This is a genomic window from Kitasatospora sp. SC0581, from assembly GCF_048159585.1.
Lineage (GTDB): Bacteria > Actinomycetota > Actinomycetes > Streptomycetales > Streptomycetaceae > Kitasatospora.
Genome location: NZ_JBLRWA010000001.1, coordinates 798,912 through 856,582 on the forward strand (window position 1 = coordinate 798,912; position 57,671 = coordinate 856,582).

Annotated in this window: 15 protein-coding genes and 1 pseudogene (2 of these 16 cut by a window edge); 10 read left to right on the forward strand and 6 right to left on the reverse strand. The window is 76.3% G+C overall.

What is annotated here, in order from left to right; all coding sequences use genetic code 11:
• From ACLWS4_RS03025 to ACLWS4_RS03070, 10 genes and pseudogenes are all read left to right on the forward strand, one after another.
• A pseudogene (locus ACLWS4_RS03025) lies at positions 1-13,541 on the forward strand (SDR family NAD(P)-dependent oxidoreductase); its annotated part reaches 3,268 nt to the left of the window's first position; the annotation flags it as partial.
• A gap of 241 nt (positions 13,542-13,782) precedes the next feature.
• Positions 13,783-23,250, forward strand: coding sequence for a type I polyketide synthase (locus tag ACLWS4_RS03030; protein WP_416873275.1), 9,468 nt, complete (start codon positions 13,783-13,785; stop codon positions 23,248-23,250).
• Positions 23,251-23,318: 68 nt separating this feature from the next.
• A complete protein-coding gene (locus ACLWS4_RS03035; RefSeq protein WP_416873303.1) occupies positions 23,319-34,802 on the forward strand; it encodes an SDR family NAD(P)-dependent oxidoreductase in 11,484 nt (3,827 codons plus the stop codon).
• Positions 34,803-34,989: 187 nt separating this feature from the next.
• Positions 34,990-40,335 carry a type I polyketide synthase gene (locus tag ACLWS4_RS03040; RefSeq protein WP_416873304.1) on the forward strand — a complete coding sequence of 1,782 codons (5,346 nt, stop codon included), beginning with the start codon at positions 34,990-34,992 and terminating at the stop codon, positions 40,333-40,335.
• Between the two features lie 13 nt (positions 40,336-40,348).
• Entirely contained in the window at positions 40,349-45,637 is a 5,289-nt protein-coding gene (locus tag ACLWS4_RS03045; protein ID WP_416873276.1) for an SDR family NAD(P)-dependent oxidoreductase, read from the forward strand.
• Between the two features lie 46 nt (positions 45,638-45,683).
• Positions 45,684-46,889 carry an FAD-dependent oxidoreductase gene (locus ACLWS4_RS03050; protein ID WP_117490421.1) on the forward strand — a complete coding sequence of 402 codons (1,206 nt, stop codon included), beginning with the start codon at positions 45,684-45,686 and terminating at the stop codon, positions 46,887-46,889.
• Positions 46,890-46,939: 50 nt separating this feature from the next.
• Positions 46,940-47,935, forward strand: a complete 996-nt coding sequence (locus tag ACLWS4_RS03055; protein ID WP_049652986.1) for a quinone oxidoreductase family protein — start codon at positions 46,940-46,942, stop codon at positions 47,933-47,935.
• A 93-nt stretch (positions 47,936-48,028) separates the two neighbouring features.
• Positions 48,029-49,534: a class I SAM-dependent methyltransferase gene (locus tag ACLWS4_RS03060; protein WP_416873277.1), complete on the forward strand. Its 1,506-nt coding sequence runs from the start codon at positions 48,029-48,031 to the stop codon at positions 49,532-49,534.
• A 19-nt stretch (positions 49,535-49,553) separates the two neighbouring features.
• Positions 49,554-50,210 carry a CatB-related O-acetyltransferase gene (locus ACLWS4_RS03065; RefSeq protein ID WP_074004757.1) on the forward strand — a complete coding sequence of 219 codons (657 nt, stop codon included), beginning with the start codon at positions 49,554-49,556 and terminating at the stop codon, positions 50,208-50,210.
• A 79-nt stretch (positions 50,211-50,289) separates the two neighbouring features.
• The gene (locus ACLWS4_RS03070; protein ID WP_117490417.1) at positions 50,290-51,249 is read left to right on the forward strand and encodes a quinone oxidoreductase family protein; all 960 of its coding nucleotides are present in this window, start codon (positions 50,290-50,292) and stop codon (positions 51,247-51,249) included.
• Between the two features lie 87 nt (positions 51,250-51,336).
• Here the strand turns inward: ACLWS4_RS03070 and dpgD are convergent, their stop codons facing one another.
• From dpgD to dpgA, 6 genes are all read right to left on the reverse strand, one after another.
• Positions 51,337-52,137 carry an enoyl-CoA-hydratase DpgD gene (dpgD, locus tag ACLWS4_RS03075; protein WP_049652977.1) on the reverse strand — a complete coding sequence of 267 codons (801 nt, stop codon included), beginning with the start codon at positions 52,135-52,137 and terminating at the stop codon, positions 51,337-51,339.
• Positions 52,137-53,576, reverse strand: a complete 1,440-nt coding sequence (locus ACLWS4_RS03080) for a benzaldehyde dehydrogenase (RefSeq protein WP_416873278.1) — start codon at positions 53,574-53,576, stop codon at positions 52,137-52,139. Before ACLWS4_RS03080 ends, dpgD begins: the two co-directional genes overlap by 1 nt.
• Positions 53,577-53,653: 77 nt before the next feature.
• Complete coding sequence (locus ACLWS4_RS03085; protein ID WP_387967009.1) at positions 53,654-55,318, reverse strand: thiamine pyrophosphate-binding protein; 1,665 nt, start codon at positions 55,316-55,318, stop codon at positions 53,654-53,656.
• Positions 55,318-56,538 carry a (3,5-dihydroxyphenyl)acetyl-CoA 1,2-dioxygenase DpgC gene (gene dpgC / locus ACLWS4_RS03090; RefSeq protein ID WP_387967011.1) on the reverse strand — a complete coding sequence of 407 codons (1,221 nt, stop codon included), beginning with the start codon at positions 56,536-56,538 and terminating at the stop codon, positions 55,318-55,320. The genes ACLWS4_RS03085 and dpgC overlap by 1 nt, the downstream gene beginning before the upstream one ends.
• Before the next feature lie 85 nt (positions 56,539-56,623).
• A complete protein-coding gene (dpgB, locus tag ACLWS4_RS03095) occupies positions 56,624-57,334 on the reverse strand; it encodes an enoyl-CoA-hydratase DpgB (RefSeq protein WP_049658312.1) in 711 nt (236 codons plus the stop codon).
• A gap of 47 nt (positions 57,335-57,381) precedes the next feature.
• Positions 57,382-57,671, reverse strand: partial view of a 3,5-dihydroxyphenylacetyl-CoA synthase DpgA gene (gene dpgA / locus ACLWS4_RS03100; protein ID WP_416873279.1) — the 3' end only. It continues 841 nt past the right edge of the window; 290 of the gene's 1,131 nt are visible here — the last part of the coding sequence; its start codon lies off the right edge, out of view; the stop codon is at positions 57,382-57,384.

Below are 57,671 nucleotides of genomic sequence, written 5' to 3' on the forward strand. Positions count from 1 at the left end.
AGCTGGTCGCCGAGGGCCGGGACGCCGTCTCGGAGTTCCCGACGGACCGCGGCTGGGACACCGACGCCCTGTTCGGCGGCGCCCCCGGCTCGGTCGGCAGCTCCTCGGTCCGCGAGGGCGGATTCCTCTACGACAGCGCCGACTTCGACCCCGACTTCTTCGGCATCAGCCCGCGCGAGGCCCTCGCCATGGACCCGCAGCAGCGGCTGCTGCTGGAGACCTCCTGGGAGGCCATGGAACGGGCCGGGATCGACCCGGAGGCCCTGCGCGGCAGCCGGACCGGCGTGTTCACCGGCGTGATGTTCCACGACTACGCCAGCCGGCTGCCCCGGGTGCCCGAGGAGGTGGAGGGGTACCTCGGCACCGGCACCGCGGGCAGTGTCGCCTCCGGCCGGGTGTCGTACACCTTCGGCTTCGAGGGCCCGGCGATCACCGTGGACACCGCCTGCTCCTCCTCCCTGGTGGCCCTGCACCTGGCGGTCGCGGCCCTGCGGCGTGGGGAGTGCGACCTGGCCCTGGCGGGCGGCGTGGCGCTGATGGCGACGCCCGAGGTGTTCGTCGAGTTCAGCCGCCAGCGCGGCCTCGCCGAGGACGGGCGCTGCAAGTCCTTCGCCGCCTCCGCCGACGGCACCGGCTGGGCCGAGGGTGCGGGTGTGCTGCTGGTCGAGCGGCTGTCGGACGCCCGGCGCAACGGGCACCCGGTGCTGGCCCTGGTCCGCGGCACGGCGGTGAACCAGGACGGCGCGTCCAACGGCCTGACCGCCCCGAGCGGCCCGGCGCAGGAGCGGGTGATCCGCGAGGCGCTGGCCGCCGCGGGCCTGGCCCCGGCCGAGGTCGACGCGGTGGAGGCGCACGGCACCGGCACCCGGCTGGGCGACCCGATCGAGGCCAACGCGCTCCTCGCCACCTATGGCCAGGGCCGCGAACTTCCGCTGCTGCTCGGCTCGTTGAAGTCGAACATCGGGCACGCCCAGGCGGCCGCCGGGGTCGGCGGCATCATCAAGATGGTGCTGGCGATGCGGCACGGGGTGCTGCCGCGCACCCTGCACGTGGACGCGCCGACGCCGCACGTGGACTGGACGGCGGGCGCGGTCGAGCTGCTGACCGAGGACCGGGAGTGGCCGGAGACCGGCCGTCCCCGCCGGGCCGGCGTCTCCTCCTTCGGTGTCAGCGGCACCAACGCCCACGTCATCATCGAACAGCCGGACGCGGAAGAAGTCCCGGCGGGCGAGCCCGCCGCGCACGGCGTGCTGCCGCTGCTGCTGTCCGCGAAGTCGGCGGACGCCCTGCGCGCCCAGGCCGCGCTGCTCCAGGACTCCGAGGCCGCCCCGATCGACCTCGCCCACTCGCTGGCGACGACCCGCTCACTGTTCAACCACCGTGCGGTGGTGCTCGGTTCGGACCGTACCGAGCTGACCGAAGGCCTCCGGGCGCTCGCCGAGGGCACCGAGAGCGCCACCGTGCTGACCGGTACGGCGGACGCCACCGGCGGGACCGTCTTCGTGTTCCCCGGGCAGGGCTCCCAGTGGGTCGGCATGGCCGTCGAACTCCTCGACAGCGAGCCGGTGTTCGCCGCACGGATCGCCGAATGCGCCGACGCCCTGGCCGAGTTCACCGACTGGAAGCTCCTCGACGTCCTGCGCGGCGCCGAGGGCGCCCCCGGCTACGACCGGGTGGACGTCGTCCAGCCCGCCCTGTGGGCCGTCATGGTCTCCCTCGCCGCCCTCTGGCAGGCGTACGGCGTCCGGCCCGACGCCGTCATCGGCCACTCCCAGGGCGAGATCGCCGCCGCCACCGTCGCCGGCGCCCTCACCCTCCAGGACGGCGCCCGGGTCGTCGCCCTGCGCTCCCAGGCCATCACCGCCATCGCCGGAAACGGCGGCATGGTGTCGCTCTCCCAGTCCGCCGAGGACGCGCTCGCCACCATCGCGCCGTGGGCCGACCGCGTCTCCGTCGCGGCTGTCAACGGCCCCTCCTCCGCCGTCGTCGCCGGTGACGCCGACGCCCTGGACGAGCTGCTGCGGCGGTGCGCCGCCGACGGCACCCAGGCCCGCCGGATCAACGTCGACTACGCCTCGCACTCGGCCCACGTCGAGGCCCTGCGAGACGAGTTGCTCGACCTGCTCGCCCCCGTCACCCCGCGCGGCGCCGACATCCCGTTCTGGTCCACCGTCGACAGCCGCTGGCTGGACACCACGACGATGGACGCCGCCTACTGGTACCGCAACCTCCGCCAGACCGTCCGACTCGCCGACGCCACCCGCCAGTTGGCCGAGCAGGGACACGACCTCTTCATCGAGGTCAGCCCCCACCCCGTCCTCACCGGCGCCATCCAGGACACCCTCCACCACACCACCGCCCACACCCTCGGCACCCTGCGCCGCGACCACGGCGGCACCCGCCGCTTCCTCACCTCCCTCGCCGAAGCCCACGTCCACGGCGCCCCCGCCGACTTCACCCCGCTCCTCACCACCGGCCACCGCACCGACCTCCCCACCTACCCCTTCCAGCGCAACCGCTACTGGCTGGAGGCGGCCCCCGGCGCCTCGGACGTGACCGCCGTCGGCCTGGCCGCGGCCGACCACCCCATGCTCGGCGCGGCCGTCCCGCTCGCCGACGGGCACGGCCACCTGCTGACCGGCCTGATCTCGCGCACCACCCACCCGTGGCTGGCCGACCACACCGTCATGGGCACCACCCTGCTGCCCGGGACCGCCATGGTGGACCTGGCCGTCCGGGCCGGCGACGAGGTCGGCTGCGGCCGCCTCGACGAACTCACCCTGGAAGCCCCGCTGGTGCTGCCCGAGCAGGGCGCCGTCCAGGTCCAGGTGGTGGTCGGCGAGGCCGACGCCACCGGCGCCCGGCCGGTCGGCCTGCACTCGCGGCCGCAGGACGCCGCGGCCTCCCGGCCGTGGACCCGGCACGCCGCGGGCACCCTCTCCCCCGCCGCTCCCGCCGCCCCCGCGGACCTCACCCAGTGGCCGCCGGCCGGCGCCGAACCGCTGCCGGTCGAGGACCTGTACGAGCGGCTGCCCGCCGGGTACGGACCGGCGTTCCAGGGGGTCCGCGCGGCCTGGCGGCGCGGCGAGGAGGTGTTCAGCGAGGTCGTGCTGAGCGAAGAGGTCGCCGACCGGTCGGCCCGCTACGGGCTGCACCCCGCGCTGCTGGACGCCGCCCTGCACGCCATGGACCTCGGCGCCGTCCGGCACCGCGAGGAGTCCGCCGAGGGCCACCTGGCGTTCGCCTGGAGCGGGGTCTCGCTGCACGCCGCCGGCGCGACCGCCCTGCGGGTCCGGCTCTCCCCCGCCGGCCTGGACTCGGTCGCCCTGGAGGCCTCGGACGAGCACGGCGTGCCGGTAGTCTCGGTGGAGGGCCTGGCCGTCCGGCCGGTCTCCTCCGAGCAGCTGCGCGCGGTCCACGCCGGGCCCGACGGCGACTCGCTGTTCCGCGTCGACTGGACGGACCTGCCCGGGGCCGCCCCGGTCACCGGCCGCTACGCCCTGGTCGGCGAGGACGCCCTCGGCCTGGCCGCCGGGCTCACCGCGGCGGGCAGCACGGTGGACGCGTACCCCGACCTGGCCGCCCTCGCCGCCGCCGACGGCGCCGCCCCCGACACCGTCCTGCTGCCCCTCGCACCGGGCGCCGCACCGGAGTTGGTCCCCGCCGTGCGGGCGGCCACCCACGCGCTGCTGGGCCTGCTCCAGCAGTGGCTCGCCGAGGAACGCTTCGCCGAGAGCCGCCTGGTCGTGCTGACCCGGGGCGCGGTGGCCGGGGACGGCCCGGGCGACGGCCTGCCGGACCTGGTGACCGCCCCACTCTGGGGCCTGGTCCGCTCGGCGCAGTCCGAGCACCCGGACCGGATCGTCCTGGTCGACCTGGACGAGCAGGACGCCTCCTACCGCGCCCTGCCCGCCGCCCTGGCCGGCGACGAGCCGCAACTGCTGCTGCACGACGGCTCGGTACGGGCCGCGCGGCTCACCCGGGTCCGGCCCGCCGAGCAGGGCGCCCCGGCGCTCGACCCGAACGGGACGGCCCTGGTCACCGGGGCCACCGGCGGCCTCGGCGTGCTCGCCGCCCGCCACCTGGTCGCCGCCCACGGCGTCCGGCACCTGCTGCTGACCAGCCGCCGCGGCGAGGCCGCCGAGGGCGCCGCCGAACTCCTCGCCGAGCTGCGCGCGGCGGGCGCCGAGGTCACCCTGGCCGCCTGCGACGTCGCCGACCGCCGACAGCTCGCCGAGCTGCTCGCCGGCATCCCCGCCGAGCACCCGCTCACCGCCGTGGTGCACACCGCCGGCATCGTCGACGACGGCGTGATCGAGACGCTCACCGACGGGCAGTTCGACCGGGTGCTCGCGCCCAAGCTCTCCGGCGCGCTCAACCTGGCCGAGCTCACCCGCGACGCGGACCTGGCCGCCTTCGTGCTGTACTCCTCCGCCGCCGCCGTGTTCGGCGCCGGCGGGCAGGCCAACTACGCCGCCGCCAACGCCTTCCTCGACGCCTACGCCCGGCACCTGCGAGCCGAGGGCCGCCCGGCCGTCTCGCTGGCCTGGGGCCTGTGGGCGGAGCGCAACGGCATGGGCGGCCGGCTCACCGGCACCGACCTGCGCCGGATGGCCGGCGTCGGCACCGCGGCGCTCTCCGCCGAGGAGGGCCTCGCCCTGCTGGACGCCGCCCGCGCGGCCGGCGAAGCGGCGCTGATGCCGATCCGGCTCGACCTGGCCGCCGTGCGCGCCCAGTCCGACGCCGTCCACCCGCTGCTGCGCGGCCTGGTCCGCACCCGCTCGGGCCGTCGGCGGCCGACCGACCGGGCCGGCGGCTCGGCCCTCGCCCAGCGGCTGGCCGGGCTGACCGGGCCCGAGTGCGACCGGGAGCTGCTGGACCTCGTCCGCGCCACCGCCGGAACGGTGCTCGGGTACCCGGCCGGCACGGCCGTGGACCCCGAACGGACCTTCAAGGAGCTGGGCTTCGACTCGCTCACCGCGGTCGAGCTCCGCAACCGCCTGCACGGCTCGACGGGCCTGCGCCTGCCCGCCACGCTGATCTTCAACTACCCGACCCCGAAGGCCCTGGCCGGCCACCTGCGCGAGCAGGTGCTCGGCGACCGGCTCCCGACCGCCGCACCGGCCGCGGCCACCACCGCGGCGGCCCGGGACGACGACCCGATCGCGATCGTCGGCATGGGCTGCCGCTTCCCGGGCGGGGTGCGCACCCCGGAGGACCTGTGGGAACTGGTCCTCGCCGGGCGCGACGCGGTCGGCGCCCTGCCGACCGACCGCGGCTGGGACCTCGACGGGCTCTACGACCCCGACCCCGACCGGGTCGGCACCTCGTACACTCGCGAGGGCGGATTCCTGTACGACGTCGCCGAGTTCGACGCGGCGTTCTTCGGGATCAGCCCGCGCGAGGCGCACGCCATGGACCCGCAGCAGCGGCTGCTGCTGGAGACCTCCTGGGAGGCCTTCGAGCGGGCCGGCGTCGACCCGGTGTCCGTCCGGGGCGGGCAGGTCGGCGTGTTCGTCGGCACCCACGGCCAGGACTACGGCACCCTGCTGGCCGCCGCTCCGCCCGGCAACGAGGGCTACCTGGTCACCGGCAACGCGGCCAGCGTGGTCTCCGGCCGGATCTCCTACGCGCTCGGCCTGGAAGGGCCGGCCGTGACCATCGACACCGCCTGCTCCTCCTCCCTGGTGGCGCTCCACCTCGCCGTCCAGGCGCTGCGCGCCGGCGAGTGCTCGATGGCGCTCGCGGCCGGTGCCGCCGTGATGGCCACCCCCGAGGGCCTGGTGGCGTTCAGCCGCCAGCGCGGCCTCGCCGAGGACGGGCGCTGCAAGGCCTTCGCCGCCTCCGCCGACGGCTTCGGCATGGCCGAGGGCGTGGGCGTGCTGCTGGTCGAGCGGCTGTCGGACGCCCGCCGCAACGGGCACCCGGTGCTGGCGGTCGTCCGGGCCACCGCGATCAACCAGGACGGCGCCTCCAACGGGCTCACCGCCCCCAACGGCCCGGCCCAGGAGCGGGTGATCCGCCAGGCCCTGGCCACCGCCGGCCTCACCGCCGCCGACGTGGACGCCGTCGAGGCGCACGGCACCGGCACCCGGCTCGGCGACCCGATCGAGGCCAACGCCCTCCTCGCCACCTACGGCCAGGACCGCGAACTGCCGCTCCAGCTCGGCTCGGTGAAGTCCAACCTCGGCCACACCCAGAGCGCGGCGGGCGCGGCGGGCATCATCAAGATGGTGCTGGCGATGCGCCACGGGGTGCTGCCCCGGACCCTGCACGTGGACGAGCCGACGCCGCACGTCGACTGGTCGGCGGGCGCGGTGGAGCTGCTGACCGAGGAGCGGGAGTGGCCGGAGACCGGCCGTCCGCGCCGGGCCGGTGTCTCCTCCTTCGGCGTCAGCGGCACCAACGCGCACGTCATCCTCGAACAGCCCTCCCCGGAGGCCCCGGCGGGCGAACCGACGGCGCACGGCGTGCTGCCGCTGCTGCTGTCCGCGAAGTCGGCGGACGCCCTGCGCGCCCAGGCCGCGCTGCTCCAGGAGTCCGAGGCCGCCCCGCTCGACCTCGCCCACTCGCTGGCGACGACCCGCTCGCTGTTCAACCACCGTGCGGTGGTGCTGGGTTCGGACCGCACCGAGCTGACCGAAGGCCTCCGGGCACTCGCCGAGGGCGCCGAGAGCGCCACCGTGGTCGAGGGCACCGTCTCCACCACCGGACGCACGGTGTTCGTGTTCCCCGGGCAGGGCTCGCAGTGGGCCGGCATGGCCGTCGAACTCCTCGACACCGAGCCGGTGTTCGCCGCACGGATCACCGAATGCGCCGACGCCCTCGCCGAGTTCACCGACTGGAACCTCATCGACGTCCTGCGCGGCGCCGACGGCGCACCCGGCTACGACCGGGTCGACGTCGTCCAGCCCGCCCTCTGGGCCGTCATGGTCTCCCTCGCCGCCCTCTGGCAGGCCCACGGAATCCACCCCGACGCCGTCATCGGCCACTCCCAGGGCGAGATCGCCGCCGCCACCGTCGCCGGCGCCCTCTCCCTCCAGGACGGCGCCCGGGTCGTGGCCCTGCGCTCCCAGGCCATCACCGCCATCGCCGGAAACGGCGGCATGGTCTCCGTCGCCCTCCCGGCCGAGGACATCGACCTCACCCCCTGGCAGGAGCGCATCTCCGTCGCCGCCGTCAACGGCCCCTCCTCGGCGGTCGTCGCCGGGGACGCCGACGCCCTCGACGAACTCGTCGAGCGCTTCACGGCGGACGGCATCCGTGCCCGCCGGGTCGCCGTGGACTACGCCTCGCACTCCGCCCACGTCGAGGCCCTGCAGACCGAGTTGCTCGACCTGCTCGCCCCCGTCACCCCGCACGGCGCCGACATCCCGTTCTGGTCCACCGTCGACAGCCGCTGGCTGGACACCACGACGATGGACGCCGCGTACTGGTACCGCAACCTCCGCCAGACCGTCCGACTCGCCGACGCCACCCGCCAGTTGGCCGAACAGGGCCACGACCTCTTCATCGAGGTCAGCCCCCACCCCGTCCTCACCGGCGCCATCCAGGACACCCTCCACCACACCACCGCCCACACCCTCGGCACCCTGCGCCGCGACCACGGCGGCACCCGCCGCTTCCTCACCTCCCTCGCCGAAGCCCACGTCCACGGCGCCCCCGCCGACTTCACCCCGCTCCTCACCACCGGCCACCGCACCGACCTCCCCACCTACCCCTTCCAGCGCAACCGCTACTGGCTGGACACCGTGGCCGGTGCGGCCGCCGTCACCACGGCGGGCCTCACCGCCCCCGAGCACCCCATGCTCGGCGCGGCCGTGCCACTCGCGGACGGGCACGGCCACCTGCTGACCGGGCTGCTCTCCCGGCACAGCACGCCGTGGCTGGCCGACCACACCGTGATGGGCGCGACCCTGCTGCCCGGAACGGCGTTCCTGGAGCTGGCCGTCCGGGCCGGCGACGAGGTCGGCTGCGGCCGCCTCGACGAACTCACCCTGGAAGCCCCGCTGGTCCTGCCCGAGCGCGGTGGCGTCCGGCTCCAGGTCCTGGTCGGCGCGGAGCAGGACGGCCTCCGTCCGCTGCGGATCGACTCCCGCCCGGCCGACGCCGCCGAGGACGAGCCGTGGACCCGGCACGCCTCGGGCACGCTCTCCGCGGCCACCGACGCGGCCACCGACGCGGCGGCCGACACGACAGCCGACGAGTCCGCCGCGGACCTCACCGCCTGGCCGCCGGCCGGCGCGACCCCGCTGGACGTCACCGACGCCTACCAGCGGCTCGCCGACGCCGGGGTGGACTACGGCCCGGCCTTCCAGGGCCTGCGGGCCGCCTGGCAGCACGGCGACCAGGTCTACGCCGAGGTCGCCCTGCCCGCCACCGAGCAGGCCGCGGCCGCCCGCTACGGGCTGCACCCGGCGCTGCTGGACGCCGCCCTGCACGCGATGGGCCTGGTGCCGGACGCCGAGCAGGGCAGGCTCGCCTTCTCCTGGGGCGGGATCCGGCTGCACGCGAGCGGCGCGACCGCGCTGCGCGTCCGGCTGGCCCGGACGGCTCCGGAGACCCTGTCGCTGACCGTCGCGGACCTCGGCGGCGCGCCCGTCGCCTCGGTGGACTCGCTGCTGCTGCGGCCCGTCTCCGCCGAGCGGCTGCGCACCGCCGACCGGGCCGTGCGCGAGTCGCTGCTGCGGATCGAGTGGCTGCCGGTGCCGGCCGGCGACCCGGCCGCCCGCTCCTGGACGCTCCTCGGCACCGACCGCACCGACAGCACGGACAGCACGGACAGCGCCGACCGCACGGACTGCCTGGCCGCCCTGGCCGAGCTGGGCTCGGCGGTGGACGCCGGCGCGGCCGTGCCCGACGTGGTCGCGGTGGAACTCGCCCCGTACCAGGGGTCCGAGGCGACAGAGGAGCTGGCCGCCGCGGTCGGCGCGACGACCGTACGGGTGCTGCGCCTCGTCCAGGAGTGGCTGGTGGACCCGCGGTTCGCCGAGGCCCGGCTGGCCGTACTGACCCGCGGCGCGGTCGCCACCGGGGAGGGTGCGCCCGATCCGGTCCTGGCCGCCGTGTGGGGCCTGGTCCGCTCCGCGCAGTCGGAGAACCCGGACCGGCTGGTCCTGGTCGACCACGACGGAGGTGAACTGCCGCTGGCCGCCCTGCCGGTGGACACCGAGCCGCAGCTGGCCGTCCGGCGGGGCGCCCTGCTCGCCCCGCGCCTGGCCAAGGCGCCGACCGCCGCCGGGAAGCCGGCTGATGGTGCGCAGGCCCCGCTGGACGTCTCCGGGACCGTCCTGGTCACCGGCGCGATCGGCGGCCTGGGCGAGCTGACCGCCCGCCACCTGGTCGCCGCCCACGGCGCCCGGCACCTGCTGCTGACCAGCCGGCGCGGCCCGGCGGCCGAGGGCGCCGCCGAACTCCTCACCGAGCTGCGCGCGACGGGCGCCGAGGTCACCCTGGCCGCCTGCGACGTCGCCGACCGCCGGCAGCTCGCCGAGCTGCTCGCCGCCGTCCCCGCCGAGCGCCCGCTCACCGCCGTGGTGCACACCGCGGGCGTGGTGGACGACGGAACCGTCCTCTCCCTCTCCCCCGAGCAGTTCGACCGGGTGCTCGCACCCAAGGTCACCGGCGCGCTCAACCTGCACGAACTGGCGGGCGACGTCGGCGGGTTCGTCCTCTTCTCGGCCGCGGCCGGTGTGCTCGGCAACCCCGGGCAGGCCAACTACGCCGCCGCCAACTGCTTCCTGGACGCGCTGGCGCAGCGCCGCCGCGCCCAGGGCCGGCCGGCCGTCTCGATGGCCTGGGGCCTGTGGCAGGAGCGGTCCGGCATGGCCGGACGCCTCGTCGACGCCGACCTGGAGCGGATCGTGCGGGGCGGCGCGGTGCCGATGAGCGCCGAGACCGGACTGGCCCTGTTCGACGCGGCCGTGGCCTCGGGCGAGGCGGTGCTGGTGCCGATCCAGCTGGACCGGGCCCACCTGCGCGGCCGGGCGGCCACCGTCCCCGCGCTGCTGCGCGGCCTGGCCTCCGGTGGCCCGGGCCGGCGCACGGCCGGTGCCCCGGACGCCGCTCCGGCGGGCGGTCTGGCCGGGCGCCTGGCCGGGCTCTCCGGCGAGGACCGCCGGCGGACCGTGCTGGACCTGGTCCGCGGCCACGTCGCCGCGGTGCTCGGGCACGACTCGGGCGACGCCGTGGAGGAGGAGAAGGCGCTCAAGGAGCTGGGCTTCGACTCGCTGACCGCGGTGGAGCTGCGCAACCGGCTCAACTCCGCGACCGGGCTGCGCCTTCCGGCGACCCTGGTGTTCAACCACCCGACGCCGCGCGCGCTCGCCGCGCACCTGGTCGAGGAGCTGCTCGGCGCGGACGCGGACGACTCCGCCCCGGCCCCGGCGGCGGTGGCGGTCACGGCCGACCCCGACGAGCCGATCGCGATCGTCGCGATGAGCTGCCGCTTCCCCGGGGGGATCGCCACCCCGGAGGCACTGTGGGAGGTGCTCGCCGAGGGCGGTTCGGTGCTCTCGGAGTTCCCGGCCGACCGCGGCTGGGACCTGGAGGGCATCTACCACCCCGAGCCGGGCACCCCGGGCCGCACCTACACCCGGACCGGCGGCTTCCTGACCGACGTGGCCGGGTTCGACCCGGCGTTCTTCGGGATCAACCGCCGTGAGGCGCTGGCGATGGACCCGCAGCAGCGCCTGCTGCTGGAGACCTCCTGGGAGGCCTTCGAGCGGGCCGGGATCGACCCGCTCGGCCTGCGCGGCAGCCGGACCGGCGTGTACGCGGGCATGGTCTACCACGACTACGCGACCTGGGTTCAGGACGTGCCCGAGGAGGTCGACGGCTACCTCGGCAACGGCAGCGCGGCCAGCGTGGCCACCGGCCGGGTGGCGTACGCGCTGGGCCTGGAGGGCCCGGCCGTCACCGTGGACACCGCCTGCTCCTCCTCGCTGGTGGCGCTGCACTTCGCGGCGGCCGCGCTGCGGCGCGGCGAGTGCGACCTGGCGCTGGCCGGCGGCGTGACCGTGATGTCCACGCCGAAGCTGCTGATCGAGTTCGCCCGCCAGCGCGGCCTCGCCGAGGACGGCCGCTGCAAGGCCTTCGCGGCCGGCGCCGACGGCACCGGGTTCTCCGAGGGCATCGGCATGCTGCTGGTCGAGCGGCTGTCGGACGCCCGCCGCAACGGGCACCCCGTGCTGGCGGTGCTGCGCGGCAGCGCCGTCAACCAGGACGGCGCCTCCAACGGGCTCACCGCCCCGAACGGCACCGCGCAGGAGCGGGTGATCCGCCAGGCGCTGGCCGCCGCCGGTCTCGCCGCGGGCGAGGTCGACGTGGTGGAGGCGCACGGCACGGGCACCAAGCTGGGCGACCCGATCGAGGCCCAGGCACTGCTGGCCACTTACGGCCAGGATCGCGAACTGCCGCTGCTGCTCGGCTCGGTGAAGTCCAACCTCGGCCACACCCAGGCCGCGGCGGGCGTCGCCGGGGTGATCAAGACGGTGCTCGCGATGCGCAACGGCGTCCTGCCGGGCACCCTGCACGTCGACGAGCCCTCGCCGCACGTGGACTGGACGGCCGGAGCGGTCGAGCTGGCCACCGCGACGCGGGACTGGCCGGAGACCGGCCGCCCGCGCCGGGCCGGCGTCTCCTCCTTCGGCATCAGCGGCACCAACGCCCACCTCGTCCTGGAGCAGGGCGACCCGGCGCCGACGGCCCCCGAGCGGAGCCACGAGGGCCCGGCCGTAAGGCCGTTGGTGCTCGCCGGCCGGTCCGAGGAGGCGCTGCGCGGCCAGGCCGGGCGGCTGCTGGAGCTGGTCGAGGAGCGGCCGGAGCTGCACCCGGCCGACCTCGGGCTCTCCCTGGCCACCACGCGCTCGCAGTTCCCGCACCGGGGTGCCGTGGTCGCCGCGGACCGGGACGGCCTGCTGACCGGGCTGCGGGCCCTGGCCGCCGGGACGCCGCAGGCGCCCGGTGTGCTGAGGGCGGTGGCGGCCTCCGGCCGGACGGCCTTCCTGTTCACCGGCCAGGGCGCCCAACGCACCGGCATGGGAAGCGAGTTGTGCGCGGCATACCCGGCTTTCGCGGCGGCGTTCGACGAGGTCTGCGCCGAACTGGACCGCCACCTGGAGCGCCCGCTGCGCGAGGTGATCGCCGAGGGCGGCGAACTCCTGGACCGTACGGGCTGGACCCAGCCCGCCCTGTTCGCCGTCGAAGTGGCGCTCTACCGCCTGGTCGAATCCTGGGGCGTCCGGCCGCACTTCCTGGCCGGCCACTCGATCGGCGAGGTCGCCGCCTTCCACGTGGCCGGGGTGCTGTCCCTCCCGGACGCCGCCCGCCTCATCACCGCCCGCGCCCGTCTGATGGAGCACCTCCCCTCCGGCGGCGCCATGGTGGCCCTGCGCGCCACCGAGGACGAGGTCCTGCCGCTGCTCACCGAGCGGGTCTCGATCGCCGCCGTCAACGGCCCCCGCTCCCTGGTCATCGCCGGTGACGCCACCGAAGTCCGGGCCGTCGCCGCACAGTTCGACAAGGCCCGCGAGCTGCGCGTCAGCCACGCCTTCCACTCCCCGCTCATGGAACCGATGCTCGACGCGTTCCGCGACGTCCTCGCCGAACTCACCTACCACGCCCCCGCCATCCCGATCGTCTCCACCCTCACCGGCCGACCCGCCACCACCGACCAGCTCACCGACCCCGACTACTGGATCCGCCACGCCCGCCACACCGTCCGCTTCCACGACGCCGTGGAGACGCTGCTGGCGGAGGGCGTCACCACCTTCCTGGAGCTCGGCCCCGACGGCGTGCTCACCGCCATGGGCCAGGAGTTCCTGGACGGCACGGCGGCCGGCGGCCGGGCGGCCCTGGTCGCCGCGCAACGCCGGGACCGCTCCGAGGAGTTCGCCCTGGCGTCCGCGCTGGCCGCGCTGCACCTGCGCGGCGTGCCGGTGGACTGGACGGCGTTCCACGCGGACGGCCACAGGGTCGACCTGCCGACCTACGCCTTCCAGCGCGGGCGGTACTGGCTGGACGTCGTCCAGCCGAAGGCCGGGGCCGGGACGGCCGACCCGCTGGACGCCTCCTTCTGGGCGGCCGTCGAGCAGCAGGACGAGGCCTCGCTGGCCGCCGTCCTGCGGTTGGAGGGCGACGGCGGGAACCTCCCGTCCGAACTGCGGGCCGCGCTGCCGCTGCTCGCCGCCTGGCGGCGCGCCGCCAGGGCGGACGCCCCCGCGCCGCGGCCGGCCGACGCGCAGGACGCCGACGCGCCGGGCACCGGTGAGCGGCCAGACCGGTCCGCCGGGCTGCGGGAGCGGCTCGCCGGACTCACCGAGCCGGAGCGCGACGAGCTGCTGCTGGAGCTGGTCGAGGAGTGCGTCGCCGGCGTGCTCGGCGAGGCCCCGCACAGCGGCCTCGACCCCGAGTGCGGCTTCCTGGAGCAGGGCTTCGACTCCCTGACCGCGGTCGAGCTGCGCAAGCTGCTCACCGACGCCACCGGTCTGCGCCTGAGCAGCACGCTGATCTTCGACTACCCGACCCCCGCCGCCCTCGCCAAGCAGCTGCGCACGGCGCTGGACCCGGAGCTGCCGGGCGTCGGCCCGGCCGCGGGCGACGGCGCCGGGGCGACCGGCACCGCCGAGGCGGTCGGCGACGAGCTGATCGACGACATGGATCTGGCCGAGCTGCTCCGCCTGGCCCGCGACAACTCCTAGGCGGCCCCGGTGATCCGCGCCGAGTACCCGGCGCGGATCACCGCCCCCCTAGCCCCGACCTGAGCTTGATGTACGGAGATTTGTGATGAACGCAGCACCCCAGGAAGTCGTCGCGGCACTCCGGGATTCCCTCAAGGAGATCCAGCGGCTGCGCCGGGAGAACCGGCAGCTGGTGGACGCCGGCCGCGAGCCGATCGCGATCGTCGGCATGGCCTGCCGCTACCCCGGCGAGGTGACCTCGCCCGAGGAGCTCTGGCAGCTGGTCGACGGGGGTGTGGACGCGATCTCCGGCTTCCCGGTCAACCGGGGCTGGGACGTCGAGGCGCTGTACGACCCCGACCCGCGGACGCCGGGCACCAGCTACGTCCGCGAGGGCGGCTTCCTGCACCGGGCCGACGAGTTCGACCCGGCGTTCTTCGGGATCAGCCCGCGCGAGGCGCTGGCCATGGACCCGCAGCAGCGGCTGCTGCTGGAGACCTCCTGGGAGGCCTTCGAGCGGGCCGGGATCGCGCCGACCTCGGTGCGCGGCAGCCGGGTCGGGGTGTTCGCCGGTATCGCGACCGCCGACTACGCGGCCCGCTTCCAGTCCGTTCCCGAGGAGGTGGAGGGCTACCTGGGCAACGGCAGCGCCGGCAGCGTGGCCTCCGGCCGGGTGGCGTACGCGCTGGGCCTGGAGGGCCCGGCCGTCACCGTGGACACCGCCTGCTCCTCCTCGCTGGTCGCCCTGCACCTGGCGGGCCAGGCCCTGCGCTCCGGCGAGTGCTCGCTGGCCCTGGCCGGCGGCGTCACGGTGCTCTCGACCCCGGCCGGCTTCGTGGAGTTCAGCCGCCAGCGCGGGCTGGCGCCGGACGGCCGCTGCAAGTCCTTCGCCGCCGCCGCGGACGGCACGGCCTGGGGCGAGGGCGTCGGCATGCTGCTGCTGGAGCGGCTCTCCGACGCCCGGCGCAACGGGCACCCGGTGCTGGCGCTGGTCCGCGGCTCGGGCATCAACCAGGACGGTGCGAGCAGCGGGCTGACCGCGCCGAACGGTCCCGCCCAGCAGCGGGTGATCCGGCAGGCGCTGGAGAGCGCCGGGCTGGCGGCCGACGAGGTGGACGTGGTGGAGGCGCACGGCACCGGCACCACCCTCGGCGACCCGATCGAGGCCCAGGCGCTGCTGGCCGCCTACGGCCAGGACCGCGAACGGCCGCTGCTGCTGGGCTCGTTGAAGTCCAACATCGGCCACACCCAGGCCGCCGCCGGGGTCGGCGGCATCATCAAGATGGTCGAGGCGATGCGCCGGGGCACCGTCCCGCGCACCCTGCACGTGGACGAGCCGACGCCCGAGGTGGACTGGACGGCCGGGTCGGTCGAGCTGGTCACCGAGGCCCGGGACTGGCCGGAGACCGGCCGCCCGCGCCGGGCCGGCGTCTCCTCCTTCGGCGTCAGCGGCACCAACGCCCACGTCATCGTCGAGCAGGCGCCGGAGGCCCCGGCCGACCCGGAGGCCGAGGCGCGGGCCGGTACGGCGCCCGCGCTCGCCCCGCACCTGCTGTCGGCGAAGACCGTCCCCGCGCTGCGGGAGCAGGCCGCCCGGCTGCGCGCCCGGCTGGACGCGGACCCCGGGCTGGACCTCACCGACCTGGCCTACTCGCTGGCCACCGGCCGCGCGCGGTTCGCCCACCGGGCCGCCGTGGTCGCCGCGGACCGCGCCGAACTCGCCGCCGGACTGGCCGCGGTGGCCGAGGGCGACGGGATCACCGCGACGACGACCGGCAAGACCGCGTTCCTGTTCACCGGCCAGGGCGCCCAACGCACCGGCATGGGAAGCGAGTTGTGCGCGGCGTACCCCGTGTTCGCGGCGGCGTTCGACGAGGTCTGCGCCGAGCTGGACCGCCACCTGGAGCGGCCACTGCGCGAGGTGATCGCCGAGGGCGGCGAACTCCTGGACCGTACGGGCTGGACCCAGCCCGCCCTGTTCGCCGTCGAGGTCGCCCTCTACCGCCTGGTCGAATCCTGGGGCGTCCGGCCGCACTTCCTGGCCGGCCACTCGATCGGCGAGGTCGCGGCCTTCCACGTGGCCGGCGTGCTGTCCCTTCCGGACGCCGCCCGCCTCATCACCGCCCGCGCCCGTCTGATGGACCACCTCCCCACCGGCGGCGCCATGGTGGCGCTCCGGGCCACGGAGGACGAGGTCCTGCCCCTGCTCACCGAGCGGGTCTCGATCGCCGCCGTCAACGGCCCCCGCTCCCTCGTCATCGCCGGTGACACCGCCGAAGTCCGGGCCGTCGCCGCACAGTTCGACAAGGCCCGCGACCTGCGCGTCAGCCACGCCTTCCACTCCCCGCTCATGGAACCGATGCTCGACGAGTTCCGCGACGTCCTCACCGAGCTCACCTACCACGCCCCCGCCGTCCCGATCGTCTCCACCCTCACCGGCGAACCCGCCACCACCGGGCAACTCACCGACCCCGACTACTGGATCCGCCACGCCCGCCACACCGTCCGCTTCCACGACGCCGTGGAGACGCTCCGGGCGAAGGGCGTCACCACCTTCCTGGAGCTCGGCCCCGACGCCGTGCTCACCGCCATGGGCCGGGACCACGGCGACGACGCCGACGAGGCCTTCGTGCCGGTGCTGCGGCGCGACCGGGCCGAGGTGCGGACCGCCGTGTCCGCCGTGGCGGCGCTGCACGGGCGCGGGGTGCGGGCCGACTGGGCGGCGTTCTTCGCCGGTTCCGGCGCGCGCCGGGTCGACCTGCCCACCTACGCCTTCCAGCGCCGCCGCTTCTGGCTGGACGCCGCGCCCGTCGCGGGCGCCGCCGACCCGGCGGACGCCTCCTTCTGGGCCGCCGTCGAGCAGCAGGACCTGGCCGCCCTCGGTTCGAGCCTCCGGCTGGCCGAGGAGGAGCAGCGCTCGCTGGGCGACCTGCTGCCCGCGCTCTCCTCCTGGCGGCGCGAGCGCCAGGACCGTTCGCTGCTGGACTCCTGGCGCTACCGCGTCGAGTGGCAGCGGCTCGCCGACCCGGCCGCCCCGCCCGGGCTCTCCGGCGACTGGCTGGCCGTCCTGCCGGCCGGCTGGACGGAGGAGGGCACCGGCGGCGCGCTGTCCGCGCTGCGGGCCCGCGGCGCGCGGCTGCTGACCGTCGCGGCGGCCGAGGGCGAGGACCGCGCCGGGCTGGCCGCCCGGCTGCGGGCCGCCGCCGGGGAGCGGCAGCCGGACGGCGTGCTCTCCCTGCTGGCCCTGGACGAGCGGGAGGCGCGGCCCGGGGTGCCGGCCGCGCTGCCCGACACCGTGCTGCTGCTGAACGCCCTGGACGAGGCCGGGCTGGACGCGCCGCTGTGGTGCGCGACCCGGGGCGCGGTGGCGGCCGGGACGGGCGACCGGGTCAGCCCCGCGCAGGCGCAGCTGTGGGGCCTGGGCCGGGTGGCGGCACTGGAGTGCCCGGTGCGCTGGGGCGGCCTGGTCGATCTGCCGGAGACGGTGGACGGCAAGGCGGCCGACCGGCTGGCCGCGGTACTGGCGGGCGGGTCCGGCGAGGACCAGGCCGCCGTCCGGGCGGACGGGCTGTACGCGCGCCGCCTGGTCCGGGCGGCCGGTGGCGCGGCGGGCCGCGAGTGGCGGCCGCGCGGCACCGTCCTGGTGACCGGCGGTACCGGCGCGCTGGGGGCCCGGATCGGGCGCTGGCTGGCCGCGAACGGCGCGGAGCACGTGGTGCTGACCGGCCGTCGGGGCGGTGCGGCCGCCGGGGCCGCCGCCCTGGAGGCCGAGCTGTCCGGGCTGGGCGCCCGGGTCACGGTGGCGGCCTGCGACGTCGCGGACCGCGCGGCGCTGGCCGGGCTGCTGGACGGGCTCGGCCCGCTGAGCGCCGTGGTGCACGCGGCCGGCTCGGGGGCGATGGGGCCGCTGCGCGAGCTCGACGCGGACGCGCTGGCCGCGTCCGGCGCCGCCAAGGTGACCGGAGCGGCGCACCTGGACGAGCTGTTGGACGGGCAGGAGCTGGACGCCTTCGTGCTGATGTCCTCCGTCGCCGGGGCCTGGGGCGGCGGCGGCCAGGCCGCGTACGGCGCGGCGAACGCGTTCCTGGACGCGCTGGCCGAGCAGCGCCGGGCGCGCGGCCTGACGGCCACCTCGGTGGCCTGGGGCCCGTGGGCCGGGGAGGGCATGTCGGCCGGTCAGGAGGGACCGCTGCGGCGGATGGGCCTCGGCGCGCTGGCGCCGGACCTCGCGGTCGCGGCCCTGCGGCAGGCGCTGGACCTGGACGACACGGCCGTGACCGTCACCGAGGTCGACTGGTCGCGCTTCCACCCCGGTTTCACCGCCGTCCGGCCGAGCCCGCTGCTGGGCGCGCTGGCCGAGGTGCGGGAGCTGGAGCGCGCCGAGGAGCGGCCCGCGCCCGCCGACGACGCCGCCTCGACGCTGCGCTCCGCCCTCGCCGGCCTGCCGGTCGCCGAGCGCTCCCGTTCCCTGGTGGAGCTGGTGAGCGGCCTGGCGGCGGAGGTCCTGGGCCACCCCACGGCCGACGGGATCGAGGTGGTCCGCCCGTTCCAGGAGCAGGGCTTCGACTCGCTGACGGCGGTGGAGCTGCGCGACCGGCTCGCCCGGTCGACCGGGGTGCGGCTGCCGAGCACCCTGCTGTTCGACCACCCGACCCCGGAGGCGGTGGCCGCCCGGCTGCTCGGCGAACTGCTCGGCGAGGACGGCTCGGCGGCCGCCCCCACCGCCGGTCCGGTGGACGCCGGGGAGCCGATCGCGATCATCGGGATGAGCTGCCGCTACCCCGGCGGGGTCGGCTCGCCCGAGGAGCTGTGGCAGTTGGTCGCCCAGGGCCGGGACGCCGTCGGCGGCTTCCCGCAGGACCGCGGCTGGGACACCGCCGCGCTGTTCAGCGACGACCCCGAGCAGCCCGGCACCTGCTACGCCTCCGAGGGCGGGTTCCTGTACGACGCGGCCGGGTTCGACGCGGCGTTCTTCGGGATCAACCCGCGCGAGGCGCTGGCGACGGACCCGCAGCAGCGGCTGCTGCTGGAGACCTCCTGGGAGGCCTTCGAGCACGCGGGCGTGGACCCGCTGTCGGCGCGGGGCAGCCGGACGGGCGTCTTCACCGGCATCTCGTACCACGACTACGCGGCCCGCTTCAGCACCGTCCCGGAGGAGGTGGAGGGCTATCTGGGCAACGGCAGTTCGGCCAGCGTCGCCTCCGGCCGGATCGCCTACACCCTCGGCCTGGAGGGCCCGGCGGTGTCCGTGGACACGGCCTGCTCCTCCTCGCTGGTGGCGCTGCACCTGGCGGGCCAGGCGCTGCGCTCCGGCGAGTGCTCGCTGGCCCTGGCCGGCGGCGTCGCGGTGATGTCGACGCCGGGTTCGTTCATCGAGTTCAGCCGCCAGCGCGGGCTGGCGCCGGACGGGCGCTGCAAGGCGTTCGCCGAGGCGGCGGACGGCACCGGCTGGGGCGAGGGCGTCGGCATGCTGCTGCTGGAGCGGCTCTCGGACGCCCGCCGCAACGGGCACCCGGTACTGGCGGTGCTGCGCGGCAGCGCCGTCAACCAGGACGGCGCGTCCAACGGGCTGACAGCCCCCAACGGCCCCTCCCAGGAGCGGGTGATCCGCCAGGCCCTCGACCGGGCCGGGCTGGCCGCCGCCGAGGTCGACGTGGTGGAGGCGCACGGCACGGGCACGAAGCTGGGCGACCCGATCGAGGCGCAGGCGCTGCTGGCCGCCTACGGCCAGGACCGCGAACGGCCGCTGCTGCTGGGCTCGTTGAAGTCCAACATCGGCCACACCCAGGCCGCCGCCGGGGTCGGCGGCGTGATCAAGATGGTCGAGGCGATGCGCCGGGGCACCGTCCCGCGCACCCTGCACGTGGACGCGCCGTCCTCGCAGGTGGACTGGACGGCCGGGTCGGTGGACCTGCTCACCGAGGCCCGGGAGTGGCCGGAGACCGGCCGCCCGCGCCGGGCCGGCGTCTCCTCCTTCGGCGTCAGCGGCACCAACGCCCACGTCATCCTCGAACACACCCCCGAGGAGCAGCCCGCCGAGGAGTCGGCCGAGGAGGCTCCCGCACCGGGCGCGCTCCCCTTCCTCCTCTCCGCCAAGACCGACCAGGCCCTGCGCGACCAGGCCCGCCGCCTGCGCGACCACCTGGACACCGAGGCCGCCTCGGCCGACCTCGGCCTCTCCCTCGCCGTCTCCCGCACGCAGTTCACCCACCGGGCGGCCCTGGTGGCCGCCGACCCGGACGGCCTGCGGGCCGGACTGGAGGCGCTCGCGGCCGGCGGAGCGGCGCCCGAGCTGGTGCGCGGCACCGTCTCCCCCGGCCGCACGGCCTTCCTGTTCACCGGCCAGGGCGCCCAACGCGTGGGCATGGGAAGCGAGTTGTACGCGGCGTACCCGGCGTTCGCGGCGGCGTTCGACGAGGTCTGCGCCGCACTGGACCGCCACCTGGAGCGCCCGCTGCGCGAGGTGATCGCCGAGGGCGGCGAACTCCTGGACCGTACGGGCTGGACCCAGCCCGCCCTGTTCGCCGTCGAGGTCGCCCTCTACCGCCTGGTCGAATCCTGGGGCGTGCGGCCCGACTTCCTGGCCGGCCACTCCGTCGGCGAGCTGGCCGCCGCGCACACGGCCGGGGTGCTGTCGCTGGCCGACGCCGCCACGCTGGTCGCCGCCCGCGGCCGGCTGATGGAGCGACTGCCCGCCGGCGGCGCGATGGTGGCCGTGGAGGCCGCCGAGGCCGAGGTGCTGCCGCTGCTCGGCGGCGAGGTGGCCGTGGCCGTGGCCGCCGTCAACGGCCCGCGCGCCACCGTGCTGGCGGGCCCGGAGGAGGCCGTGCTGCGGATCGCCGCGCAGCTCGCCGACGCCGGGCACCGCACCCGGCGGCTGCGGGTCAGCCACGCCTTCCACTCCCCGCTGATGGACCCGATGCTGGCGGAGTTCCGCGAGGTCGCGGCGGCGCTGACGTACCACAAGCCGCGGATCCCGGTGGTCTCCGGCACCGGCCGCCCGGTGGCCGCCGAGGAGCTGTGCACGGCGGAGTACTGGGTCGGCCAGATCCGTGCCGCCGTCCGCTTCGACGACGTGTTCCGGCGGCTGGCCGCCGACGGGGTGAGCCGGTACCTGGAGCTGGGCCCGGACGGCGTGCTGACCGCGATGGGCCAGGACTGCCTGGCCGGGACGGCGCCCGAGGGCGGCTTCGCCCTGCTGCCCGCGCTGCGCCGGGACCGGCCGGAGGCCGCGGCCCTGGTCCGGGCGGTCGGCGCGCTGCACACGCTCGGCGCGGAGGTGGACTGGCCGGCCTTCTTCGCCGCGGCCGGAGCCGCCGCTTCCCGCCGTGTGGAGCTGCCCACCTACGCCTTCCAGCGCGAGCGGTTCTGGCTGGACGGCCCCGCCCCGGCGGCCGACCCGGTGGACACCGCCTTCTGGGCGGCCGTCGAGCAGCAGGACCTGGCCGCGCTCGGCGCGAGCCTCCGGCTGGCCGAGGAGGAGCAGCGCTCGCTGGGCGAGGTGCTGCCCGCGCTGTCCTCCTGGCGCCACCGCAAGCGGGACGGCTCCCGGCTCGACTCCTGGCGCTACCGGGCGGGCTGGCAGCGGCTCCCGGAGCCGGCGGCCGTCCTGCCGCGGGCCGACCGCCCGATGGGAACCTGGCTGGCCGTGCTGCCCGCCGGGGGCGCCCCGGCGGCCGTCGAGGGCGCCCTGGCGGCGCTGGAACGGCACGGCGCGGACCTGCTGCGGGTGACGGTCGCCCCGGACGGCCTCGACCGCGGCACCCTGGCGGGCCCGCTCCGGCAGGCCCTGGACGGCACGGCCCCGACCGGGGTGCTCTCGCTGCTGGCCCTCGCGGACGGCGCCGACGAGCACACCGTCACCTCCGGCGCCGTGGCGCTGCTCCAGGCCCTCGGCGACCTCGCCCCGGACGCCCCGCTCTGGTGCGCGACCCGGGCCGGCGTGACGGTCGGCGGGCAGGTCGCGAGCCCGGCGCAGGCCGCGCTGTGGGGCCTGGGACGGGCCGCCGCGCTGGAGCACCCCGACCGCTGGGGCGGCCTGGTGGACCTGCCGGAGGAGTTCGACGGCCCGGCCGGGGACCGACTGGCCGCGCTGCTGACGGGCGGGTCCGGCGAGGACCAGGTCGCGGTGCGGCCCGACGGCCTGTACGGGCGGCGGCTGCTGCCCGCGCCGTCGGCCCGGCGCGGCGACGCGCCCGGGTGGGACCCGGAGGGCACGGTGCTGATCACCGGCGGCACCGGCGCGCTCGGCGCCCGGCTGGCCCGCCACCTGGTCGCCGAGCACGGCGTCCGCCACCTGCTGCTCACCAGCCGCAGCGGGCCCGGCGCCCCGGGCGCGGCCGACCTGACCGCCGAACTCCGCGCCCTCGGCGCCACCGTGACCGTCACCGCCTGCGACGCCGCCGACCGCGACCGGCTCGCCGCGCTCCTCGCGGACATCCCGGCCGAGCACCCGCTCACCGCGGTGGTGCACGCCGCCGGGGTGCTCGACGACGGCGTGATCGACGCGCTGACCCCGGAGCGGCTGGCGACCGTCCTGCGGGCCAAGGCCGCCTCGGCCCGCCACCTGCACGAGCTGACCCTGGACCTGGAGCCGGCGGCCTTCGTGCTGTTCTCCTCCTTCAGCGGCACGCTCGGCGCCCCCGGGCAGGCCAACTACGCCGCCGCCAACGCCTACCTGGACGCCCTGGCCGAGCGGCGCGCGGCCCTCGGCCTGCCCGCCACCGCGGTGGCCTGGGGGCCGTGGGACGAGGGCGGCATGGCCGCCGGGGGCGAGGTGCTGGAGCGCGCCCGGCGCACCGGGGTGACCCCGCTGGCGCCGGAGTCGGGGCTGGCCGCCCTGGACGCCGCGCTGGCCCAGGGCGACACCGCGGTCGCCGTGGTGGACGTGGACTGGTCCCGGTTCGCGCCGGGGTTCGTCGCGGCCAGGCCCAGCCGGCTGCTCGCCGAGCTCCCGGCCGTCCGGGCACTGGCCCCGGAGCGGGACGGCCCGGCCGCCGCGGCCGAGGACGGGAACGCGCTGGCGGCCAGGCTGGCCGGCGTCTCCGCGGCGGAGCGCGAACGCGTCCTGCTGGAGCTGGTCCGCCGGCTCACCGCGGAGGTGCTCGGGCACCGCGGGCCGGAGGCGGTGGAGCCCCGGAAGGGGTTCCTGGAGCTGGGGTTCGACTCGCTGACGGCGGTCGAGCTGCGCAACCGCCTGGGCGGCGCCACCGGCCTCCCGCTGCCCGCCACGCTGCTCTTCGACCACCCGGACCCGGTGGCGCTGGCCGCCCTGCTGGCGGGCCGGCTGGCCCCGGTGGAGGACACCGCCGTGGAACCGGACGTGTTCGCCGGGCTGGACGCGCTGGAGGCGGCGCTCACGGACGCCGGGCTGGACGACGAGGACGGCCGCCGGGTCACCGTCAGGCTGGAGACCCTGCTGGCCAAGTGGCGCGAGTTCAGGGGTGCAGGGGTGGCGGTCAGGGGTGTCCCGGCCCCGGGTGCGGCTGCCACTGTCGAGGCGGACCTCGAACTGCAAGCCGCATCGGTGGATGAGGTGCTCTCCCTGATAGATGCGGAATTCGGCCTCTGAGCGGACAACCGCTGCCTGGAAGGTGTGCAATGCCGACGGATGACAAGGTCGTCGATTACCTCAAGAAGGTGACCGCAGACCTGCGGCGGACGCGTCAGCGGGTCCGCGAGCTGGAGGCCGCGGAGCACGAGCCGATCGCGATCGTCGCGATGAGCTGCCGCTTCCCCGGCGACGTCGGGACACCCGAGGAGCTGTGGCGGCTGCTCGCCGACGGCCGTGACGCGGTCGGCGGGTTCCCCGCCGACCGCGGCTGGGACACCGACCGGCTGCTCGGCGGCAACGCCGACGGCACCGGCGCCTCGTACGTCCGCGAGGGCGCGTTCCTGTACGGGGCCTCGCGGTTCGACGCGGGGTTCTTCGGGATCAGCCCGCGCGAGGCGCTGGTCATGGACCCGCAGCAGCGGCTGCTGCTGGAGACCTCCTGGGAGGCCTTCGAGCGGGCCGGCATCGACCCGCGGTCGCTGCGCGGCAGCCGGACCGGCGTCTTCGCCGGCACCAACGGGCAGGACTACGCGGCGCTGGTGACCAGGGCGCCGGAGGCGGCCGAGGGGTACCTGGCGACCGGCATCGGCGCCAGCGTGGTCTCCGGCCGCATCTCCTACACCTTCGGTCTCGAGGGCCCGGCGGTCACCGTGGACACCGCCTGCTCCGCCTCGCTGGTCTCCCTCCACCTCGCCGTCCAGGCGCTCCGCCAGGGCGAGTGCTCGCTCGCCCTGGCGGGCGGGGTCACGGTGATGTCGACCCCGCTGTCCTTCGTGGAGTTCTCCAAGCAGCGCGGGCTCGCCTCGGACGGGCGCTGCAAGGCGTTCGCCGAGGCCGCGGACGGCACCGGCTGGGGCGAGGGCGCCGGCATGCTGCTGCTGGAGCGGCTCTCCGACGCCCGCCGCAACGGGCACCCGGTGCTCGCGGTGGTCCGCGGCAGCGCCGTCAACCAGGACGGCGCGTCCAGCGGTCTGACCGCCCCCAACGGCCCCTCCCAGCAGCGGGTCGTCCGCCAGGCCCTGGAGAACGCCCGACTCTCCACCACCGACGTGGACGCCGTCGAGGCGCACGGCACCGGCACCCGGCTCGGCGACCCGATCGAGGCCCAGGCCCTGCTCGCCACCTACGGCCAGGACCGCGAACGGCCGCTGCTGCTCGGCTCGGTGAAGTCCAACATCGGCCACACCCAGGCCGCCGCCGGGGTGGCCGGCGTGATGAAGATGGTGCTGGCCATGCGGCACGGCCTGCTGCCGCGGACCCTGCACGTGGACGCGCCGTCCTCGCAGGTGGACTGGACGGCCGGGTCGGTGGAGCTGCTCACCGAGGCCCGGGAGTGGCCGGAGACCGGCCGCCCGCGCCGGGCCGGTGTCTCCTCCTTCGGCGTCAGCGGCACCAACGCCCACGTCATCCTCGAACAGGCCCCCGAGGAGCAGCCCGCCGACGAGGTGCCCGCCGAGGAGGCTCCTGCCCCGGGCGCGCTCCCCTTCCTCCTCTCCGCTAAGACCGACCAGGCCCTGCGCGACCAGGCCCGCCGCCTGCGCGACCACCTGGACACCGAGGCCGCCTCGGCCGACCTCGGCCTCTCCCTGGCCGTCTCCCGCACACAGTTCGCCCACCGCGCGGCCGTGGTCGCCGCGGACGGCGCCGAACTGGCCGCCGCCCTGGAGGCGTTCGCGGCCGGCGAGGAGCCCGCCCGGCTGGTCTCCGGCACGGCCGACGTGACCGGCAAGACCGTCTTCGTCTTCCCCGGCCAGGGCTCGCAGTGGGCCGGGATGGCCGTCGAACTCCTCGACAGCGAGCCGGTGTTCGCCGCGCGGATCACCGAATGCGCCGACGCCCTGGCCGAGTTCACCGACTGGAAGCTGATCGACGTCCTGCGCGGCGCCGAGGGCGCCCCCGGCTACGACCGGGTGAACGTCGTCCAGCCCGCCCTGTGGGCCGTCATGGTCTCCCTCGCCGCCCTCTGGCAGGCGTACGGCGTCCGGCCCGACGCCGTCATCGGCCACTCCCAGGGCGAGATCGCCGCCGCCACCGTCGCCGGCGCCCTCACCCTCCAGGACGGCGCCCGGGTCGTCGCCCTGCGCTCCCAGGCCATCACCGCCATCGCCGGGGCCGGCGGCATGGTCTCCGTCGCCCAGCCCGCCGGGGAGATCGACCTCACCCCCTGGCAGGACCGGATCTCCGTCGCCGCCGTCAACGGCCCCTCGTCCACGGTCGTGGCCGGGGACGCCGACGCCCTGGACGAGCTCCAGGCCGCCCTCGACGCCCGGGGCGTCCACGCCCGCCGCGTCCCCGTCGACTACGCCTCGCACTCCGCCCACGTCGAGCGGATCCAGGACGAGCTGCTCACCCTGCTCGCCCCCGTCGCCCCCCGGACCTCCGAGGTGCCGTTCTACTCGACCGTGGACGACGCCTGGCTGGACACCGTCCGGCTGGACGCCGCGTACTGGTACCGCAACCTGCGCCGGACCGTCCGGCTGGAGGAGGCCGTCCGCGCCCTCGCCGCCGACGGCCACGCCTTCTTCGTCGAGGTCAGCCCGCACCCGGTGCTCGCCTCCGCCGTGCAGGACACCCTGGACGCCACCGAGGCCACCGCCGTCGCGGCCGGCACCCTGCGCCGCGACCACGGCGGCCCCGCCCGGTTCCGTTCGGCGCTCGCCGCCCTGCACGTCCGGGGGCGCACGGTCGACTGGCCGGCCGTCTTCCCCGGCGCGCGGCGGACCGACCTGCCCACCTACCCCTTCCAGCACGAGCGGTACTGGCTGGAGGCCACCGCCTCCAACGGGGACGCCGTCGACCTCGGCCTCGGCTCCGCCGACCACCCGCTGCTCGGCGCCTCGCTCACCCTCGCCGACGACGACGGCCTGCTGCTCACCGGCCGGCTCTCGCTGCGCACCCACCCCTGGCTGGCCGACCACGCCGTGCTCGGCTCGGTCCTGCTGCCGGGCACCGCCTTCCTCGACCTGCTCGTCCACGCGGGCGACCAGGCCGGCTGCGACCGGGTCGACGAACTCGCCCTGGAGAGCCCGCTGGTGCTCCCGGAGACCGGCGGGATCGCCCTCCAGGTGCGGGTCGGCCCGGCCGACGAGAGCGGCCGGCGCGAGGTCACCGTCCACTCCCTCCGGGAGGACGCGCCGCTGGACGCGCCCTGGGTCCGGCACGCCAGCGGCTGGCTCGCCCAGGCCGCCGCACCGGCCGCCGCCGAGGACCTGACGGCGTGGCCGCCGGCCGGCGCCACCGCCGTCGACCTGGACGGCTACTACGAGCGGCTGGCCGCGGGCGGTCTCGGCTACGGCCCGGCCTTCCGCGGTCTGCGGGCCGCCTGGCTGGACGGCGACGACATCTACGCCGAGGTCCGGCTGCCCGAGGAGCAGCGGACCCGGGCCGAGCGCTTCGGGCTGCACCCGGCGCTGCTGGACGCCGCCCTGCACGCGCTGGGCTGCGCCGTGGACGGCGGCGAGGGCCTGAACCTGCTGCCGTTCGCCTGGAGCGGGGTGACCCTGCACGCCTCCGGCGCGGCCGAGCTGCGCGTGCGGCTCAGCCGCACCGGCCGGGACAGCGTCTCGCTGCTGGTCGCCGACCGGTCCGGCGCCCCGGTGGCCACCGCCGACTCCTTCGTGCTGCGCCCGATCGGCGCCGTCGGCACGACCGCCCGGCCCGCCACCCCCGACTCGCTGTTCCGGATCGACTGGACCGCCGTCCCGCTGCCCGAGGACACCGTCGAGCCGTACCGGACCGACGGCCTGGACGCGCTGCCCGCCGAGGTGCCGGCCACCGTCCTGGTGCCGGTCGACGCGCCGGCCGACGGCGGCACCGCCGAGCAGGCCCGCGCCGTCACCCACCGGGTGCTGGAGCTGCTCCAGACCTGGCTGGCCGAGGACCGCTTCGCGGGGTCCCGGCTGGTCCTGGCCACCAGCGGCGCCGTCGCCGCCCACCCCGGCGAGGCCGTCACCGCCCTGGCCTGCGCCCCGCTCTGGGGCCTGGTCCGCTCCGCGCAGTCCGAGAACCCGGACCGGATCGTCCTCGTCGACCTGGACGGCGCCGCCGCCTCGGCCGCCGCGCTGCCCGCCGCCCTCGCCACCGGCGAGCCCCAACTCGCCCTGCGCGAGGGGACGGTGCTGGCCGCGCGGCTGGCCCGCGCGGCCACCTCCGGCGCGCTCACCCCGCCCGCCGGCGAGCCCTGGCGGCTGGACACCACCGGGCGCGGCACCCTGGACAACCTCGTCCTGACCGCCTGCCCGGACACCCTGGAGCCGCTCGCCCCCGGCCACGTCCGGGTCGCCCTGCGGGCCGGCGGCCTCAACTTCCGCGACGTGCTCAACGCGCTCGGCATGTACCCCGGCCAGGCCGGCCTGCTCGGCAACGAGGGCGCCGGCGTCGTCCTGGAGGTCGCCGGGGACGTCACCGCACTCGCCCCCGGCGACCGGGTGATGGGCATGTTCGCCGGCTCCTTCGGCACCACCGCCGTCACCGACCACCGGCTGCTGGTCCGGATCCCCCGCGGCTGGGACTTCACCGAGGCCGCGTCCACCCCGATCGTCTTCCTCACCGCCTACTACGCGCTGAAGGACCTGGCCGGGCTGCGCCCCGGCGAGTCCGTCCTGGTGCACGCCGCCGCCGGCGGCGTGGGCATGGCCGCCGTCCAGCTCGCCCGCCACCTGGGCGCCGAGGTGTACGGCACCGCCAGCCAGGGCAAGTGGGACGCGCTGCGGCCGCTCGGCCTGGACGACGCCCACCTGGCCGGTTCCCGAACCCTGGACTTCGGCCGCGAGTTCCTGGCGGCCACCGGCGGGCGCGGCGTGGACGTCGTGCTCAACGCGCTGGCCGGGGAGTTCGTCGACACCTCGCTCGGCCTGCTGCCCCGCGGCGGCCGGTTCGTCGAGATGGGCAAGACCGACATCCGGGACGCCGAGGAGGTCGCCGCCCGGCACCCCGGCGTCGCCTACCGCGCCTTCGAGCTGTTCGAGGCCGGCCCGGAGCGGATCGCCGCGATGCTCGCCGAGCTGGTCGACCTGTTCGAGGCCGGCGTGCTGCGGCCGCTGCCGATCACCACCTGGGACGTCCGCCGCTCGGTCGACGCCTTCCGGTACGTCAGCCAGGCCCGGCACACCGGCAAGGTCGTGCTGACCGTGCCGCCCGCCCCCGACCCGGACGGCACCCTGCTGATCACCGGCGGCACCGGCACCCTCGGCTCCCTGCTCGCCCGCCACCTGGTCACCGAGCACGGCGTCCGCCACCTGCTGCTCACCAGCCGGACCGGCGCCGAGGCCCCCGGCGCGGCCGGACTCACCGCCGAACTCCGCGCCCTCGGCGCCACCGTGACCGTCGCCGCCTGCGACGCCGCCGACCGCGACCGGCTCGCCGCCGTCCTCGCGGACATCCCCGCCGCACACCCGCTCACCGGCGTGGTGCACACCGCCGGGGTACTCGACGACGGCGTGATCGGCTCGCTCACCCCGGAGCGGATCGACGCGGTGCTGCGGCCCAAGGTCGACGGCGCGCTCAACCTGCACGAGCTGACGCTCGACCGGGACCTGGCCTGCTTCGTCCTGTTCTCCTCCGCCGCCGGTGTGCTCGGCGGCGCGGGCCAGGGCGGCTACGCCGCCGCCAACACCTTCCTGGACGCCCTCGCCCAGCACCGCCGGGCCCGCGGCCTGGCCGGCTCCGCGCTCGCCTGGGGCCTGTGGGAGCAGCGCAGCAGCATGACCGGGCACCTGGACGCCCGGGACGTCGAGCGGATGAGCGAGGGCGGCATGACCCCGCTCGGCTCGGAGCTCGGCATGGCCCTGTACGACGCGGCCGCCCTGCTGGACGAGCCGCTGCTGCTGCCCGCCGACCTCGACCTGTCCGCCCGGCGCGGCCGGGGCCCCGTCCCGGCGCTGCTGCGCGGCCTGCTCCGGGCCCCGGCCCGGCGCAAGGCCGAGGCGGTGTCCGGGCCGAGCGGCTCGGCGCTGACCCGCAGGCTGGCCGCCCTCCCCGAGGCGGACCGTACGGAGCTGCTGCTGGACCTGGTCCGCGGCCACGCGGCCTCGGTGCTCGGGCACGGCTCGGCGGAGGCGATCGACGCGGACCGCGCGTTCAAGGACCTCGGCTTCGACTCGCTGACGGCGGTGGAGCTGCGCAACCGGCTCAGCACCGCGACCGGACTGCGCCTGCCCGCCACCCTGGTCTTCGACCACCCGAGCCCGACCGCGCTCGGCCGCCACCTGCGCGCCCGGCTGCTCGACGAGCAGGCCCCGGCGACCGCGGGACCGGCCGCGGCCACCGGCGCGACGGCCCGGGACGGCGACCAGGACACCATCGCGATCGTCGCGATGGGCTGCCGCTACCCCGGCGGGGTCGGCTCGCCCGAGGACCTGTGGCGGCTGCTGCGGGCCGGCGGCGACGCCCTGACCGGCTTCCCGGCCGACCGCGGCTGGGAGCCCGGCGGCCAGGGCGGATTCCTGCACGACGCGGCCGAGTTCGACGCGGCCTTCTTCGGGATCAGCCCGCGCGAGGCGCTCGCCATGGACCCGCAGCAGCGGCTGCTGCTGGAGACCTCCTGGGAGGCCTTCGAGCGGGCGGGCATCGACCCGGCCTCGGTGCACGGCACCCGGGTCGGCGTGTTCACCGGCACCAGCGGCCAGGACTACGCCTCGCGGCTGCGCCGCGTCCCCGGCGAGGTCGAGGGCTACCTGGGCAACGGCAGCGCGGCCAGCGTGATCTCCGGCCGGGTGGCGTACACCTTCGGGCTCGAGGGCCCGGCGATCACCGTGGACACCGCCTGCTCCTCCTCGCTGGTGGCGCTGCACCTGGCGGCGGCCGCGCTGCGCCGCGGCGAGTGCGATCTGGCGCTGGCCGGCGGTGTGGCCGTGATGTCGACGCCCGGCCTGTTCGCCGAGTTCGACCGCCAGGGCGGCATGTCGGCGGACGGCCGCTGCAAGGCCTTCGCCGCCTCCGCCGACGGTACGGGCTTCGCCGAGGGCGTGGGCGTGCTGCTGGTCGAGCGGCTGTCGGACGCCCGCCGCAACGGGCACCCGGTGCTGGCGGTCGTCCGGGCCACCGCGATCAACCAGGACGGCGCCTCCAACGGCCTCACCGCGCCCAACGGCCCGGCCCAGGAGCGGGTGATCCGCGAGGCGCTGGCCGCCGCCGGCCTGGCCACCTCCGACGTGGACGCCGTCGAGGCGCACGGCACCGGCACCCGGCTCGGCGACCCGATCGAGGCCAACGCCCTGCTCGCCACCTACGGCCAGGGCCGCGAACTGCCGCTCCAGCTGGGCTCGTTGAAGTCCAACATCGGCCACTCCCAGGCCGCGGCCGGGGTCGGCGGCATCATCAAGATGGTGCTGGCGATGCACCACGGGGTGCTCCCCCGCACCCTGCACGTGGACGAGCCCACGCCGCACGTCGACTGGACGGCCGGATCGGTCGAGCTGCTCACCGAGGAGCGGGAGTGGCCCGAGACCGGCCGCCCGCGCCGGGCCGGCGTCTCCTCCTTCGGGATCAGCGGCACCAACGCCCACGTCATCGTCGAGCAGGCCCCCGAGGAGCAGCCCCCGCCGGCCGCGCCGACCGGGCACGGCGCCCTGCCGTTCCTCCTCTCGGCCCGCTCCGAGCAGGCGCTTTCCGCCCAGGCCGAGCGGCTGGCCGCCTTCCTGGCCGAACGCCCGGAGGCCGTCCTGCCGGACCTCGCCCACTCGCTGACCGCCGCCCGGGCGGCGCTGCCGCACCGCGGCGCGGTGGTCGCCCGGGACCGCGAGGGCCTGCTGGACGGCCTGGCGGCCCTGGCCGCCGGCCGCGGCCCGCGCGGCACCGCCGCGACCGGGAAGACGGCCTTCCTCTTCACCGGCCAGGGCGCCCAACGCCCCGGCATGGGCCGGGAGTTGTACGACACCTACCCGGAGTTCGCGGACGCCTTCGACGCCGTCTGCGCCGAGCTGGACCGGCACCTGGAGCGGCCGCTGCGCGAGGTGGTGTTCCAGCAGGGCGAGCTGCTCGACCGGACCGGCTGGACCCAGCCCGCCCTGTTCGCCGTCGAGGTCGCCCTCTACCGCCTGGTCGAATCCTTCGGCGCGCGGCCGGACTTCGTCACCGGCCACTCGGTCGGCGAACTGGCCGCGGCCCACGTCGCCGGGGTGCTGTCGCTGGCCGACGCGTCCGCGCTGGTCGCCGCCCGCGGCCGGCTGATGGAGCAACTGCCCGCCGGGGGTGCGATGGTGGCGGTCCGCGCCACCGAGGAGGAGGTCCGGCCGCTGCTCACCGGGCAGGTCTCGCTGGCCGCGGTCAACGGCCCCGAGGCCGTGGTGATCGCCGGGCCGGAGGAGCCGGTGCTGGCCGTCGCCGCCGTGCTCGCCGAGCGCGGGCGCAGCACCCGGCGGCTGCGGGTCAGCCACGCCTTCCACTCGCCGCTGATGGATCCGATGCTGGCGGAGTTCCGCGCCGTCGCCGAGTCGCTGACCTACCACCAGCCGCGGATCCCGCTGCCGGCCGAGGCCACCGACCCCGAGTACTGGGTGCGGCACGTCCGCGAGGCCGTCCGCTTCCACGACACGCTGCTCGCGCTCGCCGAGCGGGGCGTCACCACCTTCCTGGAGCTGGGCCCGGACGCGGTGCTCACCGCGGCCGGCCGGGAGAGCCTGCCCGGCTCCGGGTTCGCGCTGATCGCCGCCCAGCGCCGGGACCGGCCCGAGGAGCAGTCCCTGGTCGAGGCGCTGGCCGCGCTGCGGCTGCGCGGCGCCGCGGTCGACTGGTCGCGGCTGCTGCCCGGCGCCCGCCGGACCGAGCTGCCCACCTACGCCTTCCAGCGCGAGCGGTACTGGCTGGAGGACGACGGGGGCCCGGTCGGCCTGGCCGGGGCCGGACTCGGCTCGCCGGAGCACCCGATGCTCGGCGCGATGGCCGAACTGGCCGACGGCACGGGCTTCCTGTTCACCGGTTCGCTCTCCGAGCGGACCCACCCGTGGATCGCCGAGCACGGGGTGATGGGCCGCACCGTCGTCCCCGGCGTCGCCTACGCCGAGCTGGCCCTGCACGCCGCCGAGCAGGTGGGCTGCGACCGGGTCGAGGAGATCACCCACCTCGCGCCGCTGGTCCTGCCGCGCACCGGCAGCGTGCTGCTCCAGCTGCGGGTCGGCCCGGCCGACGCCGCGGGCCGGCGCCCGCTGGCCGTGCACTCGCGGCCGGAGGACGCCCCCGAGGGCGAGTGGACCCACCACGCCGACGCCGTGCTCGGCACCGGCGCCGGCGCCCCGGACTTCGACCTCCGGGCCTGGCCTCCGGCCGGCGCGGAGCAGGTCGACCTGACCGGCTTCTACCGGCGGGCCACCGAGACCGGCTTCGCCTACGGGCCGCTGTTCGCCGGCCTGACGGCGCTCTGGCGGCGCGGGGACGAGGTCTTCGCCGAGGTCGCACTGCCCGAGGAGGGCCGTACGGCGGCCGCCCGGTTCGGCATCCACCCCGGCATGTTCGACGCGGTGCTCCAGGCGATGGCCGCCTCCACCCTGCTGGAGCGGATCTCCACCGACGAGGCCCCGCACGGCCGGCTGCCCTTCGCCTGGACGGGCGTCGAGCTGTACGCCTCCGGCGCCGCCGCCGTCCGGGCCCGGCTCACCCCGGCCCGCACCGGCGGGGTGGCCTTCGCCATCGCCGACGCCACCGGTGCGCCGGTCGCCTCGGTGGAGTCCCTGGTGATGCGCCCGGTCTCGCCGGAGGCGATCACCGGGGCCGGTACGGGCGGCCGGGACGCGCTCTACCGGGTCGAGCCGGCCGAGCTGCGGCTCCCGGCGGCCCCGGCCACGGCCGACTGGGCCGTGCTCGGCGAGCCGGCCTTCGGCCTGCCGGGCCGGCCGGACCTGGCCGCCTTCGACGCGGCCGCCCCGCACACCGTCCTGGTGCCCTGGACGGCCGGGGACGAGGGCCCGCTCGCCGAGCGGGTGCACGCCGCCACCGGCCGGGCGCTGACCCTCCTCCAGGAGTGGCTCGCCGACCAGCGGTTCGCCGACTCCCGGCTGGTGTTCGTCACCCGGCACGCGGCCGGGGCCGACCTCCGGGACCTCGCGCACGCCCCGCTCTGGGGCCTGGTCCGCTCGGCCCAGGCCGAGCACCCCGGCCGGTTCGTCCTGGTCGACCTGGACGGGGACGAGGCCTCCGCCGCCGTCCTGCCCGCCGCGCTGGCCACCGACGAGCCCCAGCTGGTCGTCCGCCGGGGCACGGTCTCCGCGCCCCGGCTGGCCCGGGCCGGCGCCGACGCCGACGCGACCGGCGACGCCACCGCCCCGGCCCTGCGCCCGGACGGCACGGTCCTGGTCACCGGAGCCACCGGTGCGCTCGGCCGGCTGGTCGCCCGCCACCTGGTCACCGCGCACGGCGTCCGCCGCCTGCTGCTCACCAGCCGCGGCGGCCCCCGGGCCGAGGGCGCGGACGAGCTCACCGCCGAACTCACCGCGCTCGGCGCCGAGGTCACCCTCGCCGCCTGCGACGCGGCCGACCGGACGGCCCTGGCGGCGCTGCTCGCCGCGCACGACGTCACCGCCGTGGTGCACACCGCCGGGGTGCTCGACGACGGCGTGCTCGACGCGCTCACCCCCGAGCGGGTCGCCACCGTCCTGCGCCCCAAGGTCGACGGCGCGGTCAACCTGCACGAGCTGACGGCCGGCCGGGACCTGGACGCCTTCGTCCTGTTCTCCTCCGTCGCCGGGGTGCTCGGCGCCGCCGGACAGGCCGGCTACGCCGCCGCCAACACCTTCCTGGACGCGCTCGCCCGCAGCCGCCGCGCCGACGGCCTGCCGGGCACCGCGATCGCCTGGGGCCCGTGGCAGCTCGACGACCCGGCGCACGCCGGCATGGCGGGCGGGCTCGGCAGGGCCGACCTCGGCCGGCTGGCCCGCGGCGGGATGGCGCCGCTCCAGGCGGAGCAGGGCCTGGAGCTGTTCGACGCCGCCCGGACCGGCGCCGACCCGCTGGCCGTCGCGGTCCGGCTGAACCCGGCCGCCTTCCGGGGCGGCGAGGTGCCGCCGATGCTGCGCGGCCTGGTCCGCGCCACCGGCCGGCGGGCCGCCGAGACCGGCGCCGGCCAGGACCCGGCCCGCCGGATCGCCGGCCTCACCGGGGAGCACCGGACCCGGGCCCTGCTCGACCTGGTGCGCACCCAGGTGGCCGACGTGCTCGGACACGCCTCGGCGGAGTCCGTACAGGCCACCCGGGCGTTCAAGGAGATCGGCTTCGACTCGCTGACCGCCGTGGAGCTGCGCAGCCGGCTGCACGAGGCGACCGGGCTGCGGCTGCCGGCCACCCTGGTGTTCGACTACCCGACCCCGGCCGCGCTGGCCGGCTTCCTCGACGGGCGGCTGCCCCGGGAGGGAGCACCGCGGGAGGAGCCCGTCCTCGCCGAGCTGGACCGGCTGGAGGCCGCCCTGGAGCGGCGGCTGGCGGACGGCCACGCGCTCGACGGCCTGTCGCCGCGCCTGCGGGCCCTGCTCGACCGCCTGGACGGCCCGGCCGCCTCCGCGGCCGGCCTGGCCGGGGACGACAGCGACCTCGACGCCGCCTCCGACGACGAGCTCTTCGCCCTCGTCGACTCCCTGGACTGATCCAGGAACCCCCCGCGCCGCCGGGCCGGCCCCCCTCCGGGGCACGGCCCGGCGGCCCCCCGGACACGCCCGGACGCGGCCGCGCCCCGCCCCGGAGCCGGACGACCCCGGCAGCCACCACTCCGCCGCAGGAAAGTGATCTGAGATGGCCAACGAAGACCAGCTTCGCGAGTACCTCAAGCGGGCGGTGGCCGATACCCGTAAGGCCCACCGGCGGCTCAAGGAGCTCGAGGACGAGCGCCACGAGCCGATCGCGATCATCGGCATGGCCTGCCGCTTCCCCGGCGGCGTGCGCAGCCCCGAGGGGCTGTGGCGGCTCCTGGTCGACGAGGCCGACGCGATCTCCGAGTTCCCGACCGACCGCGGCTGGGACCTCGACTCGGTGTACGACCCCGACCCGGGCGCCGCCGGCACCAGCTACACCCGCCACGGCGGCTTCCTGGACGGCGCGGCCGGCTTCGACGCGGGCTTCTTCGGCATCAGCCCCAACGAGGCGCTGGCGATGGACCCGCAGCAGCGGCTGCTGCTGGAGACCTCCTGGGAGGCCGTGGAACGCGCGGGCATCGACCCGCAGTCGCTGGCCGGCGGCCGGACCGGCGTCTTCGTCGGCACCACCTCGCAGCTGTACGGCACCGGTTCGGACATCCCGGAGGGCGTGGACCTGTACCTGGGCACCGGCACCACCTCCAGCGTCACCTCCGGCCGGATCGCCTACCACTTCGGCCTGGAGGGCCCGGCGGTCTCGGTCGACACCGCCTGCTCCTCCTCGCTGGTCGCGCTGCACTGGGCCGCCCGCTCGCTGCGCCAGGGCGAGTGCACCACCGCGCTGGCCGGCGGCGTGACGGTGATGTCCAACCCCGGCATGTTCGTGCTGTTCAGCCAGCAGAAGGGGCTGGCCCCGGACGGCCGCTGCAAGGCCTTCGCGGGCGCCGCCGACGGCACCGCGTGGAGCGAGGGCGTCGGCATGCTGATGCTGGAGCGGCTCTCCGACGCGCGGCGCAACGGGCACCGGGTGCTCGGCGTGATCCGCGGCAGCGCCGTCAACCAGGACGGCGCCTCCAACGGCCTGACCGCCCCCAACGGCCCCTCCCAGCAGCGGGTGATCCGGCACGCGCTGGCCGACGCCCGGCTGGCGGCGGCCGAGGTCGACGTGGTGGAGGCGCACGGCACCGGCACCACCCTCGGCGACCCGATCGAGGCCCAGGCGCTGCTCGCCACCTACGGCCAGGAGCGCGAACTCCCGCTGCTGCTGGGCTCGGTGAAGTCCAACATCGGCCACACCCAGTGCGCCGCGGGCGTGGCCGGGGTGATCAAGACGGTGCTGGCCATGCAGCACGGCGTGCTGCCCCGCACCCTGCACGTGGACGAGCCGACCCCGCACGTGGACTGGACGGCCGGGTCGGTCGACCTGCTCACCGAGGCGCGCGCCTGGCCGGAGACCGGCCGCCCGCGCCGGGCCGGCGTCTCCTCCTTCGGCGTCAGCGGCACCAACGCCCACGTCGTACTGGAGCAGGCCCCGCCGGTCGAGGCTCCCTTGGTCGAGACCCCCTCGGCCGCGCCGACCGGCCCGGTCGCGCTGGCCTTCTCCGCCAAGAGCCCGGCCGCGCTCCGGGACCAGGGCGCGCGGCTGCGCGAGCTGCTCGCCGCCGACCCGGCGCTCGTCCCCGCCGACCTCGCCGCCTCGCTGGCCTCGTCCCGCTCCGACTTCGCCCACCGCGCGGCGGTGGTCGGCGCCACCACCGCCGAACTCCACGACTCCCTCGGGGACTTCGCCTCCGGCACGGCGGACGTCACCGGCCGGACGGTGTTCGTGTTCCCCGGGCAGGGCTCGCAGTGGGTCGGGATGGCCGTCGAACTCCTCGACAGTGAGCCGGTGTTCGCCGCCCGGATCACCGAATGCGCCGACGCCCTCGCCGAGTTCACCGACTGGAAGCTCCTCGACGTCCTGCGCGGCGCCGAGGGCGCCCCCGGCTACGACCGGGTGGACGTCGTCCAGCCCGCCCTCTGGGCCGTCATGGTCTCCCTCGCCGCACTCTGGCAGGCGTACGGACTCGAGCCCGACGCCGTCATCGGCCACTCCCAGGGCGAGATCGCCGCCGCCACCGTCGCCGGCGCCCTCTCCCTCCAGGACGGCGCCCGCACCGTCGCCCTCCGCTCCCAGGCCATCACCGCCATCGCCGGAAACGGCGGCATGGTCTCCATCGCCCAGCCCGCCGGGGACATCGACCTCACCCCCTGGCACGACCGCATCTCGATCGCCGCCGTCAACGGCCCCAGCTCCACCGTCGTCGCCGGAGACGCCGACGCCCTCGACGAACTCGTCGAACGCCTCACCACCGACGGCATCCGCGCCCGCCGCATCCCCGTCGACTACGCCTCCCACTCCGCCCACGTCGAGCGGATCCAGGACGAACTGCTCACCGCCCTGGCCGACCTGCGCCCCCGGCCCCCGAAGGTCCCGTTCTGGTCCACCCTGGACAGCCGCTGGACCGACACCGCCGCCTTCGACGCCGCGTACTGGTACCGCAACCTGCGCCACCCGGTGCAGCTGGAGGCCGCCGTCCGCGCCCTGCTCGCCGAGGGCTTCACCACCTTCATCGAGATCAGCCCCCACCCCGTCCTCACCCCCGGACTCCAGGAGACCCTGGACGAGGCGACCGCCCCCACCGTCGCCTGCGGCACGCTCCGCCGCGACCAGGGCGGGCTCGCCCGCTTCCTGGCCTCCGCCGCCGAACTCTGGGTGCGCGGCGTGGCGGTGGACCTCTCCGGCCGCTCGGCCGGCGCCCGCCCGGTCGACCTGCCCACCTACCCCTTCCAGCACGAGCGCTACTGGCTGGAGCCCTCCTCCGGCACCGGGGACGTCACCGCGGCCGGTCTCGGCGCCACCGACCACCCGCTGCTCGGCGCGGCCCTGCCGCTGGCCGAGGGCAACGGGGTGGTGCTCACCGGCCTGCTGTCGCCGCGCAGTCACCCGTGGCTGGCCGACCACGCCGTCTCCGGCACCGTCCTGCTGCCCGGTACGGCCTTCGTGGAGCTGGCCGTCCGCGCCGGTGACGAGGTCGGCTGCGGCCTGGTCGAGGACCTGGCCATCGAGGTCCCGCTGATCCTCCCCGAGCGCGGCGCCGTCGTCCTGCAGGCCGTGGTCGGCGCGGCCGACGAGTCCGGCCTGCGGCCGGTGGCCGTCTACGGCCGCCCCCAGGACGCCCCGCACGGCGAGCCGTGGACCCGGCACGCCGGCGGTCTGCTCGCCGCCGACGACGCCCAGGCCCCCGCGGAGAGCGGGCCCTGGCCGCCGGCCGGCGCCGCCCCCGTCGACCTCGACGGCTTCTACGACCGCCTGGAGCAGGCCGGTTACGGCTACGGCCCGGTGTTCCGGGGCCTGACCCGGGCCTGGCGGCTCGGCGAGCAGGTGCACACCGAGGTCCGGCTGCCGCGGCAGGCGCACGCCGACGCGGACCGCTTCGGCCTGCACCCCGCGCTGATGGACGCCGCCCTGCACGGCATGGGGCTGGCCCGCCGGGAGGGCGCGGCCGAGGGCAACGGCCTGCCGTTCGCCTGGAGCGGCGTCCGCCTGCACGGCACCGGCGCCACGGCGCTGCGGGTGACGGTCTCCCCCACCGGGCCGGACTCGGTGTCGCTGGCCCTGTTCGACGAGACCGGAGCCCCGGTCGCCTCGGTGGCCTCGCTGGCCGTCCGGACGATCTCCGCCGGTCAGCTGCGGGCCGCCCGGCGCGGGCAGCGGGACGCGCTCTTCCGGGTCGAGTGGGCCCGGGTCGCGCCGGGCGACGGCGGGCGGGCCGAGCGCTGGGCGGTGCTCGGCGACGACCGGGCCGTCCCCGGGCTCCGGCTGGACGGCCTGGCCGGACTCGAGCGCCTGGACTCCCTCGCCGGGGCCGCCTGCGGACCGGAGGTCCTGCTCCTGCCCGCGCCGCCGGCCGACGGCGGTTCCCCGGCGGACGCCCACCGGGTGACCGGTGAAGTCCTCGGCCTGCTCCAGGAGTTCCTCGCCGACGAGCGGTTCGCCGGGACGCGGCTGGCCGTGCTGACCGGGGGCGCGGTCGCCGCCGCCCCCGGCGACCCGGTGCCCGGCCTGGTCCACGCCCCGCTCTGGGGCCTGCTCCGCTCCGCGCAGGCGGAGCACCCCGACCGGTTCGTCCTGGTCGACCTCGACGGCACCGCCGACGCGGCCGCCGTCCTGCCCGCCGCGCTGGCCTGCGGCGAGCCGCAACTGGCCGTCCGGGAGGGCGAGTTGTTCGCCCCCCGGCTGGTCCGGGCCACCCCGACCGCCGACCTCCGTCCACTCGACCCGGCCGGGACGGTGCTGGTCACCGGCGGCACCGGCACCCTCGGCACCCTGCTCGCCCGCCACCTCGTCACCGACCACGGCGCCCGCCACCTGCTGCTCACCAGCCGCAGCGGCCCCGACGCCCCCGGCGCCGCCGACCTCACCACCGAACTCACCGAACTCGGCGCCACCGTCACCGTCACCGCCTGCGACACCGCCGACCGCGACCGACTCGCCGCACTGCTCGCCGACATCCCCACCGACCACCCCCTCACCGCCGTCGTCCACACCGCCGGCGTCCTCGACGACGCCGTGGTCGAGACCCTGACGCCCGAGGCCCTCGCCCGGGTGCTGCGGCCCAAGCTCGACGCCGCCGCGCACCTGGACGAGCTGACCGCGGAGCTGGACCTGGCCGCCTTCGTCCTGTTCTCCTCCGCCGCCGCCACCTTCAGCAGCCCCGGCCAGGGCAACTACGCCGCCGCCAACGCCTACCTGGACTCGCTCGCGGCCCGCCGCCGGGCGGCCGGGCGGCCCGCGCAGTCGCTGGCCTGGGGCCTGTGGGCGCAGCCCAGCGGCATGACCGGCCACCTGGGCGAGGCCGAGCTGGAGCGGATGAGCCGGGGCGGCACGGTGCCGCTGTCCGAGCGGGACGGGCTCGCCCTGTTCGACGAGGCGCTGGCCGTTCCCGCCCCGCTGGTGGTGCCGGCCGCGCTCGACCTCGCGGTGCTGCGCGGGCGGACCCCGGTGCCGCACCTGCTGCGCGCGCTGGTCCGGCCGGCCGCGCGGCGCGCCGCCCGGTCCCGTACCGGGGAGGACGGCGGCCGGCTGGCCGAACGGCTGGCCGCGCTCTCCGGGGCCGACCGCCGCCGTGCCGCGCTCGACCTGGTCCGGGCGCAGATCGCCGGGGTGCTCGGGCACTCCTCGGCCGAGCAGGTCGATCCCGAACTCCCGTTCAGCAAGCTCGGGTTCGACTCGGTGACGGCCGTGGAGCTGCGCAACCGGCTCTACCAGGCCTCCGGTCTGCGGCTGCCCGCGACGGCGGTCTTCGACTACCCGACGGCCGGCGCGCTGGCCGAGCGGATGCGGGCGCTGCTGCTGCCCGAGGCGGAGGCCGACGGCGGCACCGACGGCGGCACCGCCGAGGAGCAGGCCGCCGAGGAGGCCAGGGCGGCCGAGATCGACGGCATGGACATCACGGACCTGGTCGAACTGGCGCTGGGCACCTCGGTGGACCCCGCAGGCGTCTGAGGAAGAGGACAGCATGACTACCCCGCCGGAGCGGATCGTCGAGGCGCTGCGCGCCTCGATCAAGGACAACGAGCGGCTCAGGAAGCAGAACGAGCGGCTGTCGGCGATCGCCGACGAGCCGATCGCCATCACCGGCATGGCCTGCCGGCTGCCCGGCGGGGTGCGCACGCCCGAGGACTTCTGGCGGCTGCTCACCGAGGGCGGCGACGGCATCGGGCCGTTCCCCGCCGACCGCGGCTGGGACCTCGGCGAGCAGAGCGCCACCGCCCAGGGCGGGTTCCTCTACGACGCCGCCGAGTTCGACCCCGGCTTCTTCGGCATCGGCCCGCGCGAGGCCCTCGCCATGGACCCGCAGCAGCGACTGCTGCTGGAGACCTCCTGGGAGGCCGTCGAGCGGTCCGGCATCGACCCGCTCACCCTGCGCGGCAGCCGGACCGGCGTGTTCGCCGGCGTGATGTACCACGACTACGCCGCCCGGCTGGACGAGGTGCCCGACGAGGTCGCCGCCTACCTGGGCAACGGCAGCGCGGGCAGCGTCGCCACCGGCCGGGTCTCGTACGCGCTGGGCCTGGAGGGCCCGGCCGTCACCGTGGACACCGCCTGCTCCTCCTCGCTGGTGACGATCCACCTGGCGGTCCAGGAGCTGCGCCGCCGGGGCTGCGACCTGGCCCTGGCGGGCGGCGTCGCGGTGATGTCCACGCCCGGACTGTTCGTGGAGTTCACCCGGCAGAAGGGCCTGGCGGCGGACGGCCGGTGCAAGGCCTTCGCGGACGCGGCGGACGGCACCGGGTTCTCCGAGGGCGTCGGCATGCTGCTGCTGGAGCGGCTCTCCGACGCCCGCCGCAACGGGCACCCGGTGCTCGCGGTGCTGCGCGGCAGCGCCGTCAACCAGGACGGCGCCTCCAACGGCCTGACCGCGCCCAACGGCCCGGCGCAGGAGCGGGTGATCCGCCAGGCCCTGCTCTCCGCCGGCCTCACCGCCGCCGACGTGGACGCCGTCGAGGCGCACGGCACCGGCACCACCCTGGGCGACCCGATCGAGGCCCAGGCACTACTCTCCGCCTACGGCCAGGAGCGTGAACTCCCGCTGCTGCTGGGGTCGGTGAAGTCCAACATCGGCCACACCCAGAGCGCGGCCGGGGTGGCCGGGGTGATCAAGACGGTGCTGGCGCTGCGGCACGGCGTCCTGCCCCGGACCCTGCACGTGGACCGGCCGTCCTCGCACGTGGACTGGTCGGCGGGCGCGGTGGAGCTGCTCACCGAGCAGCGGGAGTGGCCGGAGACCGGCCGCCCGCGCCGGGCCGGCGTCTCCTCCTTCGGGATCAGCGGCACCAACGCCCACGTCATCGTCGAGCAGGCCCCGGAGGAGCAGCCCACCGAGCAGCCCGCCGTGGGGCAGGCCCCGGCGGCCGGCACCGGCGCCCCGTGGCTGCTGGCCGGCCGCACCGAGGCCGCCGTACGGGCCCAGGCCGGGCGCCTCGCCGAGCACCTGGACACCAACCCCGCGCTCGCGGCCGTCGACGTCGCCCACTCGCTGGCCACCGGCCGCTCCGCCTTCCCCCACCGCGCGGTGGTGGTCGGCGCCGACCGGGCCGCGCTCGCCGCCTACGCCGCCGGGCAGGACCCGGCCGCCGTGGTAGCCGGCACGGCGGACGTGACCGGCCGGACGGTGTTCGTGTTCCCCGGGCAGGGCTCCCAGTGGGTCGGGATGGCCGTCGAACTCCTGGACACCGAGCCGGTGTTCGCCGCCCGGATCACCGAATGTGCCGACGCCCTGGCCGAGTTCACCGTCTGGAACCTCATCGACGTCCTCCGTGGCGCCGACGGCGCACCCGGCTACGACCGGGTCGACGTCGTCCAGCCCGCCCTCTGGGCCGTCATGGTCTCCCTCGCCGCCCTCTGGCAGGCGTACGGAATCCACCCCGACGCCGTCATCGGCCACTCCCAGGGCGAGATCGCCGCCGCCACCGTCGCCGGCGCCCTCACCCTCCAGGACGGCGCCCGCACCGTCGCCCTCCGCTCCCAGGCCATCACCGCCATCGCCGGAAACGGCGGCATGGTCTCCGTCGCCCAACCCGCCCAGGACATCGACCTCACCCCCTGGCAGGACCGCATCTCCGTCGCCGCCGTCAACGGCCCCAGCTCCACCGTCGTCGCCGGAGACGCCGACGCCCTCGACGAACTCGTCGAACGCCTCACCACCGACGGCATCCGCGCCCGCCGCATCCCCGTCGACTACGCCTCCCACTCCGCCCACGTCGAGCGGATCCAGGACGACCTGCTCACCCTGCTCGCCCCCGTCACCCCGCGCGGCGCCGACATCCCCTTCCACTCCACCGTCGACAACCGGTGGCTGGACACCACGACGATGGACGCCGCCTACTGGTACCGCAACCTGCGCCGGACCGTCCGGCTGGAGGAGGCCGTCCGCACCCTGCTCGCCGAGGGCTTCACCACCTTCGTCGAGATCAGCCCCCACCCCGTCCTCACCCCCGGACTCCAGGAGACCCTGGACGAGACGGCCGCCCCCACCGTCACCTGCGGCACGCTCCGCCGCGACCACAGCGGCCCGACCGCCTTCCTGGCCTCCGCCGCCCGGCTGCACGTCCGGGGCGTCCCGGTCGACTTCTCCCCCGCCCTCGCCGGGGCCCGCCGGGTCGACCTGCCCACCTACCCCTTCCAGCGCGGCCGCTACTGGCTGGAGGGGCCCCGCGAGGACGCCTCGGCCGGCGCCCTGTTCCGGACGGTCTGGCGGCCCGTCGGGGGCGCCCGCACCGGCCGCCCGGACGGCCCGATCGCCGTCCTCGACGCCGGGCCCGGCTCCACCGACGGGCTGGTCCCGTACGCCGACCTGGCCGCCCTCGCCGCCGCCGAGGCCGTCCCCGCCACCGTCCTCTACCACCTGCCCGCCGCGGCGGGACCGGACGCCGGGCTGCCGACGGCCGTCCGCGCCGCCGTCAACGGGACCCTCGACCTGCTCCGCGCCTGGCTCGCCGAACCCCGGCTGGCCGCCTCCCGCCTCGTCCTGGCCACCCGCCGCGCCGCCGGCCCCGGCCTGGACGACCTCGCCCTGGCCCCGGTGTGGGGGCTGGTCCGCTCCGCCCAGGCGGAGTACCCGGGCCAGTTCGCCCTGCTCGACCTGGACGACTCCGCCGCCTCCGCCGCGGCGATCCCCGCCGCCCTGGCCACCGACGAGCCCCAGCTGGTGATCCGCGACGGCGTTCCGCACGCGGCCCGCCTGCTGCCCGTCCCCCACGAGCCGGCCCGCCCGATCGACCCGGCCGGGACGGTGCTGGTCACCGGCGGCACCGGCACCCTCGGCACCCTGCTCGCCCGCCACCTCGTCACCGACCACGGCGCCCGCCACCTGCTGCTCACCAGCCGCAGCGGCCCCGACGCCCCCGGCGCCGCCGACCTCACCACCGAACTCACCGAACTCGGCGCCACCGTCACCGTCACCGCCTGCGACACCGCCGACCGCCACCAACTCTCAGCCCTGCTCGCCGACATCCCCACCGACCACCCCCTCACCGCCGTCATCCACACCGCCGGCGTCCTCGACGACGGCATCCTGGACTCGCTCACCCCCGACCGGGTGGACACCGTGCTCCGCCCGAAGGTCGACGCCGCCGTCCACCTGCACGACCTGACGGCCGGCCACGACCTCGCCGCCTTCGTGCTGTTCTCCTCCGCCGCCGCCACCCTCGGCAGCGCCGGCCAGACCAGCTACGGCGCGGCCAACGCCTTCCTCGACGCGCTCGCCGAGCGCCGCTGCTCCCGGGGCCTGCCCGCGCAGTCGCTCGCCTGGGGCCTGTGGGCGCAGCCCAGCGGCATGACCGGCGGGCTGGCCGAGGCGGAGCTGTCCCGAATGGTCCGCGGCGGGGTGGCCCCGCTCTCCTCCGCCGAGGGCCTGGCCCTGTTCGACGCCGCGCTGGCGGCCGGGGACGCCACCCTGGTGACCGCCCGCCTGGACCTGCCCGCCATCCGCCGCCGGGCCGCTCCCGGGCCGCTGCCCGCACTGCTGCGCGATCTGGCGGCCGGTGCGCCGGCCCGGCGCCAGGAGCCGGCCGGGGAGTTCCCCGAGGACACCGCGGGCCCGTCCGCCGCCGAGCGGCTGGCCGGGCGGCTGGCGGACGCCGGGGAGGTGGACCGGGAGCGGATCCTGCTCGACCTGGTGCGCGGCGCGGTGGCCGGGGTGCTCGGCCACGCGGGGCCCGAACAGGTCGACCCGGGGCGGCGGTTCCTCGAGCTCGGCTTCGACTCGCTGACGGCGCTGGCGCTGCGCAACCAGCTGGGCGCGGCCACCGGGCTCCGGCTGGCCACCAGCCTGATCTACGACCAGCCCTCCCCGGCCCTGCTCGCCGCCCACCTGCGCGAGCGCCTCGCGGAGCGGGCCGACGCCGACGGCCGGGCCGCCGCGGCGGACGCCGCCACGGGTGCCACCACGGACAGCGCCGAGCCGGACGGCCCGCTGGCGACGCTCTACTGGCAGGCCTGCGAGCAGGGTTCCTCGATGGCCGCGCTCGACCTGCTCAAGGCCGCGGCCGGCTGCCGGCCCTCGTTCCGGACCGCCGAGGAGGCCCCGGCCGCCGAGCCGGTCCGGCTGGCGCAGAGCCCGGACGGCCCGGTGCTGGTCTGCCTGCCGTCCTTCGGCCCGGTATCCGGCCCGCACGAGTACGCCCGGTTCGCCGCCGCCTGCCGCGGCCGCCGCGAGGTCCTGGTGCTGCCCCAGCCGGGCTTCCTGGCCGGCGAGCTGCCGCCCGCCGACCTGGACGCGCTGGCCGGCCTGCACGCCGGGTCGGTGCTCCGGCACACCGGCGGCCGGCCGTTCGTCCTGGTCGGCCGCTCGGCCGGCGGCTGGATCGCGCACGCGGTCGCCGCCCGGCTGGAGCGGCTCGGGACGGGCCCGGCCGGGCTGGCCCTGGTCGACAGCTACGACCCGGACTACGACCAACTGCCGCTGCTGGAGCCGTCGATGTCCGCCGCGATGAAGGACCGGGAGTCGGCCTTCGCGCTCGCCGACGACACCCGGCTGGCCGCGATGGGCGCGTACCACCGGCTCTTCGCCGGCTGGCGCCCGGAGCGGATCGCCGTACCGACCCTGCTGGTGCGGGCGGCCGACCCGTGGACCGAGGAGATCCGGGAGTCGGCCGGCTGGCAGGCCGTCTGGTCGCTCCCGCACACCGCCCTGGACACCCCCGGCGACCACTTCTCGGTCCTGGAGGACCACTCCGACACCACCGCGCGCACCGTGCTGGCGTGGCTGGCCGACGCCGTCGAGCCCGCCCTCAGACCTCTCTGACGGCCGGCCGCTGATCCACCGTTCGAACCTCCTCAGGAGACAGCTCATGAAGATCGTCATCATCGGTGCAGGGCTCGGCGGCGTCGCCTCCGCCCTGGCGCTCACCCGCTCCGGCCACCAGGTCGAGCTCTACGAGCAGGCGGACGAGCTCCGCAAGGGCGGCTACGGGGTGATCCTGTGGCCGAACGCCACGGGCATCCTGACCCAGCTGGGCATCGACCACACCGACCTCGGCCACCGCCTCGACCGGGTGGACATCACCTCGGAGACCGGCCAGCCGCTGGTCAAGGTCGACCTCGACCGGATCGCGCGCGACTTCGGCTCGCCGAACAAGGTGATCCGCCGCAGCGAGCTGGTCGAGGTGCTGGCCGCCGCGCTGCCGCCGGGCGTGCTGCGGTTCGGCGCCCGCGCCACCGCCATCGACGAGCCCGCGCCGGGGACGGACGGGCCGGTCGCGATCACCTTCGAGGACGGCCGGCGGATCGAGGCCGACGTGCTGATCGGCGCGGACGGCCACCGCTCCTTCGTCCGCAAGCACCTCTTCGGCTTCTCGCCGGCCGAGCACACCGGCTGGGCGACCTGGCACGGCACCACCCCGCTGCCGGTGGAGCTGACCAACAGCAACCGGGTGCAGACCATGGCCGGCGAGCACGGCCTGTGCGTGATGCACCCGCTCGGCGAGTCCATGCTCTACTGGGCCTTCGAGACGCCGTGGGCGGACGGCGACGCGGTCCCGCCCGGCGCGCCCGGCTCCCCCGACGGCACCGGCCCGCTCGGCGCCGACGGCCGGCCGCAGTCCGCGGTGGCCAACCTGCGGGCCCGGTTCGCCGGCTTCTCCTCCCCGCTGCCCGAGCTGCTGGAGTCGATCAGCGACGAGGACGTCCAGGTCTTCCCGCACATCCTGCACCAGGTCCCCAAGGTGTGGGGGCGCGGCCCGGTGACGCTGCTCGGCGACTCGGTGCACGCCGTCCCGCCGCGCACCGGCATGGGCGCCAACCAGGCACTGGAGGACGCCTGGGTGATCGGGCGGGCGCTCTCCGGCCAGGGCTCCCCCGCCGAACTGCTGCGCCGCTACGAGAAGATCCGCCGCCGCCGGGTCAAGATGCTCTACCACTACGCCGCGGCGACCGGGAAGCAGGGCCAGTCGGTGCCCGGCCTCTTCAAGCGCTCCAAGGACGGCATCTCCTTCACCGGGTTCCAGCGCTTCCAGATCAAGGCCTTCAGCAACTACCTCAACGCCAAGCCGCGCTGACGATCCGTCAACTCAAACGCCACCCGTTCCCAGAGAGAGTGACACCCGCCATGAAGATCATCCGTCAGCACGCCTACGGCGGCCCCGAGGTGCTGGAGCTGGAGGACCTCGAACTGCCCGAGCCCGGCCCGGGCCAGGTGCTGCTGCGCACCCACGCCGCGGCCGTCACCTTCTTCGACATCCTCAACCGGCGCGGCGACCTCGCCAAGCGCGACTACTACCGGGCCGACGCCGCGCTCCCGCTGGAGCCCGGCTACCAGGGCTCCGGCTACGTCGAGGCGCTCGGCCCGGACGTGACCGGCGTGCGGGTCGGCGACCGGGTCGCCTGGGCCCTGGCGGCCGGCTCGTACGCGAGCCATGTCATCGCCCCCGCCGCGCAGTTGATCCCGGTGCCGGAGGACATCGACCTCGGCGAGGCGGCCGGCCTGCCGGTGCAGGGCCTGCTCGCGTACAAGCTGACCCACGAGGCGTACCCGCTGGCCGAGGGCGACTGGGCCCTGGTGCAGTCGGCGGCCGGCGGCGTGGGCACGCTGATCACCCAGTTCGCCCGGATGCGCGGCGCGCGGGTCATCGGCGTGGTCTCCGCCGAGGAGAAGGCCGTCGTCGCCAAGGAGGCCGGCGCCGAGGCGGTGATCGTCTCCGGCGGCACCGAGGACGTGGCCGCCGAGGTCAAGCGGATCACCGGCGGCGAGGGCGTCCGGGTGGTCTACGACGCGGTCGGCAAGGACACCTTCGAGGCGAACCTCGACAGCCTGGCCCCGCGCGGCTACCTGATCAACTTCGGCCAGGCGAGCGGCTTCGTCCCGCCGCTGGACCTGATGACGCTGAACGACAAGGGCTCGCTGTTCGTCACCCGCTTCTGCCTGCCGCACTTCTTCGACGAGTCCTGGCCGCCGCTGAACTTCCTGGAGCGCTGCTTCCAGTGGATGCGCGAGGGGAAGCTGACCGTCCGGATCGACTCCCGCTTCCCGCTCGGCCAGGCCGCCGAGGCGCACGCCGCCGTCGAGGAGCGCCGCACCAGCGGCCGCGTCCTGCTCATCCCCTAACACCCCCCTACACCCCCTGAATTCCCCTCAGAACACGCTTCTCGCACCATATTCGGATCTGCCTCGCAGACCGGGACGGGTAGGCTCCGCACCATGAGTGACACGAGCGCGATTTCGGTCGCGCGCGCCACGATCGACGAATTCACCGGCTCGACCCCCGCCGAAATCGACGGCGTATTCCGCCGGCTCGCCGCGGAATTCCAGGCGGACGGTTCCCTCCGCCCGGACGCGCTCGCCGGAATTCCGGCCCTGCTGGACGCGCTGGACACCGTCCCGCCCGCACACCAGGCCAGGCTCGCCCTGCTGCTCGGGCTGCTGGCCGAGGCCGCCGGCCCGGACGGCGGCTTCCCCGCCCACGAGGCCGTCCGGGCCGGCCTGGACCGCTACCTCCGGCTGCTGTCGGACGGCGGGACGGACGCCGGTCGCGGCGCCGCCCTGTTCTTCCTGCTGGGCCACTTCCCCGAGGACGGCGCGCGGATCCTCGCCGCCGTCCCCGGCACCGGGGTGGACCGGGACGACCTGTCCCGGCTGGCCCGCTGCCTCCAGCCCTGGGAGACCGCGGACGCCGCGACCCGGTGGAACCTCGGCCGGGTCTTCCCCTCCCCCGCCGTCTGGGGCCTGACCGAGCAGGAGCGGGCCACCGCCCCCGCGCTCGACCGGTGGCTCGGCCTGCCCGCCGAGCGCACCGCCGAGCTGTGGGCGACCGAGACCCGGGCGCTGCTGGCCTACTCCGGCGCCAAGGCGGCCTGGGCCTGCGAGCACGGCGCCACGGTGTCCCCGTTCGTGGTGCCCGCCCCCGAGGAGGAGCGGACCGCCCAGCCGTCCCCGGCCGCGGACGTCCTGCGGGGCCACGCCCGGGCCGTCCGCTGCCCGCGCTGCCGGCAGCCGCTGACCGGCGGCGCCGAGGCCGCCGTCTGCACCGGCTGCGAGGCCGTATTCCCGTCGGTGGACGGGCTGTTGGACTTCCACGACCAGCCGTCCGGCCCGAGCGACCCGCTGCTGGCCGGCCGGTACGAGCGCGGCCTGCGGGCCGGGTTCGTCCGGATCATGGGCGCCAACTGGGGCGGCTGGGTGTCGCTCGACGACGAGGACGCCTACCTCAGCGAGCACGTCCGGCCGGTCGACGGCCCGGTGCTCGACCTGGCGGCCGGCGCCGGCCGCTGGACCAGGGTGCTGGCCCGTTCGCTCGGCGAGGAGCGGGTGATCGCGCTGGACCTCTCCGCCGAGATGCTGGCCCAGCTGCGGGCCAAGCTGGACCGGGTCCTCACCGTCCGCGGCAGCGCCCTGGAGCTGCCGTTCGAGGACGCCTCGCTGGGCGGGGTGAACTGCTGGAACGCGCTGCAGGCCATCCCCGACCCGGAGCGGGCGATCCGCGAGGTCGGCCGCTGTCTGCGCCCGGGCGGCACCTTCACGGTCATGACCTTCCGTCAGGCCGCCGACCCGCTCTACCGACAGTTCCAGAGCCGGCTGGAGCGCCAGGCGCACCGCGGCTCCTTCGACCCGGAGCAGCTCACCGGCTGGCTGGCCGACGCCGGGATGACCGTGCGCGACCTGTCCGGCCCCGGAAACTTCCTGTTCGTCACCGCCGTCAAGGCATAGTCCCGCACGAGGAGAGGCCATGCCCGTCAGCCCCGACCCTTCCCAGACGTACCTTCCGGGAATGGACAACAAGGTGGTGTTCCTGAAGAACCTGATCAGCTCGCCGCTGATCGAGGTGGGGGAATTCACCTACTACGCCGACATCGACGACCCGGCGGCGTTCGAGACCCGGAACGTGCTCTACAACTTCGGGCCCGAGAAGCTGGTGATCGGCAAGTACTGCGCCATCGGCACCGGCACCCAGTTCATCATGCCGGCCGCCAACCACCCGATGATCGGCTCCACCACCTACCCGTTCTTCATGTTCGGCGGGGACTGGACCGCGCGGACGGTGGACGCGCTGGCTACCGTCGCCAGCCGCGGCGACACCGTCATCGGCAACGACGTGTGGATCGGCCGGGAGGCCGTGATCATGCCGGGCGTGACGATCGGCGACGGCGCGATCATCGGCACCCGGGCCGTGGTCACCTCCGACGTGCCGGCCTACGGCGTGGTCGGCGGCAACCCCGGCAAGCTGATCAAGAAGCGCTTCGAGGACGCGGACATCGACCGGCTCGCCCGGATCGCCTGGTGGGACTGGCCGGTCGAGGCCGTCACCGAGCACGTCCGCACCATCTTCACCGGATCCCCCGCCGAGCTCGAACTGGCGGCCAAGGAAGCCGGTCTGATCAACTGATGTTTTCCCCGGTCCCCGGCCGCCCTCGGCCGGGGACCGGCGTACGTTCGGCCCGATCACCTGTGAATGGAGTAGCACCATGGACGCCGCAGTCCTCCACACGCTCGGCAAGCCGCCCCGCTTCGAGCGGTTCCCCGAGCCGACCGCGGGCGAGGGCGAGGTGCTCGTCCAGGTCCTGGCGGCCGCGCTCAACCCCTCCACCAAGGCGGTGGCCGGCGGCGGCCACTTCGCCAGCTCCGACAACCTGCCCGCGGTGGTCGGCCTGGACGGCGTCGGCCGGCTGGAGGACGGCAGCCGGGTGTTCTTCGGCGGGGCCCGCAAGCCGTACGGCTCGATGGCGCAACTGACCGTCGCCCGCGCCCCGTTCACCTGGCCGGTGCCGGACGGCGTGGACGACCTCACCGCCGCCGCGCTGCCCAACCCGGCACTCTCCTCGTGGATACCGCTGGAGCACGCCGCCAAGCTGCAGCCCGGCGAGACCGTCCTGGTGCTGGGCGCCACCGGCGCCGCCGGCAAGCTCGCCATCCAGATCGCCAAGCACCTGGGCGCCGGACGGGTCGTCGCCGCCGGCCGCAACCAGGAGGTCCTGGACACCCTGGGCGAGTACGGCGCGGACGCCACCGTCCCGCTGAACGGCACCCAGGAGGAGATGGCCGAGGCCTTCGCCGCCGCGGCCGGCGACACCGGGTACGACGTGATCCTGGACTACCTGTGGGGCAAGCCGACCGAGGCGCTGCTGACCGCGATGACCCGCAAGGACTTCCACCTGAAGAGCTCCGGCCCCCGGCTGGTGCAGATCGGCGAGTCGGCGGGCGCCACCATCGAACTGTCGGCCGGCACGATCCGCAGCGCGGGCCTGACCATCGTGGGCGGCGGCTTCCCGCCGCCGCAGGCGTTCCTGGACATGTTCAACCGCCTGATGGCGGGCGCCGCCGCCGGTGAGATCCGGATCGACACCCGGGCCGTGCCGCTGGCGGAGATCGAGCAGGCCTGGCAGGCCGAGGACACCGGGCACAAGCGCCTGGTCATCGTCCCGTAGTCGCCGCAGTCGACGCGGTCACCGCACGACGACCGAGGCCGCCGCCGGATTCCCGGCGGCGGCCTCGTCGTTGCCGTCACTGTCGCGTCAGGTGCCGGTCCACTCCGGTTCGCGCTTCTCCAGGAAGGCCAGCGGGCCCTCCTCGGCGTCCCGGCTGTGCATCCGGCGCTCCTCCCAGACGTAGCGGGTGGCGAAGGACTGCTCCAGCGGCGTGGTGAGGGCCTTGGCCGCCGCCTCCTTGACCGCGCGGACGGACAGCGGGGCGCAGCGCAGGATGTCGCGCACCCAGCCGTCCACGCAGTCGTCCAGCTCCCCGGCCGGCACCACGTCGTTGACCAGCCCGTACTCCAGCGCGCGCCGGGCGCTCAGCCGGCGGCCCGTCATCAGGTGGCCCAGCGCGGCCCGGTAGGGCAGCTGCTGGGCCAGCCGGAACACCCCGCCGGCGCCGGCGATCAGGCCGAGCTTCGCCTCGGGCAGCGCGAAGACGGCGTCCTCGGCGGCGACGATGATGTCGCAGGCCAGCGCCAGCTCGAAGCCGCCGCCCATGGCGAAGCCCTGGACCCGGGCGACGACCGGCTTGGAGAGCGCGAACCGCTCGGTGAGCCGGGGGTAGCCCGGCTTGCCCCGGCTGCCGAAGGTGGAGGTGGCGGTGCCGGCCCTGACCCGTTCGGCCAGCTCCTTGAGGTCCTGGCCGACCGAGAAGGCCCGGTCCCCGGCGCCGGCCAGCACCACCACCCAGACCTCGGGGTCGGCCTCGACCTCGTCCCAGATCCCGCACAGCTCCTCGTGCATGCGCAGGTCCATCGCGTTCAGCACCTCGGGCCGGTCGAGGGTGACGTACCCGACCCGGCCCTTCCTCTCGTACCGCACCCGTGTCGGCTCGGCCATCAGAACGGGTACCTCGCCGGGGTCTCGCGGACGGTCAGCCACTGCCACTGGGTGTACTCGTCCCAGCTGTGCTCGGAGCCGTGCCGGGTGCCGTTGCCGGAGGCGCCGCGGCCGCCGTGCGGCACGTGGGCCTCGTCGTTGATGGTCTGGTCGTTGACGTGGACCATGCCGGTGCGCAGCCGGTCGGCGATCGCCCGGCCGCGCCGCACCGAGCCGGTCTGGACGGCGGCGGTGAGCCCGTACGCGGTCCGGTTGGCCAGTTCGACGGCCTCGTCGTCGTCGGCGACCACGGTGACCGGGGCGACCGGCCCGAACACCTCCTCGGTGAAGGCGGGCATGTCGGGGGTGACGCCGGCCAGCACGGTCGGCTCGAAGAACGGGCCGCGCCGGGCGCCGCCGGCCAGCACCACGGCGCCGGCCGCCACCGACTCGCGGACGATCCGCTCGACCCGGTCGAGCTGCCGCTCGCCGATGACCGGGCCGAGGTCGACCTCCTCGCGGAACGGGTCGCCGAGGCGCAGCTTGCGGGCGCGGTCGGCGAGCAGCTCCAGGTACCGGTCGGCGACGGCGCGGTGCACCAGGTGGCGCCCGGCGGCCATGCAGATCTGGCCCTGGTGGAAGAAGGAGCCCCAGGCCCCGGACGAGGCCGCGGCGTCGAGGTCGGCGTCGTCGAGGACGATCAGGGCGTTGTTGCCGCCGAGTTCGAGCGAGACGCGCTTGAGCATGCCGCCGGCGACCGCGCCGATCCTGGCCCCGACCTCGCTGGAGCCGGTGAAGGCGATCATCGGCACCTCGGGGTGGCGGACCAGGGCCTCGCCGACCTCGGCGTCGCCGGGCAGCACCTGGAGCAGCCCGGCGGGCAGGCCCGCCTCCTCGAAGAGCCGGGTGATCACCCGGCCGCCGGAGACCGGGGTGTGCACGTCGGGCTTGACCACCACGGCGTTGCCGAGGGCCAGCGCGGGGGCGACCGCGCGCATCGCCAGCACCAGCGGCACGTTCCAGGGGCTGATCACGCCGACCACCCCGAGCGGCACCCGGCGGGCGAAGCTCTCCCGGCCCGGCTCGGAGGCCAGCAGGTGGCCGTTGGGGCGGGTGGGCAGCGCGGCGGCGGACCACAGCTCGTCCAGGACGGCGCCGACCTCGAAGTCGGCCTTGCCGCGCACCGATCCGCCCTCGCGGACCAGCAGGTCGACGATCTCCTGGCGGTGGCGCTCCAGCACGGCGGCGGCGCGGCGCATGACGGCGGCGCGCCCGGTCGGCGGGGTCGCCGCCCAGCCGGGCTGGGCCTGCGCGGCGGCGGCCACGGCGGGGTCCACGTCCGCGGCCGCCGCCAGCGAGACCACGGCGATCGGGCGCCCGGTGGCGGGCTCCCGTACCTGGAGCTCGCCACCGGAGAGTGCCGGGTCGAGCCCGGCGTCCAGCTGAATGAGACCGCTCATCGCGGCCACCTCCCTTGTCAGTGGTTCGGCCCCGACGAACGGCGTACCGGGGCGTGTCCGTCGGGCACGCCCCCGGTTCAACGAGGCGGGGTGTGCCCGGTGATGGGCACGTCGACCAGGAGCGGCGCGGTCGCGGACGCCGACTTGGCGACGATCTCGGTGAGTTCGGCGGGGTGGGAGACCCGGACGGCCTCGATGCCGAAGAACTCGGCGGCGGCCCGGAAGTCCAGCCGGTGGCGCCCGCTGTCCGGGCCGAAGGCCAGGTCCAGGCCGAGGTAGCGCCCGCCCCGGGTGGAGCGGCTGTCCCAGGTGTCCAGGGTCTCCTTGAGGGTGCGGTACTCGCCGTTGTTCATCACCACGAAGGTCACCGGGACGCGGTAGTGGCCGGCCGCCCACAGGCCCTGGAGGCCGAACATCGCGCAGCCGTCGCCGAGCACGGCGACCACCGGGCGGCTGTCGTCGCCCATCCGGCGGCCGACGGCGGCGCCGATGCCGTGGCCGAGGCCGCCGCCGACGGTGTGCAGGTACGAGCCCGGGCGGTCCTGGCGGAGCACCTGGCGCAGCCGCAGGCCGGTGGTGATGGCCTCCTCGACCACCACGGCGTCCTCGGGCAGTCCGGCGGCCACGGCGTGGGCGGCGGCCAGCGGGTCGAGCGGGCCCGGTCCGTACGCGGCGAGCGCGGCGCGGTCGGTGGCGGCCCACCCGGCCGCCGCCCGCCGGCCGGCGGCGGCGGTCCGCTCGGCGGCCCGCGGGACGCGTCCGGCGAGCTGCTCCGCGAGGGCGGCCAGGGAGGGCCGCAGCGCGCCGTGCAGGCCCAGTCGGACGCCGAAGTTGCGGCCCAGTTCGGCGGCGTCGGCGTCCAGTTGGAGGACGGTGGTGGTCTCCGGGATCGGCGAGCCGGGGGTGTAGTGGTGGGCCATGAAGGCGTGGGTGCCGACGATCAGGACGGTGTCGTGGGCCGCCAGGGTCTCCCGGATCGCGGCGTGGGTGGCGCCCAGCATGCCGCCGTACAGCGGGTGCGAGGTGGGGAAGTCCAGGTTGTCGTTCATCGGCTGGTGGTACGTCACCGCGCCGAGCGCCTCGGCGAGCGCGGTCAGTTCGGCCACCGCGCCGTCGCGGCCGACGGCGTCCCCGGCCACCAGGGCGGGGCGCTCGGCGGCGGCCAGCAGCCCGGCGGCGGCGGCGAGTTCGGTGGCCGGGCCCTGCGGGGCGAGGGTGGAGCGGCCGGGCACCTCGACGTCGACGTCCTCGGTGAGCAGGTCCATCGGGATGGACAGGAACACCGGCCCGGCGGGGGCGCGCCGGGCGGCGGCGAAGGCCCGGGTGAGCATCAGCGGCAGGTCGTGGGCGTGCTGGACGTCGAAGGTCTGCTTGACCGCCGCGGAGGCCAGGCCGATCAGGTCGCCCGAGAGCATCGGGTCGCAGGCCAGGTGGCGGCGGTCCTGCTGGCCCGCGGTGACCACCATCGGGGTGCGCGAGCGGCTGGCGTTGAGCAGCCCGACCAGGCCGTTGGCGAGGCCGGCCGCGATGTGCAGGCTGACGAAGGCGGTGCGGCCGGTGGCCCGGGCGTAGCCGTCCGCCATGGCGACCACCGAGCCCTCGTGGGCGCCGAGCACGTAGTCGATGTCCCCGGCCGCGCTGAGCGCGTCGGTGAAGGGCAGTTCGCTGGTGCCGGGGTTGCCGAAGACGGTGGTGACGCCCTCGGCCCGGAGGATCTCCAGCATCGCCTCGACCGGGCGCATCAGGCGTCCTTCGCGGGGCGGCGGGTCCAGGACGCGCCGACCTTGGCGATCACGTCCAGCCCGTACAGCCGCAGGGCCTGCTGGAGGGCGAACTCGGCGAGGTAGTGGCGGAAGGTCTCGACGGGCTCCTCGGCGTGGTGGAGCATGTGCCGGTTGGCGACCACCGCGGGGCTGGCCAGCCGGGCGGCGGCGGCCTCCACGGCCGCGTCCATGGCCTTGGGCTCGACCACCTCGTCGAACAGCGCGGCGGCGTCGGGCTCGCGGGCCCAGATCTTGCGCCCGCCGAGGATGACCTGGCGGGAGACCCGGCCGCCGGCGAGCCGGGTGAGGCGCAGGTTGCCGAGGCCGGGGACGATGCCCTCCTGGGCGGCCGGCAGGCTGAAGTAGCTGTCGGCGGCGGCGATCACGTGGTCGAAGACCATCAGCAGCTGCGCCCCGCCGCCGATCGCGAAGGTGTCCACGGCGGCCACCCAGGGCTTCTCCAGCGTGCGCTGCGGCCAGGCGCGGTCGTCGTCGACCAGCAGGCCGCGGTAGATCTTGCTGATGTAGCCGATCTCGCGGCGCATCAGGAAGTCCGCGTACGAGATGGTGCCCTCGTGCAGCTCGGTGAGGTTGATCCCGGCGCTGAACACCCGGCGGCCGAGGTAGCGCCGGTGGGTCATCTCGCCGCCGCGCAGGACGCCGACCTCGGTGGCCGGGTCGAGCAGGACGAGGTCCACCGCGGTCTCCATGTCCTCGACATGGGCGTTGGTCTCGGCGTTCAGGCAGTGGTCGTTGTGGACGGTCACGTGGGCGGTGCCGTCGCGGCGCTCGATCCGGACCACGCCGAGGTCGGCGCTGCCGGTGCGGCTGAACTCCGGGAGCAGGGCCAGCGCCCGCTCGGTGGGGCGCAGCATCGCGTCGATCAGGTGCCGGCCGCACTCGGGGTGGGCGAGGACGGCCTGGAGGAAGATGCCCTGGTCGATCTCCAGGCCCTCCTTGTCGGCCTGCCGCAGCCCGTGCTCGGCGGCCAGCTGCGCCTCGCCGGGCACCAGGCCGGGGTGGCGTTCCCCGGCCCGGCGCAGCAGCTCGTCCAGTCGCAGGTGGACGGTGCGCTCCTCGGTGAGCGCACCGTAGACCTCTGCGACGTGCTCCCGCAGGAAGCGCTGCCGGGACAGCCTGGCCTCCGGGGCGGTGTCCACGCTGCGCGCGGTGTCCAGGGTGAAGACTGGGACGGTCATGACAGCTGTTTCCCTCGGTGGGTCGGGTACGGGTCGGGTCGGGCGCCGGCCGGCCCGGGCGCGGGACGGTCGGGCGCCGGACGGGTCAGGCCCGGTCGGCGGATTGGTTGCGGAGCGTCCGGTCGCAGGCCGCCAGGTGGGCGCCGAGCGACTCCTCGAAGCTGGTGGTGGTGGCGTCCAGCAGCAGCCGGCGACGGATCGCCAGCTCGCCGCCGACCAGCCCGCCGAGCAGCGCGCCGGCGCTCTCGACGGCGGCGGCGACGCCCGCGCGGTCCTCGACGACCCGGTCGAACAGGCCCAGCTCGGCCCCCTCCGCCGCGGTGACCTCGGTGCCGAACAGCACCAGGCGGCGGGCGCGGGCGACGCCCAGCTGCTGGACCAGGCGGTGGACGGCCATGCCGGGCCACAGCCGGCCGGCGGTGACCGCCGGGCTCAGCCGGGTGTCCGCCGTGGCGATCCGGTGGTCGGCGGCCAGCAGCAGGTCCAGCGCCGGGCCCGCGCACTCGCCGGCCGCGACGGCGAGGACGCCGGCCGGGACGCGCTCCAGGCGGCGCAGCGCGCGCTCCCACTTGTTGACCAGGTGGATGCCGACCTCGCCGGGCCAGGCCTGCTCGCGGACGCCGGCCGTCCCCTCGACGTGCAGCACGGCGAAGGTCGCCCGGTCGGCGTCCTCCAGCTCGTCGCAGACCTCGACGACCTGGCCGATCAGCTGCTCGGTCAGCGGCGCGGAGCAGTCGATCAGGACGTGGCGCCCGGCCGACCCGGTGCGTTCGGGAAGCAGTTCGCTGACGGACATGGGAATTCCTCTTTCGGAAGGTGCGGGCTGTGTCTGGTGCATTCCGGTCAGTACCGGACGAGAGCCGTCTCGATGGTCGATCCGGGGCCCATCGTCATGAAGACCCCGAGGTCGCCGGGCCGGACCTGCCCCTCGGCCATCAGCCGCTCGTAGGAGAACAGGAACGAGCCGCTGGAGAGGTTCCCGTAGTCCCGCAGCACCCCGGTGGTGTGCCGGACGTCGTGCCGGGTCAGTCCGAGGTTGATCTGGACCGAGTCGATGACCTTCTTGCCGCCGGAGTGGACGATCCAGTGGGCGATGTCGCTGCGCCGCAGGCCGGTGTCCTCCAGCAGCCTGT

Bases quoted from the DNA above. Each gene is read 5' to 3' on its own strand.
- ACLWS4_RS03045 (WP_416873276.1), top strand. From the start codon at position 40,349: ATGACTACCCCGCCGGAGCGGATCGTCGAGGCGCTGCGCGCCTCGATC.
- ACLWS4_RS03050 (WP_117490421.1), top strand. From the start codon at position 45,684: ATGAAGATCGTCATCATCGGTGCAGGGCTCGGCGGCGTCGCCTCCGCC.
- ACLWS4_RS03055 (WP_049652986.1), top strand. From the start codon at position 46,940: ATGAAGATCATCCGTCAGCACGCCTACGGCGGCCCCGAGGTGCTGGAG.
- ACLWS4_RS03060 (WP_416873277.1), top strand. From the start codon at position 48,029: ATGAGTGACACGAGCGCGATTTCGGTCGCGCGCGCCACGATCGACGAA.
- ACLWS4_RS03065 (WP_074004757.1), top strand. From the start codon at position 49,554: ATGCCCGTCAGCCCCGACCCTTCCCAGACGTACCTTCCGGGAATGGAC.
- ACLWS4_RS03070 (WP_117490417.1), top strand. From the start codon at position 50,290: ATGGACGCCGCAGTCCTCCACACGCTCGGCAAGCCGCCCCGCTTCGAG.
- dpgD (WP_049652977.1), bottom strand. From the start codon at position 52,137: ATGGCCGAGCCGACACGGGTGCGGTACGAGAGGAAGGGCCGGGTCGGG.
- ACLWS4_RS03080 (WP_416873278.1), bottom strand. From the start codon at position 53,576: ATGAGCGGTCTCATTCAGCTGGACGCCGGGCTCGACCCGGCACTCTCC.
- ACLWS4_RS03085 (WP_387967009.1), bottom strand. From the start codon at position 55,318: ATGCGCCCGGTCGAGGCGATGCTGGAGATCCTCCGGGCCGAGGGCGTC.
- dpgC (WP_387967011.1), bottom strand. From the start codon at position 56,538: ATGACCGTCCCAGTCTTCACCCTGGACACCGCGCGCAGCGTGGACACC.
- dpgB (WP_049658312.1), bottom strand. From the start codon at position 57,334: ATGTCCGTCAGCGAACTGCTTCCCGAACGCACCGGGTCGGCCGGGCGC.